Here is a 51,536-nt window from a genome sequence, read left to right as displayed (position 1 = left end):
CGCCCCGACCCTCCCGGAAGCACATGCCCGACAGCCACGCCGCCCGCACCCCCTACGAGGTGCTGGGCGTCGCCGCCACCGCGTCCGACGACGAGCTCCGCCGGGCGTACCGGCTCCGCCTCCGCGAGACCCATCCGGACACGGGAGGCGACGCCGCGTCGTTCCACGCGGTGCAGCTCGCCTGGGAGCGGATCGGCAGCGCCTCCGCCCGCGGCGACTACGACCGAGGCGCTCCCGCCCCCGGGAGGTCCTCCCCGCAGTCGCCGTACACCGGCTCACCGCGCCCGCAGACCGCCTCGGCCGTGCGCGCCCGCTCCTACGGTCACCCGGGAGGCGCGGCGCGCGAGTACTACCTGCGCCTGGTGCGCGAGTGGCTCGGCCGCGGCGTCGAGACCGAGGACCCCTTCGACCCGGCGATCGTCCGCTCCGCTCCTCGCGAGGTCCGCTCCTGGCTCGCGAAGGCTCAGGCCGAGGAGGCGACGGCCGCGCTCGTCGGCGCGCTCGGCATCGCCTACACGATCTGGAACGACGTCGCGGTCGGCGACGGCGGGCTCAAGATCGACCACCTCGTGCTCGGGCCGGCCGGCCTGCTCGCGCTGACCTCCGCCGACTGGGGCGACCCGGTCCGCCTGAGGAAGGGCGAGCTCGAGGGCCCCGGGATCGCCGAGGACGAGAAGCCGATCGCCTCGCTCGCGAAGGCCGCGCGCCGTCTCGGCCGCGAGCTGGGCGTCCGCTTCTCGACGAGCGTCGTGGTCGTGCCGGACGACGCGCTGGAGCAGCCGTTCGAGCAGGTCGAGCGCGGCAGGCACCAGGGCGCCGTCGTCATCCGCCGCTCGCTGCTGCCGCAGCTGCTGCGCTCCGGCACGGACGACCCGCGGCTCGGCGGGTACGGCGAGTCGTTCGAGGTCCGCACCCGGGTGCAGAACCGCATCCGCTTCGTCTGACGCCGCGCTAGCCGCCGCTCGCAACCGGGGCAAGGGGTTAGCGCGCATCCGGCGCCCCGCCCACCATGGGACGTGCCCCCGGGCATCCCACGACGAGCGGAACGAGGACGGACCATGGTGCGATTCGGATACACCCTGATGACCGAGCAGAGCGGACCCAAGCAGCTGGTGGGCTACGCGGTCGACGCCGAGAGGCTCGGCTTCGAGTTCGCAGTCTCGAGCGACCACTACTCGCCGTGGCTGACCGAGCAGGGGCACGCCTCCTACGCCTGGACGCTGCTCGGAGCGGTCGCGCAGGCCACGTCGACCATCGACCTCACGACCTACGTCACCGCGCCGACCATCCGCTACCACCCGGCCGTGGTGGCGCAGAAGGCCGCGACGCTCGCGATCCTCTCCGACGACCGCTTCACGCTCGGCCTCGGCTCGGGCGAGAACCTCAACGAGCACGTCGTCGGCGAGGGCTGGCCCTCGGTCGCCGTGCGCCAGGACATGCTCGAGGAGGCCGTCCACCTCATCCGCGAGCTGCACACCGGCGAGCTGGTGACCTGGGAGGGCGAGTACTTCCGCGTCGACTCCGCCCGCATCTGGGACCTGCCGGACACGCCGGTCGAGATCGGCCTGGCGGTCTCGGGGGAGAAGTCGATCGCCCGCTTCGCGCCGATCGGCGACCACCTCATCACGACCGAGCCCGACGCCGAGCTGATCTCGCAGTGGACCGCGGTCCGCGGTGCGGACGCCGCCCCCTCGCGCACGATCGGCCAGATCCCGATCTGCTGGGCGCCGGACAAGGAGCAGGGAGTGGCGCTGGCCCACGAGCAGTTCCGCTGGTTCGCCGGCGGCTGGGCGGTCAACTCCGATCTGCCGACCCCCGCCGGCTTCGCCGGAGCGAGCCAGTTCGTGCGCCCGGAGGACGTCGCCGAGCAGATCGCCTGCGGCCCCGACCTCGACGAGCTCGCCCAGAGCTTCGTGCCCTACATCGAGGCGGGCTTCACCGACATCGCCCTCGTCCAGGTCGGCGACGAGCTGCAGCAGCGGTTCCTCGACGAGGCGGCGGAGGGGCTCCTGGAGCGCCTGCGCGCGCTCGCCCCCTGAGGCCGCTGCCGGGTCGCGCGGTCAGAATCCGCGGAGGCGCTCGATGTCGCGCCGGTCGCGCTTCGTCGGGCGGCCCGCTCCGCGGTCACGGACGATCACGCCCGGCGCGGACTCCCGGGGCGGCGGCGGGGGTGTCCGGTCCTCCATGCACTCGGCGGCCACCGGCGCACCGACCCGCTTGACCACGAGTCCGCGGACGATCAGCTCCCGGTCGAAGCCGCCGATCCGGGCGCGGACCTCGTCGCCGACCCGCACGGTCTGCGCCGCCTTGGCCCGCTCGCCGTTGACCCGGATGTGGCCGGCCCGGGCCGCGGTCGTCGCGGCGGAGCGCGTCTTGTAGATGCGCACCGCCCAGAGCCACGCGTCCACCCGCACGGCACCGGTCACCGGGATCTGCATCCCCCCAGTCTACGAACGGCGCCCGCTCGCCACCCACCCCGCGGTCCTACACTGGCCGCCGACAAGGAGGTTCCCATGAACCGAGACGACAGCATCTACACCGGAGCGGACGACGCGCTGCGGAGCAGCGACGACCGCATGGTCGCGGCGAACGACAGCTCCGGAGCCGGCGGAACCCGCGGCGACGTCGGCATGAGCACGACGAGCGGCGAGGGCACCGGGGTCCCCACCCGCGGCGCGCCCCCGCAGAGCGGATCCCCGTCCGAGCTGCGCCCCACCGGCTTCCCGCACGCGGGCCTGGAGTTCTCGCTCGTGCCGTCCGGGCACGAGGAGTGGCGGATCGAGCACCCGGGCGGTCGCACCGTCGGCGTCCTCGCCGTCATCTCGCACGCGGGCGAGGAGTCGGAGGCCGTGTTCGTCACGCGCCGCGTCGGCTCCGAGGACGCCGTGGCCGAGGGCACCGACTGGCGCGGCATCGTGTCGGCCGTGATCAACGACGAGGCGGCGGACGAGCGCGAGCCGGTCCAGCTCGACCCCACCGTCGAGCACGTCCGCGGCGGACTGATCAGCCGCGGCCCCGCGGACGTCGACGGCCTCTCCTGAGCCCTCTCTCCTCCGGGACGCCGTCCGCGCTCGGCGCGGGGCGTCCCAGGGAGAGGATCGGAGTCTCAGCGGGCGAGCAGCGCGGCGTTGATCCGGGCCGAGAGGTCGGCGTCGACGCGGCGGTCGGTCCCGTCGACGGCGCGGACGGGAGCGGCGTTGCGCGCGCTCGAGACCAGCCACGCCGCGTCCGCCGCCTCCAGATCGCCCGAGCGCAGCGGACGCACCGCCGTCCCGAGGCCGAGGCCCGGCGCGAGCGCGAACAGGTCGGCCTGCGTGGTGCCGGGCAGCAGCCCGAGGCTCGGCGGAGGAGTCACGAGCTCCCCGCCCGTCAGCAGCACGAGGTTCGAGGTCGGCCCCTCGAGCAGGTAGCCGTCGCTCGACACGAACAGGGCGTCGTCGGCACCGCGCCGGGCGGCCTCCCGCACGGCCGCACGGTTCACCGCGTACGAGAGCGTCTTCGCGCCGGCGAGCAGCCAGGGGGACGTCGACTGCACGTCCGAGCGCAGCCCGCGGTCCAGCAGCACTACGCGCACGCCGTCGCGGCGGGCCGGGCCGAAGTCCGGGCTGGTCTGGACGAAGACGACGCCGGTGGGCCGCCCGCCGCCCTCGACGCCGCGGGTCAGGATCGTCTTCACCATCGCCTCGGCGACGGGCGGGTGCGCGGCCACCGCCGCTCCGATCGACTCGAGCCAGGCGGGCCGGTCCGGCCGGGGCAGGTCGAGCATCCGGGCCGAGCGCTCGAAGCGGTCCAGGTGCGCGTCGAGCGCCTGCAGCCGTCCGTCGACCAGGTTGATCGTCTCGAACACGCCGTCGCCGCGGGTGAAGCCGAGGTCGGTGACGTCCAGATCGCCGCGCCCGCTCGGATCGATGCGGTGCGCGGGTCCTCCCGGCGAGTGCGCCTCGGCGTCGAGGGAGGGTCGGTCGAGGACGACGAGGGTCTCAGCGGGCATGGGCGGTGCGGTCCTTCCGGGAGCGGCGGCGGGGGGAGAAGCGGAGCAGCGCGATCGTCAGCAGGGCGCCGATCAGGGAGCCGCTGCCGTTCGAGACGAGGTCCTGCACGTCGGAGACGCGGGTCGGCAGCCACAGCAGCTGCGCGGTCTCGACGGCCGCCGACACGGCGAGCCCGATGACGGCGGCCCACAGGCGGCGACCCGCCGGCAGCTGCGCGGCGATCAGCGCACCGAGCGGCACGAAGAGCAGCACGTTCGCAGTGAACTCCGCCACGTCGAAGTCGAACCAGCCGGTGAGCGGCGTGGAAGCGAGGAAGGCGATGATCCCGCGGATCAGCGCGTTGGGCTCCCCGGCCGGGTAGGGCGCGGGCGTCAGCGTGATCAGGGCGATCAGCGCGAGCCAGGCGAGCGTCGCGAGGCGGAGGGGTCTCGAGCGGCGCATCGTCCGATTCTGCCAGCCCGTCGGGGTCGGGCGCGGCGGGCGCGGTGTGGGAGGCTGGAGGGCATGACCAGCGAGGACCCCGGCGCGGACGCCGTGCTCCCGCGCCACCCCTTCGACGCGTCGCTCGGCGACGGCTGGGTCGAGATCGGCGACGGACGCCGTTTCTGGGGGCGCTTCGGCGCCGCCGGCCTCCTCCTGCGCGATCCGTCGGGACGCGTCCTGCTCCAGCACCGCGTCAGCTGGAGCCACTTCGGCGACACCTGGGGGCTGCCCGGCGGCGCCCGTCACCCCGAGGAGACGGCCTTCGAGGCGGCCCTCCGGGAGTCGGAGGAGGAGGCGGGCGTCCCCGCCGACCTGATCCTGCCCGTGCTCTCCAGCGTCGTCGTGATCGGACCGTGGAGCTACTCCACCGTCCTGGCCGAGTCCCGCGAGCACTTCACTCCCCGCATCAGCGACGCCGAGAGCACCGAGCTGCGCTGGGTCGCCCCCGACGAGGTCGACTCCCTGCCGCTGCACCCGGGCTTCGGAGCGGCCTGGCCGGGTCTGCGCGCGCTCGGCTCCTCGATCCCGGTGCTCGTCGTGGACGCCGCCAACGTGGTCGGCTCACGCCCCGACGGCTGGTGGCGCGACCGCGCCGGCGCCGCGGAGCGCCTCCTCGCCTCCCTGGCCCGCCTCGCGGAGGCCGGCGTCCCCGGCCGTCTCCTGGGGATCGACGCCGACACGGTCTGGCCGCGCATCGCCGTGGTGCTCGAGGGAGTGGCGCGCGCCGCACGTCCGGAGGCGGGCGCTCTCACGGAGCGGCTGACGGTCCACGCGGCCGACGGCTCGGGCGACGACGCGATCGTCGAGCTGGTCGGCGCGCTCGAGACCGCGGTCGTCGTGACGGCCGACCGTGGACTGGCCGCCCGCGTCGAGGCGCTCGGGGCCGCCGTGGTCGGTCCGAGGTCGCTGCTCGACCTCCTCGATCCCGCCCGGGAATAGGCCGCGGGGGCACCCGGTTGCATCCCCCATGGCTACGACTGCGATGACCCTCGACTCCCACGACCAGACGATCGCCGACGGCATCGTCCTCATCGACTTCTGGGCCGACTGGTGCGGCCCGTGCAAGCAGTTCGCTCCGGTCTTCGAGGCCACGAGCGAGAAGAACGCCGACATCACCTTCGCGAAGGTCGACACGGAGGACCAGCAGCAGCTCGCCGCGAGCTACGGCATCTCCTCCATCCCCACCCTCGTGGTGTACCGCGACGGGATCCCGCTGATGGCTCAGCCCGGCGCCCTGCCCGCCCCCGCGCTCGACAACCTGATCGAGCAGGTCCGCGGCCTCGACATGGTCGAGGTGCGCCGTCAGTACGAGGAGGCGAAGGCCGCTCAGGAGGCCGGCGTCGCCCCGCAGGCCTGATCCGCCCGGCGCCTCGACCCGCTCCGCAGGCGGGAGGCGCCCGCAGACGCACGAGAACCCCCGGCAGCCGTGAGGCCGCCGGGGGTTCCGTCGTTCCGAGCCGGGATCAGCCGGTGTTCTGCAGACCTGCCGCGACTCCGTTGACCGCGAGCAGGAGCAGCCGCTGGTTCTGCTCCGTCCCGGATCCGCCCGGGTCGGTGCGGAGCGCCTTCAGTGCGCGCAGCTGCAGGAGCGAGAGCGCGTTGACGTACGGGGTGCGCAGGCGCACGGCACGGCCGAGCACGCGGTGGCCCGTGAGCAGGCTCTCCTCGCCGGTGATCGAGAGCACCCACCGGCGGGTGAGCGCCATCTCGTCGAGCACGAGTCCGGCGAGGTCGTCGCGGGAGTCGAGGGCGAGGTAGCGGCGGGCGATGCCCTCGTCGGTCTTCGCGAGCGACATCTCGACGTTGTCGACCATCGTCGTGAACAGCGGCCAGGAGGCGTAGGCCTCGCGGAGCAGGTCGAGGTCGCCGACGGCCTCGAGCGCGCTGCCCAGCCCGAACCAGCCGGTCAGGTTGACGCGGGCCTGGGTCCAGGCGAAGACCCACGGGATCGCTCGCAGGTCCTCGAGCGACTCGACGGAGAGGCCGCGGCGGGCCGGACGCGAGCCGAGGGCGAGCAGGCCCACCTCCTCCTGCGGGGTGACCCGGGCGAACCACGGCGCGAAGCCGTCGGCCTTCACGAGCTCGAAGAAGCGGCGGCGCGACTCGCGGTCCATCGTCGCCGCCACCTCGGCGAAGCGCTCCGCGGCGCCCGCGTTGCGCTCGCCGACAGCGGGGGAGGAGGCGAGCAGCGTCGCTCCCGCCACCTGCTCGATGTGCCGGGTGGCGATGTCCGGGTTGCCGTAGCGGGCGAAGATGACCTCGCCCTGCTCCGTCAGCTTGAAGCGGCCGTCCACCGATCCGGGCGGCTGCGCGAGGACGGCCCGGTTGGCCGGCCCGCCGCCGCGGCCGAGCGCTCCGCCGCGCCCGTGGAACAGCGTGAGCACGATGCCCTCGTCGGCCGCCCACTGCGCGATGCGCGCCTGCGCGTCGTAGAGCGCGAGCGTCGCCGAGACCGGTCCGACGTCCTTCGACGAGTCGGAGTAGCCGAGCATCACCTCGAGCCGGTTGCCGGTGGCCGCGAGGCGCGCCTGCACCTGGGGGAGGCGGATCATCTCGGCGAGGATGTCGGTCGAGGCGTCGAGGTCGGCGAAGGTCTCGAAGAGCGGGACCGCGTCGATGATCGGCGGCTTGCCGTCGGTCGCCGCCTCGGCCAGTTCGAAGACCGTCCGCAGGTCGTCGGCCGACTGCGTGAAGGAGACGATGTACCGCCTCGCCGCGTCGGTGCCGAAGCGCTCCTGGACCTTCGCGATCGCCCGGAACACCGACAGGACCTCGAGGCCGCGCTCGTCGAGCTCCTCGCCGGCGCGGATCGCGGCGATCGTCTCGCGGTGCACCTTCGAGTGCTGGCGCACCTCGATCTCGGCGAGGTGGAAGCCGAAGGTCTCGAGCTGCCAGACGAAGTCCTGGAGGTCGCCGTAGGCGGCGCGGACGTCCTCGGCCTCGACCAGGGACTCCTGGAGGGTGCGCAGCTCGGCCAGCAGCTCGGCGGCGGCGGAGTAGGCCAGCGGCCCCTCGGACCGGGTCGCGGCCAGGCGCTCGGCCGCGAAGAGCAGGACGCGGCGGTGCGCCTCGTTGGGCGAGCGCTCGGCGATGTCGGCGGCGAGCTCGGGAGCCCGCTCGACGCAGGAGGCCCAGAGCGCCTCGACGGCGGCCGACGGGGGAGTGGTCGACGCGTCGAGGGTCAGCGCGCGGCCCACGCGGCGGGCGACCCGCTCGAGGCCCATGAGGACGTGCTCGGAGGCGATGTCCACCGCAGCGAGGGTCGTCTCGGCGGTGACGAAGGGATTGCCGTCGCGGTCGCCGCCGATCCAGGTGCCCAGGCGGACGAAGGCCGGTGCGACCGGAGCCCGGGTGCCCGAGCCCTCGCCGAGCAGAGCGTCGTCGAGGCGGCGGTAGACGCGGGGGAGCACCGAGAACAGCGACTCGTCGAAGACGCTCATCGCGGTGCGCACCTCGTCGAGGGGAGTGGGCTTGGACTCGCGCAGCGGAGCGGTGCGCCACAGCGTGTCGACCTCGGCCAGCAGCTTGCGGCGGATCTCCACCAGCACGACGCCGCCCATGCGCGGGTCGTCGCGCTGCTCGAGCAGGTCGCTGATGCGGCGGATGGTCGAGGCCACTGCGCGGCGGCGCGCCTCGGTCGGGTGCGCCGTGAGGACCGGGCGGAACTCCAGTCGGGACAGGCGCGCGAACGCCTCGTCCTCCCCGAGCTCCCCGGTCAGCCGGCGCATCGAGGCGAGGATCGAGTCCTCGGGCGACTGCGCGCCGGCGTCGGCCTCGCGCCGGCGCAGCACGCGGACGCGGTGGAACTCCTCCGCCACGTTGACGAGGTGGAAGTAGCAGGTGAACGCCCGGGCGACCTCCTCGGCGCGCTCGAGCGTGAGCGAGGCGACGAACTCCTCCGCCTCCGCGGTCCCGGCGGCGTCGCCGCTGTCGTAGGCGCTGATCGTGAGCGCGCGCAGGCGCTCCACGTCCTCGTAGAGGGAGGGCTCGCCCGACTCGCGGAGCACCTGGCCGAGCAGCTCGCCCAGCAGGTGGACGTCGGCGCGGATCCTCTCGTCGAGCGGAGGCGCGGTCGTCCCGTCGGCGGAGGAGGGGGCGGTGGCGGAGGCGGGTGCTGCGGTCGCGGCGGACGCGTCGGAGAACGGATGCACGGGAGAGACCTTAGCGGCGGTGCGTATCGAGCACATGACGCCTGCGTCACGATCCGAACTGGAATGATCGAGGGGTGACCGTGACAACCGCACCCCCCGCTCCCGCCGTCCAGACCGAGCAGGCGGCACCCCATGTCGTCGTGCTGTTCGGCGCCGTCGGCGACCTGGCCCGGCGCAAGCTCATCCCGGGGATGGCCCACCTCGCGCTCTCCTCCCTCGCACCGGACCTGCAGATCGTCGGCACCTCGCTCGAGGAGCACGACGACGCCTCGTTCCGCGCCTTCGCGAAGCTGGCCTACGACGAGTTCGGGAGCCGCTCCCTGACGCCGGCGCAGTGGGACGAGTTCGCGTCCAAGCTCCGCTACGTCCCGCAGTCCGCCGGTCCGGCCGCGCTGGCCGCCGCCGTGACCGACGCCGAGGCGGTCCTCGGCCCGGACGTGAGCCGGCTGCACTACCTCAGCGTCCCGCCCAGGGCAGCTCTCTCCGTCGTGCGGATGCTCGCCGAGGCCGGGCTGGTCGAGCGCTCGCGGATCATCATGGAGAAGCCGTTCGGCGTCGACCTCGAGAGCGCGGTCATCCTCAACGCGGAGCTCCACGAGACCTTCAGCGAGGAGCAGATCTTCCGGATCGACCACTTCCTCGGCAAGGAGCCGGCGCAGAACATCCTCGCCTTCCGCTTCGCCAACGGCCTCTTCGAGCCGATCTGGAACCGCAACTTCATCGATCACGTCCAGATCGACATCCCCGAGCGCCTGACTCTCGACCGCCGCGCCGAGTTCTACGAGTCCACCGGCGCGTACAAGGACATGGTCGTCACGCACCTCTTCCAGGTGCTGGCGTTCATGGCCATGGAGCCGCCGACCGCGCTGGAGCCCCAGGCCATCAGCGAGGAGAAGAACAAGGTCTTCCGCTCGATGCGTCCGCTCAACCCCGAGAACGTGGTGCGCGGCCAGTACATCGGCTACCGCGACGAGCCGGGCGTCGCCGCCGACTCCGAGACCGACACCTTCGTCGCGCTGAAGTGCGAGATCGACAACTGGCGCTGGGCGGGAGTGCCGTTCTACCTCCGCACCGGCAAGCGGATGGCCGAGGGTCAGCGCATCATCTCGATCGCGTTCCGCGAGCCCCCGAAGAGCATGTTCCCGCAGGGCTCCGGAGTCGGTGCCCACGGCCCGGACCACCTCACCTTCGACCTGGCGGACGCCTCGAAGGTCTCGCTCTCGTTCTACGGGAAGCGCCCCGGTCCCGGCATGCGGCTCGACAAGCTGAGCATGCAGTTCGCGCTCCAGGAGACCGACCGCGCGGGCGACGCGCTCGAGGCCTACGAGCGCCTGATCCTCGACGCGATGCGCGGAGACCACACGCTGTTCACCACCGCGGAGGGCATCGAGCGGCTCTGGGAGGTCTCCGCGCCCCTCCTGCAGGATCCGCCGCCCGTCCGTCTCTACGCGCCCGGCTCCTGGGGGCCGAACGCGATCCACCAGCTGATCGCGCCGCACGCCTGGCGCCTGCCGTTCGAGCGGGTCTGGCGCGACAAGCGCTGACCACGCCGCCGTGCGCCCCGCCTAGGCTGGGCGCATGGCGCGCACCGGTGAGGACCGGATCTGGACGGTCCCGAACGTCCTCAGCATGGTGCGTCTCGCGCTGGTGCCGGTGTTCCTCGTGCTCGTGGTCCTCGGCGAGGACGCGCTCGCGCTCCTGACCCTCGTCGTCTCGAGCCTCACCGACTACCTCGACGGCTGGATCGCGCGCCGCTTCGACCAGATGACGCGCCTCGGCCGCGTCCTCGATCCGGCCGCCGACCGCCTCTACATCTTCGCCACCGTGTTGGGCCTCGCGGCCCGCGGACTGGTGCCCTGGTGGCTGGTCGCCGTGCTGCTCGCCCGCGACCTGATGCTCGTGGTCCTGGCGGTCGTCCTGGCGAACAACGGCTACGGACCGCTTCCCGTGCACCACCTGGGGAAATTCGCGACCTTCTGCCTCTTCTACGCGCTCCCGCTGATCATGCTGGGGCAGGCGTTCCCGGCTCTCGCGCCCGCCTCGCTCCCCATCGCCTGGGCCTTCGCGCTGTGGGGCGCGTTCCTCTACTGGTGGGCCGGGATCGTCTACGCCGTCCAGACGCGGGACCTCGTCCTGGGGGTTCGCACAGGTGCTCAGGGGTCCGACGAGGGTCACGATTCGGATACGCTGACCTGATAGGAGGTACGTCTTGGTCGAGCCCGTCGGTGGAGCATCATCCGCCCAGCACAATTCCGTTCCCGGTGAGCCGTCGACGGAGACGACTCTGACGTTCACCGACGACATCGGCGCCCAGCTCGCCGCTCTCGACAACCGCGCGTCGCGCGAGGAGGCCGAGGCCGTCGGCGCTCTGCCCTCGGGATCCGCGCTGCTGGTCGTGCGCCGCGGACCGAACACCGGCGCCCGCTTCCTCCTCGACACCGACTCCACGACGGTCGGCCGTCACCCCGACGCGGGCATCTTCCTCGACGACGTCACGGTCTCGCGCCGGCACGCCGAGTTCGTCCGCCGCGGCACGGCGTTCGAGGTCCACGACCTCGGCTCCCTGAACGGCACCTACTTCGACGGGGTCCGGATCGAGTCCGCGATCCTCACCGACGGCTCCGAGGTGCAGGTCGGCAAGTTCCGACTCACCTTCTACGCGTCCCGCGCCGACCTCGTCGCCGCTCCGGACGCGTGAGCCGTGGGCCGCTCCTCCGCGCGCGCCCTCCCCACCGGCTCCGCCGCTCTGCTGAGCATCGGGCAGGTGCTGGCCAGGCTGACCAGTGAGTTCCCGGACGTCACCCCGTCCAAGCTGCGCTTCCTCGAGGAGCAGGGGCTCGTCTCGCCGGCCCGCACCGACTCCGGCTACCGCAAGTTCTCGGGCTCCGACGTCGAGCGGCTCCGGATGATCCTCGCTCTGCAGCGCGACCACTACCTCCCCCTCAAGGTCATCCGCGGGTACCTCGACGACATCGACGCCGGGCGCGAGCCCGCCCTGCCGGCCGGTGTCGGGGGTCCGAGCGCCTCGCTCCTCGGCCCCGCCACGCGGTTGACCCGCGAGGGCCTCGCGGCCGAGTCCGGTGCCACGCCCGCTCTCGTCCAGGAGGCCATCGCCGCCGGGCTCGTGCGGGGCGGCGACGTGTTCGGGGACGAGGCCGTGACGACGCTCAAGGCGCTCGTCGACCTCGGCCGATCCGGTATCGAGCCCCGCCATCTCCGACCGCTCCGCGTCGCCGTCGAGCGCGAGATGTCGCTCATCGAGAGCGTCGTCGCCTCCAGCGCCCGCCGCGGAGAGGCGTCCGGCTCCGCCGGCGCTGCCGAGAACGCGGTGGGGCTCGCGACCCAGCTGGGCACGATCCGCGGGGCGATGGTGCGCAGCGCCCTCTCGCGGATCGCCCGCTCGTGAGGGCCGCGCCGCCGGCCGTCGGGCGGCCCGTGCGACACGCCGCGGCGCCGAGGCCGATGTCGTTTACTCGGCCTGCGCCGGTCGGTACGGTAGGGAGCGCGTTCGGAGGATCCGGCGTCCGGATCCGAGAGGCACAGGGATGAGAGAAGTCAGCCGCGACGTCAGCGGCCAGCGCGACCTCGTCCTGTTCACCGACGGACTGCCCGAGCTCGACGCCGACGCGGGCTACCGCGGGGCCGTCGCGGCGCGCGCCGCGGGGATCACCTACCGGCAGCTCGACTACTGGGCGCGGACCGAGCTCGTCGAGCCCACCGTGCGCGGCGCGTCCGGCTCCGGCACGCAGCGCCTCTACGGCTTCCGCGACATCCTCGTGCTGAAGCTGGTCAAGCGCCTGCTCGACACCGGGATCTCGCTCCAGCAGATCCGCACGGCGGTCAACCAGCTCCGCGAGTCCGGGGTCGACGACCTCGCGCAGACGACCCTGATGAGCGACGGCGCGAGCGTCTACCTCTGCACCTCGAACGACGAGGTCATCGACCTGCTCAGCCGCGGCCAGGGCGTCTTCGGCATCGCCGTCGGCAAGGTCCTCCGCGAGGTCGAGTCGAGCCTCGTCGAGCTCGACCACCAGTCGGTCGACCCTGGCGACGAGCTCGCCCAGCGCCGCGCCTCCCGCCGCGTCGGCTGACCGCCCACCCCTCGCGGGTCGACCGCGGCCCCGGGGACTCCCGGGTCCCCTTCGCACGCTCAGCCGATCAGGAGCGGACCCGCCTGCAGCCGCGCTGTGCGAGCAACGGGCGCCATCCGAGTCTCACCGTGCTGATCGAGTGGCGGGCTCCTCCCACGCATCGAGAGTCCGCGCTGAACTCCGACGCCGAGCGTCCACCGGCGCCGTCCCTGGCATTCCTCGAGCACCGAGCATCGCCCGCGTCCCGAGACCTCGAGCCGGAGGAGTCCGGCGGACCCGCCGGCCCTAGGTCGCGGCGGGGACCTGCTCGCCGATGCGTCCGGTGCGGATGACGCGGTCGAGCAGCAGGTCGAAGTTGTGCGCCATCTCCTGGGCGCTCTCCCCGGGCCAGACGTGGACGGGCTTCGCCGCGCCCTGCGCCTGCTGGAGGGAGGTGCGCTCCGGGAGCTGCGGGCTGAGCACGAGCGGTCCGAACATGTCGCGCAGCTCCTTGATCCGGAACTGGTGCTCCAGCGACTGGACGCGGGCGCGGTTGACGATGATGCCCAGCGGCTGGAGGCGCGGGCTGAGTCCGCGGCGGATCTCCTCGATCGCCCGGAGCGCCCGGTCGGCGGCGGCCACCGAGAACAGGCCCGGCTCCGTGACGACGGCGACGCGGTCGCTCGCGGCCCAGGCCGTGCGGGTCAGGGCGTTGAGCGAGGGGGCGCAGTCGATCAGCACGAGGTCGTAGTCGGCCTCGACGCTCGCGAGGGCCTCCTCGAGCTTCCAGATGTCGCGGATGCTGGGGTGCGGCCCGTCGAAGTTGATCGCGGAGGGGCTGCCGATCAGCACGTCGATCGTGCCGTGGTGCTCCTTGGTCCAGCCGGAGGGGGCGATCGCCGAGCGGACGATCTTCTCCTTCGGCGACGTCAGGACGTCGGCGATGTTGAGGTGGCCGGCGACGTTGATGTCCATTCCGGTCGACACGTCGGACTGGGGATCGAGGTCGACGACCAGCGTTCGCAGGCCCTTCGAGAACGCCGCGGATGCAAGGCCGAGCGTCACCGTGGTCTTGCCGACGCCGCCCTTGAGGGAGCTCACGCTGAGTACATGCATGGCTGACTACTTTACGTTCCTCCGGGCGGCAGAACCTAACCGTTCGCTGCACGCGCCGTCCGCGCCGCCTCCGGAAGCGGGCCGCACTAGCAGTCGGAGCGCGCTCCGACCAAGCCGCCCGGCGCGATCCGGGCCCGCCGGTACACTCGTCCTGAGCGGAAGGAGGCTCGTTCGCATGGATGAGCGCAACGACGAACAGCCCGACACCGGCACCGGTCCCACGCCGCGGACCGCCATGGACGCGGCTCGGGAATCGGGTCAGTACTCCCCGCGAGCGAGCGACACCGCTCCGACCCTCCTGCCTGACGGCGTGCGGATCACTCCGCCCGGCCCGCGACGCCGCTCCACCGCCCCCGCTCCGGTCGAGGACGAGGACGCGATCGACGTCGGCCGCCTCGGCCTGCCGCCCTCGCGCTCGCACGCTCTCGCGCCCCCGGAGCCGAGTCCTGCTCCGACCCCCTCACCGGCTCCCGCTCACCCGTCCGGCGCGAACGGACCGGTCTCGGCGGGGATCCCCGCCCGAGCGGAGTCCGCCGAGAAGCCCGCGGCGTCCGAGTCCGCGGGGGAGCCCGCCGCCGTCCCCACGCGCCGCGACCGCCTCCGCGCCGAGTCCTCGAGCGCCGCTCCCGCCCCGTCCGCGCCGAGCGCCGCCGTCCCCGAATCGGCGTCGATGCTCACCCCGGACAGGCTCCTGGAGGTCAACCGCAAGACCCGCCCCGCTCCCACGGGCGGCTGGCACCGCTTCCTCTACGGCCTGACCTTCCACACGGTCAACCTCGGCGACTCCGCGAAGGTGAAGGCGTGGAAGGCGATGGACGAGCGGATCGGCCGGCAGTTCGAGGGCGGCACCCGCTTCGTCCCGGTCATGACCCGCAAGGGCGGCGTCGGCAAGACGACGGTCACGACGCTCCTGGGCATGGCCCTCGCCGATGCGCGCGAGGACCGCATCATCGCGGTCGACGCGAACCCCGACCGCGGCACCCTGGCCGAGCGCGTCCCCAAGCAGACGCGGGCGACCGTCCGCGATGTCGTGAACCGCGCGGCCGGCGTGACCGGGTTCACCGAGTTCTCGACGATGGTCTCCCGCGACGAGACCCGCCTCGACGTCCTCGCCTCCGACACCGACCCGCAGCTCTCCGAGGCCTTCGACGAGGACGACTACAACGTGGTCGCCGATCTGGTCGAGCGCTTCTACTCGATCATGCTCACCGACTGCGGCACGGGCATCGTGCACTCGGTGATGCGGCCCACGCTGCAGCGCGCCGACACAGTGGTGATCGTCTCGGGCGGCAGCGTCGACGAGGCCCGCCTGGCCTCCGAGACCCTCACCTGGCTGGACGCGAACGGCTACGGCGCCCTGGTGCGCAACGCGGTCGTCGCGCTCAACACGGCGACGCAGGGCACGAGCCTGGTGAAGCTGGAGGAGATCGAGTCGCACTTCCGCTCCCGCGTCCGCGACATCGTCCGCATCCCCTACGACCCGGTGCTCGCCGCCGGCTCCGTGGTGAAGTGGGAGCAGCTGCGCGAGGGCACGAAGGACGCCGCACGCCTGCTCGCCGCGCTCGTGGTCGAGGGCATGCCGGTCCGACGTGTCTGAGCCCCGGGGCTCCGGGGCGGCGTCCGCCGCGCACCAGGACCGTACCGACGGGCCCGACGCGTCCACCGACGCCTTCGACCTGATCGTCGTCGGGGCCGGCTCCGGCAACTCGATCGTCGGTCCGGAGTTCGACGGCCTGCGGGTCGCGATCCTCGACGACGGGGAGTGGTTCGGCGGCACCTGCCTCAACGCCGGCTGCATCCCGACCAAGATGTTCGTCCACGTCGCCGACGTGGTCACCGACGTCGACCAGGGCGGCCCGATCGGCGTCCACTCCCGCCTCCGCCGCCCCGAGTGGGCCGAGGTGCGCGACCGTGTGTTCGGCCGGATCGACGCGATCAGCGAGGGCGGTTTCGAGTACCGCGATCAGCGCTCCCCGAACGTGACCGTCCTCCGCGAGAGCTTCGGCTTCGAGTCGCTCGGAGACGGCGACCGCCCGCACGTCCTCGTCAGCGCCAGCGGTGCCCGCATCAGTGCGCCGCAGGTGGTCGTGGCCGCCGGCTCGCGGCCCAGGCCGCTCCTCGCCGCGTACGAGCCGGACCCCCGCATCCAGGACTCCTCCTCCGTCATGCGGCTCGACGAGCTCCCCGAGCGGATGCTGATCCTCGGCGGCGGCGCGGTGGCCGTCGAGTTCGCCCACGTCTTCTCCTCCTTCGGCACGGCCGTGACCGTCGCCGTCCGCGGCGACCGCCTCCTCCGCGCCCTCGACGAGGACGTCTCGCGCCGGTTCACCGGGATCGCCGCCGAGCGGTACACGGTGCTCACCGGAGTGAGCGCCGAGAGCGTCGACGCCCAACCTGACGGGCTCCGCGTCGCCCTCAGCGACGGCACGACGGTCGAGACCGACCTGCTCCTCGTCGCCCTCGGCCGCGACCCCAACAGCGACACGGTCGCCGCCGCCTCCGTCGGGATCGATCTGCACGAGGACGGCCGGATCAGCGTCGACACCGAGCAGCGCGTCCTCTCCGGCGGACGCCCCGTGCCCGGCCTCTTCGCCCTCGGCGACGTGTCGTCGCGCTGGCAGCTCAAGCACGTCGCCAACCACGAGGCGCGCCTCGTGGCGCACAACCTCCTGCACCCGGGCGAGCTGCTCTCCGACACCCTCTCGCCGGTGCCCGGCGCGATCTTCGCCCACCCGCAGATCGCCCACTTCGGGCTCACCGCGGCCGAGGCGCGGGACCAGGGCCTGGACGTCGTCACCGTCACCCAGGAGTACGGCTCCACCGCCTTCGGCTGGGCGCTCGAGGACGACTCCAGCGCCTGCCTCCTGGTCGTCGGCATCGACGGCGCCCTCCTCGGCGCGCACATCATCGGGCCGCAGGCCAGTATCCTCATTCAGCCGCTCGTCCAGGCCGCCAGCGCCGGCACCGGCATCCGCGGACTCGCCCGCAGCCAGTACTGGCCGCACCCCGCAGCGAGTGAAGTCGTCGAGAACGCCCTCCTGAGCGCGGAGGAGGCCCTGAGGGAGCGCACCACATGACCGAACGCCAGATCCGCATCTTCGGGGACCCGGTGCTGAAGACCCGGTCCACGACCATCGAGACGGTCGACGTCGGCGTCCGCGGCCTCGTCGAGGACCTCGTCGACAGCGTCCGACCGCCCGGACGCGCCGGCGTCGCAGCCCCCCAGATCGGCGTCAACCTCCGCGCCTTCAGCTACAACGTCGACGGCGTCATCGGGTACATCCTCAACCCCGAGATCATCGAGCTCAGCGGAGACCCGCGACCGGTCGACGAGGGCTGCCTCTCCGTCCCGAACCTCTGGTACCCCGCGATCCGCTACCCGCACGCGAAGGTCCGCGGCACCGACCTCGACGGCAACGAGATCGTCCTCGAAGGCGACGGCCTCATGGCCCAGGCCCTCCAGCACGAATGCGACCACCTCGACGGACGCCTCTACCTCGACCGCCTCTCCCAGGACGACCGCCGCGCCGCCATGAAGGCCGTCCGGGAATCCGACTGGTTCTGAGTTCGATTCCGGGCCGGTCCCTGCCCGGCCCGGCGCGGTCGGCTTTTCGGGGTGGGCGCGTTCTGTGGAGCGTCGTGCGTTCCGCCGACGGGAAAGCGCTGGGACGCGCTTTCCCGGATACGGCTGTGTCGAGGGGGGCGGTCCCTGCCCGGCTCCGCGCGGTCGGCTTTTCGGGGTGGGCGCGTTCTGTGGAGCGTCGTGCGTTCCGCCGACGGGAAAGCGCTGGGACGCGCTTTCCCGGATACGGCTGTGTTGAGGGGAGCCGGTCCTTGCCCGGCTCCACGCAGTCGGCCGCTCGAGGTGGGCGCGTTCCATGGAGCGTCGTGCGTTCCGCCGACGGGAAAGCGCTGGGACGCGCTTTCCCGGATCCGGCTGTGTTGGTGGGGAGCCGGTCCCTGCCAGGCCCGGCGCGGTCGGCTCAGCGAGGTGGGGGCGTTCCGTGGAGCGTCGGGCGTTCCGCCGACGGGAAAGCGCTGGGACGCGATTTCCCGGATACGGCTGTGTTGAGGGGGAGCCGGTCCTTGCCCGGCTCCGCGCGGTCGGCTTCTCGGGGTGGGCGCGTTCTGTGGAGCGTCGTGCGTTCCGCCGACGGGAAAGCGCTGGGACGCGCTTTTCCGGATACGGCTGTGTCGAGGGGAGCCCGTCCTTGCCCGGCTCCGCGCGGTCGGCCTTTCGAGGTGGGCGCGTTCCGAGGAGCGTCGTGCGTTCCGCCGACGGGATAGAGCTGGGCGCGCTGTCCCGGAGGCGGCTGCGATCGGGACGGCCTGCTGGTGACGGCGGGAGAGCGCGGGGTCAGCGGAGGGAGATGCCCTCGGTGGCGGGGGCGGCGGAGTAGACGGCGGCGATGGTGTCGGCGAAGTCGGCGAGGATGACGTTGCGCTTGATGCTCATCTTCGGAGTCAGGTGACCGCTCGCCTCCGTGAACTCGGTCGGGAGGATCACGAACTTCCGGATCGACTCGGCGCGGGACACGCGCTCGTTCGCCGCATCGACGGCCCGCTGCACCTCGGCCAGAACGACCGGGTTCACGGCCGCGTCCTCGAGTGAGAGGCCCTTGTCCTGCCCGTTGTTGGCGAGCCACGTCGGCAGCATCTCGGAGTCGAGCGTGACCAGAGCAGCGATGAACGGGCGCTGATCGCCGACGACGACGACCTGGCCGACCAGCGGGTTCGCGCGGATCGGATCCTCCAGCGCCGCCGGAGCGACGTTCTTGCCGCCGGCGGTGACGATGATCTCCTTCTTCCGCCCGGTGACGCGCAGGTACCCGTCCTCGTCCAGGGTTCCGAGGTCGCCCGTGCGGAACCACTCGCCGTCGAACGACTCGGCCGTCGCCGCCTCGTTGTTCCAGTAGCCGCCGAAGACGTCGATGCCGCGCACCTGGATCTCGCCGTCGCCCGCGATCCGGATCGAGACGCCGGGCATCGCCGGGCCCACCGAGCCGATCTTGAAACGCTCGGTGCGGTTGACCGTGGCGGGCGCCGTCGTCTCCGTGAGGCCGTAGCCCTCGAGGATCTTGATGCCGAGGCTGTGGAAGAAGTGCCCGAGCCGGTCTCCCAGCGGCGCCGAGCCGGACACCGCGAAGCGGACGTTCCCGCCCATGGCGGTGCGCAGCTTCGAGTAGACGAGCCGGTCGAAGAGGAGGAACTGCAGCTTCAGCGCGAGCGGCACCGAGCCCGCCTCGAGCGCCATCGAGTGGGCGACGGCGACGTCGGCCGCGCGGCGGAAGATCTTCCCCTTCCCCCCGGCCTCGGCCTTCTGCTCGGCGGAGTTGTAGACCTTCTCGAACACGCGCGGCACGGCCAGGAGGAACGTCGGCTTGAAGGACGCGAGCGAGGGGAGCAGCTGCCTGGTGTCGGCCTGGTGCCCCACCTTCACCCCGCCGTGCACGCAGAGGATCGCGATGAAGCGGGCGAACACGTGCGCCGTGGTGATGAACAGCAGCGTCGACGCGCCGGGCTGGTGGATCAGCTCCGTCAGGGCGACCGCCGAGTTGCGGCTGAGCTCGACGAAGTTCGAGTGCCGGATGATGCAGCCCTTGGGGCGGCCGGTGGAGCCGGAGGTGTAGATGATCGTCGCGATGTCGGTGCCGGTCGCCAGCGAGCGGCGGCGCTCGATCTCGGCGTCCGGCACGTCGACGCCGCGCGCGACGAGCTTGTCCAGATCGCCCAGCCCGATCTGCCAGGCGAGTCGGACCTCGGGAAGGTCGGCGCGGATCTCGTCGAAGCGGGCGAAGTGCTCGGGAGTCTCGACGATCACGGCGTGCGCGCCGGAGTCGGCGAGGTTCCACTGCACCTGCGCGGGGGAGGAGGTCTCGTACACCGGGACGAGGATCCCGCCGGCGAACCAGACGGCGAAGTCGATCAGCGTCCACTCGTAGCGCGTCTTGCAGATCAGCCCGACCTTCTCGCCCGGCTCGAGGCCGGCGGCGACGAAGCCCTTCGCGAGGGCCGTGACCTGGTCGAGGAACTCCTGCGCCGTCACATCGCGCCAGCCGTCGCCGTCGGGCAGCGCGAAGAGCGGGCGATCGGGTGTCTCGCGGACGCGGTCCAGCAGGAGGGCGGTCGTGTTGGCCTGGGGATCGGCCGGAACCACCAGGGGGGAATCGAACTGGTCCACGGCAACTCCTTCGGTACCTGAATGAACGTCGTCTCCACCCTACCGGCGCGGCGCAAGCTGTGGATCCGTTCAGGGTAACGATCCAGCGGTGGCTCCGCGAGGAGGGCCGACACGCGTCGCCGGGTCTCGCCGCTGAGCCGCATCGGAGCGCTCGCGGTCACTACACTCGTCCTGGCCGCCGCTCAGGGCGGCCCGCCGACGCTGCCGCGCCGGTGGCGACGGGAAGGCGGTTCGCGTGCACGCGATCGGGATCGACATCGGCGGCACGAAGATCGCCGGAGCCCTGGTCGACGAGTTCGGGGGGATCCTCCGCGAGGACCGTCGGCCCACGCCCGCCGGGCACCCCGAGCTGATCGTCGACGTCGTGGTCGAGATGGTCGAGCATCTGCGCTCCGGTCTGCTCCCGGGAGACGTCTCCGCGGTCGGAGTCGCCGCCGCCGGCTTCATCGACGCCTCGCAGTCGATCGTCTACTACGCCCCGAACATCAACTGGCGCAACGAGCCCTTCCGCGAGAAGCTCTCGGCCCGCATCGACCTGCCGATCATCATCGAGAACGATGCGAACGCCGCCGGCTGGGCCGAGTTCCGCTACGGCTCGGGCCGCCTCGTCAGCGACATGCTGATGCTCACCATCGGCACCGGAGTGGGTGGCGCGATCGTCATCAACGACCGGCTCCTGCGCGGCGGCTTCGGCGCCGCGGCCGAGATCGGGCACATGCGCGTCGTCCCCGGAGGCCTGCCCTGCGGCTGCGGCGCCCGCGGCTGCATCGAGCAGTACGGCTCGGGCCGCGCGCTCCAGCGCTTCGCCGGCGAGCTGGCCGACGCGGGCGGGATCGGCCAGGGCATCGCCGACGCCCGCGCCCGCAACGGCGGCGAGCTGAACGGCCACCTCATCTCCGAGCTGATCACCGCCGGCGACCTCGGCGCCCTCGCGGCGCTGCGACAGCTCGGCCACTGGCTGGGCGAGGCGGCGGCCAGCCTGAGCGCCGTCCTCGACCCGCAGATGTTCGTCATCGGCGGCGGAGTGGCGCAGGCGGGCGACCTCCTGCTGGACCCCATCCGCCAGGCCTACCTCGACAACCTCCCCGCCCGGGGCTACCACCCCGAGCCCGAGTTCCGCATCGCGGAGCTCGTCAACGACGCCGGAGTCGTGGGGGCCGCCGACCTGGCGCGCCTGCACGCGAGCTCCCTCTAGCGGCACCCGCCGCACCCGATCCGCCGCACCGCCGAGGAGCCCGATGTTCTACTGGTTCATGAAGCACATCGTCGCGGGCCCGCTCCTGAAGACGATCTTCCGGCCGTGGGTGGTCGGTGCCGACAAGGTGCCGCAGAACGGCGGCGTGATCCTCGCGAGCAACCACCTCTCCTTCATCGACTCCGTGATCCTCCCGCTGGTGATCGAGCGGAACATGGTCTTCCTCGCCAAGAGCGACTACTTCACCGGCAAGGGCCTCAAGGGCTGGGCGACGCGGACGTTCTTCACCGCCACGGGGATGCTGCCCATCGACCGCTCCGGTGGCAAGGCGTCGGAGGCCTCGCTCAACACGGGCCTCCGCGTCCTCGCGGGCGGCCACGCCCTGGGCATCTATCCCGAGGGCACGCGCAGCCCCGACGGTCGCATGTACCGCGGCCGCACCGGAGTCGCCCGCATGGTCCTCGAGGCCCGCGTGCCCGTCATCCCGGTCGCCATGATCGACACCGCTCGCATCATGCCCATCGGCAAGCGCCTGCCGAAGCTGGGCCGCATCGGCATCGTCTTCGGGGAGCCGCTCGACTTCAGCCGCTTCGAGGGCATGGAGGGCGACCGGTTCATCCTCCGCTCGATCACCGACGAGATCATGTACGAGCTCCTCGCCCTGAGCGGCCAGGAGTACCTCGACGTCTACGCGACCTCGGTCAAGGAGAAGCGCGCGGCCCTCACCCGCTGAGCGCCCGCTCGATGCCGGGGCCACCTCCCGGCCGAGCGCTCTGCCAGGCGATAAGCTCGTCAACCGCTGCCGTCCGTCCGGACGGCGGCCCTCCGCGCGCCGCTGGCGCCCGTCAGAACCGGGAACACCCTCGTGGTCATCGATCCGAACGAACCGTACGTCCTCGCCGCCCCCTCCGTGGTCGCCGGCCTGGACTATTGGCGCGAGCTCGAGATCAAGCAGCAGCCGCAGTGGCCCGATGCGGAGGCCGTGCGAGCGGCGTCCGCCGAGGTGGCCGCGCTCCCTCCGCTGGTGTTCGCCGGCGAGGTGGACCAGCTGCGCGAGCGTCTCGGAGCCGCGGCCCGCGGCGAGGCGTTCCTCCTGCAGGGCGGCGACTGCGCCGAGACCTTCGCCGGAGCGACCGCCGAGCAGATCCGCAACCGCGTCAAGACCGTGCTGCAGATGGCCGTCGTCCTGACCTACGGCGCGAGCATGCCCGTCATCAAGATGGGCCGGATGGCCGGCCAGTTCGCGAAGCCGCGCTCGAGCGACCTCGAGACCCGCGGCGACGTGACCCTGCCCGCCTACCGCGGCGACATCGTCAACGGCTACGACTTCACCCCGGAGTCGCGCGCCGCGGACCCGCGCCGCATCGTGCAGGGCTACCACACCGCCGCCTCGACGCTGAACCTCATCCGCGCCTTCACGCAGGGCGGATTCGCCGACCTGCGCCTCGTCCACTACTGGAACAAGGGCTTCACCGAGAACCCGCAGAACCAGCGCTACGAGCAGCTGGCCCGCGAGATCGACCGCGCGGTCAAGTTCATGGTGGCGTGCGGGGCCGACTTCGAGGGCATGAAGCGCACCGAGTTCTACACCGGCCACGAGGGCCTGCTGATGGACTACGAGCGCCCCATGACGCGCATCGACTCGCGGACCGGTACGCCGTACAACACCTCCAGCCACTTCATCTGGATCGGCGAGCGCACCCGCGAGCTCGACGGCGCGCACGTCGACTTCCTGTCGCGGGTGCGCAACCCGATCGGCGTGAAGCTCGGCCCGTCGACCACGCCCGAGACGATGCTCGAGCTGATCGACAAGCTCGACCCCGAGCGGGAGCCCGGTCGCCTCACCTTCATCACCCGCATGGGTGCCGGGAGGATCCGCGACGCCCTCCCGCCGCTGCTCGAGGCCGTCAAGCGGAGCGACGCCCTGCCGCTGTGGGTGACCGATCCGATGCACGGCAACGGGCTGACGACGCCGACCGGCTACAAGACCCGTCGCTTCGACGACGTGGTCGACGAGGTCAAGGGCTTCTTCGAGGCGCACCGCGCCGCGGGGACGCACCCGGGCGGCATCCACGTCGAGCTCACGGGCGACGACGTCACCGAGTGCCTCGGCGGCTCGGAGCACATCGACGAGGCGACGCTCGCCACCCGGTACGAGTCGGTCTGCGACCCGCGCCTCAACCACATGCAGTCGCTCGAGCTCGCGTTCCTCGTGGCGGAGGAGCTCCGGGGCCGCGCGATCTGATCCGACCCCGACCGCCGGTCGAGTCCTCGTTGAGGGCTCGACCGGCGGCGTCAGGTCGTGATGGTGATCGACAGCTGGATCGTCGTGCCGCGCTGCACGAGATCGCCGGCCTTGTTGGACTGGTTCGTGACCTTGGTCAGCTCGTTCGGCGCCGCGTCGATCAGCGGGCCGAGCGTCGTCAGGGAGTAGCTCCACGACAGGTCCGCCGCCTCGAGGGCCGCCTTCGCCTCGTCGCGGTTCATCCCCACGACGTTCGGCACGGCGACGGGCTCGGGCCCCTTCGACACGACGACCGAGACGGTGTCGCCGGTCACGGCGGGCGCCTCCGGGTTCGCCTGCGTGAGGACGACGCCCGCGGCCACGGTGTCGCTCCAGTCCTCGCCGCTGCGGTCGAGGGCGAGACCGGCCGCCTCCGCCTTCGCCGTCGCGTCGTCGATCGAGAGGCCGACGACGTTCGGGATCGGTCCGAGGCTCACCACCATCGCGATGGTGCTGGTCTCGGACATCGTCTCGGGCAGCGCCGATCCGTCAGGCAGCGAGGCGGAGACGACCACACCCGCGTCGACGTCGGCGTCGAAGATCTTCGAGACGTCGCCGACGGTGAAGGAGCCGCCCGTCACCGCGGCAGCAGCGTCGGCCTCCGAGAGGCCGGCGAGCGACGGGACCGGCAGCTGGCGCGGCCCGCTCGAGACGGTCAGCGTGATGACGGAGCCCTTGTGCACCCCCTGCCCGCCGGGCGGATCGGAGCTCACCACCGTCCCCGCGGGCACGGTGAGGTCGGGCGTCTCCTGCGGCTGCACCTCGAAGCCCTGCGCCTGCAGCTGGGCCGTCGCGTCCTGCTGCGACTGGCTGACGACGTCCGGGATCGACACGATCGCGCCGGGTCCCTCGCCGAACCACCAGGCCGTCCCGCCGCCGATGAGCGCCAGGAGGAGCACGACCACCGTGAGCAGGACGCCGCGACGCCGTCGGACGCGGCGCCTGCTCGCGAGCCGGGCGACGGTGTCGTCGTCCTCGTCGACCACGAGTACCGCTCCGGGCGCCGGCGCCGGGTCGAAGACCGAGGTCTGCCCGGGCTCCGCCGGATCGAAGACGGCCGTCGCGGGCGCCGGATCGGCGACGGGCGCCGGGAGCGGGGTGACCGCCTGCGTGTCGCCGCGGCGGTCGCTCGGTGTGATGCCCATGAGCCGCTCGGCCTCGAGCAGCTGCGCGAGCATGACACCGGCGTCGCGGGGCCGCATGTCCGGGTCGCGCTCGGTCGCCCAGAGGACGAGCTCGTCGAGCGAGGTGGGGACGGAGGCGACCGTCGCGCTGGGGTACGGGACGGAGTCGTTCGCGTGCTGGTACGCGATCTGCATCGGCTGCTCGCCCGTGAAGGGCTGCTCTCCGGTGAGCATCTCGTAGATCATGATCCCGATGGCGTAGATGTCGCTGCGGGTGTCGGCGGTGCCCCGCGTGACCAGCTCGGGGGAGAGGTAGGCGATCGTGCCGAGGAGGGCCTGACCGGAGGCGGTGTTGGCGGAGGCGGCGCGCGCGAGGCCGAAGTCGCCGATCTTGATCCGGCCGTCGTCGGCGAGGAGCACGTTCTCGGGCTTGAGGTCGCGGTGGAGGATCCCGGCGCGGTGCGCGGCGGCGAGACCCGAGAGCACGGAGTGCATGATGTCGACGACCTGCTGGGCGGTCAGCCGGCCGCGCTCCTTGAGCAGGTCGCGCAGGGTGATCCCGGGGAGGTACTCCATCACCAGGTAGGCCATGTCCGAGTCCTGGCCCTGGTCGAAGACGCTGACCACGTTCGGGTGGGCGAGACGGGCGGCGGAGCGCGCCTCCTGGACGAAGCGGTTCTTGAACGTCGCGTCGTCGGAGAGGTGGCCGTGCATGACCTTCATCGCCACGCGGCGCTCGAGGCGCTGATCGTGCGCGAGGTAGACCGTCGCCATGCCGCCGCGGGCGATCCTCGAGCGCACCTCGTACCGGCCGTCGACGAGACGGCCGAGGAGAGGGTCGAGCTGGCTGGTGGTCACGCGACGAGTCTAGGCAAGACCCCCGGGGGAACCGGTGAGCGACGCCCGGGCGGCGCAGGACGGGCCCGACTCCTTCTCCGGGGCGCCCGCAGTTGGCGGCCCTCCGGGCTCGTGGCAGTCTTGACGCGTGACCGACTCGTCCGCTTCCCCCGCCACCTCGACCGATTCCGAGCTCGAGTGGCTGACCGTCCCCGACCTCGTGGAGCTGACCGGGCTCGGCGCCGGCCGGGTCCGCCGCCTCCTCGAGGAGCGCCACCTGCTCGGCACCCGCCGCGACGGCGTGCTGAAGGTCCCCGCCCTCTTCCTCCGCGACGGGGAGCCGATGAGCGAGATCCGCGGCACCGCGATCCTGCTCGCCGACTCCGGCTTCACCGACGACGAGGCGGTCGACTGGATGCTGACGGTCGAGGAGAGCCTGGGCACGAGCCCGATCGTCGCCCTCCGCGCCGGCCGCAAGGCCGAGGTCCGGCGGGTCGCCCAGGCCCTGGCCTGATCCCGCCCGTCCGCTCCTAGGAGGTGCGGACCGTGACCTGGGCGGCCAGCTCGCGCAGCTCCCCCACGCCCTCCGTGCGGAGCGGCGCGTCGGGGAGGACCGCGATCGCCGCGGCCACCTCCTGGTCGATGCGCTCCTCGAGCCGCTCGAGGGCGCCGCTGCCCGCGATGATCTCCTGCGCCCGCGCGATGGACGCCGCGTCGGCGTCGCTCCGGCCCACGACCGCGTCGAGCTCGGCCCGCTCGCCCGGCGAGCACGCGCCGCGGGCGAGGCCGAGCAGCACGGTGCGCTTGCCCTCCCTCAGATCGTCGCCGGCCGGCTTTCCCGTCACTGCCGGGTCGCCGAAGACTCCGAGGACGTCGTCGCGCAGCTGGAAGGCGATCCCGACCGGGAGCCCGAAGCGGCGCAGGGCGTCCAGCTGAGCGTCGTCGCCGCCGGCGAGGGAGCCGCCGATCACCAGCGGCGCCTCGATGCTGTACTTCGCGCTCTTGTAGACCACCACCCGCTCCGCCCGCTGCAGGTGCTCGTGCTCGGGGTGCTGCACCCACGCGCTCTCCTCGAGGATGTCGAGGTACTGGCCCAGCGTGACCTCGGTGCGCATCAGGTTGAACTCGGCGCGCGCGCGCTCGGCCGCGACTCGATCCCCGAGCGACCACTCCGCCGCGGCGAAGATCTCGTCCGACCAGACCAGGAGGAGGTCGCCGAGGAGGATCGCGGAGGAGCGGCCGAACTCGTCGCGGTCGCCGGTCCAGCCGCCGTCGGCGTGGAAGGAGGAGAAGCGCCGGTGGGCCGCGGGAGCGCCGCGGCGGGTGTCGGAGTTGTCGATCACGTCGTCGTGGACGAGGGCGGCGGCGTGGAACAGCTCCAGCCCGGCGCCCACCCTCGCGATCGGATCGGAGCCGCTCGGATGGGCTTCGCTCGAGGTGCTCGACACCGCGTTCCAGCCCGCCTCGCAGAAGCGCGCGCGGAACCGCTTGCCCCCGCTGAGAAAGTCCCGCGAAAGGTCGCCGAGGGCGGAGACGTCCTCTCCTATGGAGCGCAGAATTGGCGTGCGCCCGGTGAGGAATTCATCGATTCGGAGCTGGACGCGATCGACCAGTCGAGAGCTGTGGTTCACCCGACCAGCCTATGCACCGAAGGTGCCTGGTGCCCGCGTCGGGCTCGGTCTACACTGAAGCGCCGCCCGACCGGTCGAGCCCAGACGCCGCCTATTCCGGTGCCGATCCCCGAAAGGGTCGACGCCGCACCCTGAAGGGGTCACGATGCCGCTTTCGGAACACGAGCAACGGCTCCTCGATGAGATGGAGCGGAACCTCTACCAGAACGACGCCGATTTCGTGGCGGCGGTCGGCAAGGGGCGCGGCGGCACCAACTACCGGGCCCTCGTGCTCGGCATCCTCCTCGGCATCCTCGGTCTCGCCGTGCTCGTCGCGGGAGTGGTCGTGCGCCAGCCCCTCGTCGGCATCCTCGGGTTCGCCTTCATGCTCGGCGGCGTGATCGTGGCCATGCGCCCGGCCGCCGGCGGCTCCGCCGAGCCCGGCCTGCCCGACGTCGGCCGTCCGTCGAAGCCCCGCTCGGGCAACCGCCAGGGGTCCGGCTTCATGGACCGACTGAACGACAGATGGGACAACCGCGGAGACGGGCGCGGCTAGCCCCCCCTCCGCTCCACCACAGGGTCGATCCTCACGGATCGGCCCTTTTTTCGTGCCCGCGGCCTCCCTCCCGCGACCTTCCCCCTCCACTTCGCCCCACTGTCGCGATTCCGCGGAAACACGCGGATGACCGGGGCCTCTCCGGCGTGCCCCGCGCCGCGCCGGGGTTGTGAGTGGGGGGAAGTGGAGTACTGTGGAGGACACACCATCCTTGGCCGGAAGAAGTGGGGGGCAGTCCGTGTTCCTCGGCACCTATTCCCCCAAGCTCGACGAGAAGGGCCGCGTGATCCTCCCCGCCAAGTTCCGCGACGAGCTCTCCTCCGGAGTCGTCGTCACGCGCGGCCAGGAGCGGTGCCTGTACGTGTTCAGCCAGGCCGAGTTCGAGGTGATGCACGAGAAGATCCGGCAGGCGCCGGTGACCAGCAAGCAGGCGCGGGACTTCCTCCGGGTGTTCCTCTCGGGCGCGAGCGCCGAGACGCCGGACAAGCAGAACCGCGTGACCCTCCCGGCTCCGCTGCGTGCGTACGCGGGCCTCGACCGCGACCTCACCGTCATCGGAGCGGGCAACCGCGCCGAGATCTGGGCGCAGGGCGCCTGGGAGACCTACCTGCAGGAGCAGGAGTCCGTGTTCTCCGACACCCAGGAGGAGGTGATCCCCGGCCTGTTCTAGGTCCTGTCGCGCGACTCCCAGCCACTCGGCGCCCGGACGCACCTTCCCCGGTGTCCGGACGCGAGGTGGATGGGGATCGGACGACAGGAACGGGAACGGCGGGACCGCCATGGCAGAGAACACTCCGAAGGGCGCTCCGCGCCCGACCGAGGAGCGGCACCTCCCGGTGCTGCTCGAGCGCTGCGTCGAGCTCCTGGCTCCGGCGCTGGAGCGCGACGGGGCGGTCGTCGTCGACGCGACGCTCGGCATGGGCGGGCACTCGCTCGCGCTGCTCGAGCGCTTCCCCGGCCTGCACCTCGTGGGCCTGGACCGCGACCCCGAGGCGCTGCAGCTCGCGGGGGAGCGGCTCTCCGCCCACGCCTCCCGGATCGACCTCGTGCACGCCGTCTACGACGAGCTGCCCGACGTGCTCGACGAGCTGGGCATCGACACGATCGACGGTGCGCTCTTCGACCTCGGCGTCTCCTCGCTCCAGCTCGACGAGACCGAGCGCGGCTTCTCCTACTCCAAGGACGCGCCGCTGGACATGCGGATGGACTCGACCGCCCCGCTCACGGCGGCGAGCATCCTCGCCGACTACGACGAGACCGCCCTGCGCCGCATCTTCCACGAGTACGGCGAGGAGCGCCTCGCCGCGCGCTACGCCAAGAAGATCGTGGAGGCCCGCCGCGAGGCTCCGCTGGAGCGCTCCGGCCGTCTCGTCGAGATCATCCAGGCGGCGACCCCGGTCGCGATCCAGCGGAACGGCCACCCCGCCAAGCGCGTCTTCCAGGCGCTGCGGATCGAGGTCAACCAGGAGCTGTCCGTCCTCGAGCGGGCGATCCCCGCCGCGCTGGGCCGGATCAACGAGGGCGGGCGGATCGTCGTCGAGGCGTACCAGTCGCTCGAGGACCGGATCGTCAAGCGCGCGCTCCAGGCCGCGTCCTCCTCCACCGCCCCGGCCGGCCTCCCGATGGAGCTGCCGGAGCATCGACCCGAGTTCCGACTCGTCATCCGCGGAGCCGAGCTCGCCTCCGACGACGAGAAGGCCCGCAACCCCCGAGCGACACCCGTGCGTCTGCGCGCGGCCGAGAGGATCAGGAGCACCGCATGAGCGCCACCGCCGTCATCGACCCCGCCGTCATCGACACCGCCCGCCGAGCACGCCCCGAGGAGGAGGCGCCCCGCCCCCGCATCGAGGCCGTCCCGGCCGGTCAGGCGCAGTCGCGCCCGAAGCTCGTGTACGGGATCGTCGCCGTCGCCGGCCTCTTCGCGATCATCGTCGTCCAGCTCCTGGTGAGCGTCGGCCTCTCGCAGGGGGCCTACCAGATCTCGGCGCTGCAGACCGAGCAGAAGTCGCTCACCCGCAGCAACGCGGAGAAGCAGGACGCCGTCGACACGCTGAGCTCGCCGCAGAACCTCGCCACCGCCGCGCAGGGCCTGGGCATGGTCGCCAACACCGCGCCGGTCTACCTCCGCCTCTCGGACGGCGCCGTGCTGGGCGACCCCTCCTCCGCCGCGTCGAGCGAAGTCGCGGGCACCGCCTCCGCGCCGCTCGTGCCCAACGCCCTCGTCCCGGCTCTCCAGCCCGGCGCGAGCGCGTCCTCCCCGGCTGTCGACGGTGCGGCCGTACCGTTGCAGGGCGAGCTGCCCGCGCCCATCACGCACTGACGCACGGCGTCGCGGTCCGCCTCCGCGCGGGCACCCGCCCCGCGGGGCGCACGACGACCATCCGGACCCGACGAACGGCGGCCCGCCCGCCCGGAGCAAGAAGGACACCGCCGCAGTGAGACACCACCGCTCGAGCAGACGCCGCACGGCCGTCACGTTCGTCATCATCGTCGCCGTCGTCGGACTCTTCATCGGCAAGCTGGTGGACATCCAGATCGTGCGGGCGAACGAGCTCACCGATGCGGCCGCCCAGAACCAGTCGAACAGCGTCGTCACCTACGGCCAGCGCGGCCCCATCGTGGACCGCTCCGGGACGGTGCTCGCGGACACCACCACGCGCTACCGGCTGACGACCTCGCCGAAGAACGTGGCCGAGTTCCCGCGCGAGCTGGGCGAGGACCAGAAGGTCATGGTCAGCGTGCAGCAGGCCGCCTCCGAGATCGGCGCGATCACCGGGCAGTCGGTCGAGCAGATCACCGGAGCGGTGGACGCCGCGCTCGCGAAGGACGCGAAGGCCAACTACCTGATCCTCTCGGAGGGGCTCGACCTCGAGGCCTACCAGAAGCTCGTCGCGCTCGACATCCCGTGGACCTACTTCGAGACCCAGCAGGGACGCAGCTACCCCAACGGCGCGGTGGCCGGCAACCTCGTCGGCTACGTCGGGGCAGACGGAGCGGCCCAGGAGGGCATGGAGTACGCGGAGAACACCTGCCTCGCGGGGCAGAACGGGTCCGAGAGCTACGAGCGCAGCGCCGACTACGTCCGGATCCCGGGCAGCACCGTCTCGGAGACCCCGGCCGTCGACGGCGGGACGCTGAAGCTCACCATCGACTCCGACCTCCAGTACTACTCCCAGCAGGTCCTCTCGCAGCGCGTCGCCGAGGTCGGCGGCAGCTACGGGATCGTCGTGGTGCAGGAGGTCAAGACCGGCAAGCTGCTCGCCGTGGCCGAGACGCCGACCGTCGACCCCAACAACGTCGAGGCGAGCGCCTCCGCCGACCGCAGCTCGCGCGCGTTCCGCGCGCCGTTCGAGCCGGGCTCGACCTTCAAGCCGATGACGGCCGCGATGCTGATCGACCAGGGCCAGGCGGGCCCGACGACCCAGGTCGTCGTCCCGGACTCCTTCGAGAAGGACGGCGCCTCGTTCAGCGACGACTTCGCGCACACCCCGACGAACTACACGCTGACCGGCATCCTCAAGGACTCGTCGAACGTCGGCATCTCGATGCTCGGCTCCCGCCTGTCGGCCCAGACCCGCTACGACTACCTGCAGAAGTTCGGTCTCGGCACGCCCACCACGAGCGGCTTCCCCGGCGAGGAGGGCGGGCTGCTCGCCGACTACCAGGACTGGGACAACCAGACGAACTACACGACGATGTTCGGCCAGGGCGTCTCGGCGACCGCGGTGCAGGTCGCGAGCATCTACCAGACGCTCGGCAACGGCGGAGTGCGGCTCCCGTCGCAGCTGATCGACGGCTGCACCACGGCCGACGGCTCCGTCGTGGACGTCCCCGATGCGACGGGCACCCAGGTGGTGTCGAGCTCGGCCGCGAAGCAGGTCGTCGACATGCTGCAGACGCACTACAACGAGGGCTGGCTGGCGAACGACATCCACGTCGACGGCTACAACATCGCCACCAAGACCGGTACCGCGCAGCAGCCCGACGGCAAGGGCGGCTACTCGAAGAGCTACACCGTCTCGCTCGCCGGGCTCGCGCCGGCGGAGGACCCGGAGTACGTCGTGACGGTCACCATCGCCGATCCGGTTAAGATGAACACGTCCCAGGCGACGGCTCCCGTCTTCCAGCAGGTCATGACCCAGGTGCTCAAGACCAACCGGGTGGAGCCGTCCACGGTGCCGCCCGTCGAGTACCCGACGACGTGGTGAGCCCCGCCGGGACCACGATCCACGCACCAGAACGAGAGAAAGAGCGGGCAGTGCACGACCCTCGCCCGCAGTCCTCCCTCCGCCCCGAGCACCCCGTGCCGCGGAGCCTCTCGCAGCTCGTGGCCGAGTTCTCCCTCGGCCCGGTCCGCGGCCTCGAGGGCGTCGAGGTGAGCGGAGTCACGCTGGACTCGAACCAGGTCGAGTCCGGGGACCTCTACGTCGGTGTCGCAGGACGCCGTGCCCATGGCGCGGCCTTCGCGTCGGCCGCCGCGGCGTCCGGAGCCGTCGCCGTGCTGACCGACCCGGCCGGAGCGGAGCTCGCCGCCGACAGCGGCCTGCCCGTGCTGGTGACCCCCGACCCGCGGGCCGCCCTCGGCGACGTCGCCGCGTGGATCCACCGCACCCGCGAGGACGTCCCGACGCTCTTCGGCGTGACGGGGACCAACGGCAAGACGAGCGTCGTCTACATCCTCGACGCGCTGCTGCGCCGGCTCGGAGTCGTCTCCGGCCTCAGCTCCACCGCCGAGCGCCGGATCGGCGACGTCGCCGTGGTCAGCTCGCTGACCACTCCCGAGGCGAGCGAGCTGCACGGCCTGCTCGCTCGGATGCGCGAGTCCGCCGTCCGCGCGGTCTCCATCGAGGTGTCGGCGCAGGCGCTCACGCGGCACCGGATCGACGGCCTCGTCTTCGACGTCGTCGGCTTCACGAACCTCAGCCACGACCACCTCGACGACTACTCCGATCTGCGCGAGTACTTCGAGGCCAAGGCCGACCTCTTCGAGCCGGAGCGCGCACGCCGCGGCGTCGTCACGGTCGACAGCGCCTGGGGGCGCGAGCTCGCCGAGCGCAGCCGCATCCCCGTCGCGACGCTCGCCGGCTCTCCGGTCGTCGGAGTCGCCCCGACGACGCCCGCCGACTGGTCGATGACGGTGCTGGACGCGACGCCCGACAGCACCACCTTCCGCCTGGAGGGGCCCGAGAACCGCTCCGTCGTCGTCACCGTCTCGCTGATCGGCTGGTACATGGCGTCCAACGCCGCGCTGGCGATCGTGATGCTGGTGGAGTCGGGCTTCGACCTGGACGCCGTCGCGCACGCGCTCGAGGACAGTCGTCTCGACGTCTACATCCCGGGCCGCGCGGAGCTCGTCTCGGGGGAGCGCGGACCGCGCGTCTACGTCGACTACGGCCACACCCCCGACGCGTTCCAGAACGCGCTCGAGGCGCTGCGGACCATCACGCCCGGCCGCCTGTTCATGGTGTTCGGGGCGGACGGGGACCGCGACACGACCAAGCGGAGCGACATGGGCGCCATCGCCGCCCGCCTCGCCGACGTCGTTGTCGTCACCGACTTCCACCCGCGCTGGGAGGATCCGGCCGCCATCCGCGCCGCGCTCCTCCAGGGCGCCCGGGCCGCCGTGCCCGACCGGGAGATCCACGAGATCGCCGACCCGCGCGCCGCCGTGCGCGCCGCCGTCGCCCTCGCGCGCGAAGGGGACTCGATCCTCTACGCCGGGCCCGGCCACGAGGACCACCAGGAGATCGCAGGAGTGCACATGCCGTATTCGGCCAGAGACGACGTCCGTCACGCGCTGCGCGAGGCGGGCTGGCTGTAGATGATCGCCCTCACCCTCACCGAGATCGCCGAGGCCGTCTCCGGACGCCTCCACCTGGCCGGCTCGTCCGCCACGGCCGCCACCGTGATCGACGGAGCGACCGAGACCGACTCCCGCGAGATCGCGCCCGGCGGGATCTTCGTCGCCAAGCGCGGCGAGCACACCGACGGCCACCTCTTCGCTCCCGCCGCTCTCGAGCGCGGTGCCGCGCTCCTCATCGTGGAGCGCCCGCTCGACCTCGACGTGCCGCAGGTCCTCGTCGACGACTCCGTCGAGGCGCTCGGAGCGCTGGCGACCGAGGTCGTCCGGCGCGTCCGCGCGAAGGGCGGGCTCACCGTCATCGGCGTCACCGGCTCGAACGGCAAGACGACGACCAAGAACCTCCTCCGCACCGTCCTCGAGCGGGTCGGAGAGACGGTCGCTCCGCGCGGATCCTTCAACAACGAGGTCGGCGCGCCGATCACGATGCTCCAGGTGTCCGAGTCGACGCGCTTCCTCGTCGCCGAGATGGGCGCGAGCGCGGTCGGCGAGATCCGCCGCCTCGTCCGGATGGCCAGGCCCGACGTCGGCGTCGTCCTCGCCGTGGGCCTCGCGCACGCCGGCGAGTTCGGCGGGATCGAGCGCACGCTCGAGGCCAAGACAGAGATGGTCGCCGACCTCACCGCCGACGACGTCGCCGTGCTGAACGCCGACGACGGCCGGGTCGCCTCGATGGCGGGCCGCACCGCCGCCCGGGTCCTCTGGTTCGGCCGCGGCGAGAGCGCGGACGTCCGCGCCGTCGATATCGACGCGACCGCCGACGGCACCCGCTTCGCCATCGAGGTCTCGGCGGGGGAGGGCCGCGAGGCCGCTCGCGCCGAGCTCCTGCTGCGCGTCCTCGGCGAGCACCACGTGATGAACGCCCTCGCGGCGACCGCCGCCGCGCTCTCTGTCGGAGTGGCGCTGCCCGCGATCGTCGAGGCTCTCGCGACCGTCACCCTCGCCGAGCGCGGCCGCATGGAGGTCCTGGGCGGCGAGGACGTCCGCGTCATCAACGACGCGTACAACGCGAGTCCCGACTCCACCGCGGCCGCCCTGCGCACCCTCGCCCAGATCGCGAAGCCCGGGGGGCGCACCGTCGCCGTCCTGGGAGAGATGAGCGAGCTCGGCGAGTGGGCCGACGAGGAGCACGAGCGCGTGGGCCTGCTGGCCGTCCGCCTCAACATCTCCCAGATCGTGGTGGTGGGCCGAGGCGCCCGCCGGATCCACGTCGCGGCCGAGCGCGAGGGGTCGTGGAGCGGCGAGTCCGTCTTCGCGGAGACCTCCGACGAGGCGTTCGACCTCCTCGAGGACTACCTGCGACCCGGCGACACCGTGCTGGTCAAGTCGTCCAACTCCGCGGGGCTGCGCTTCCTCGCCGACCGTCTCGGGGAGCGTCACCGATGAGGGCACTCCTCCTGTCCGGCGCGTTCTCGGGAGCCTTCACGCTCCTGATGACGCCCCTGTTCATCCGCCTCTTCCACCGCCTGCAGTGGGGCCAGTTCATCCGCGAGGACGGACCGAAGTCGCACCACGTCAAGCACGGCACGGCGACGATGGGCGGCATCGTCATCATCATCGGCACCGTGGTCGGCTACTTCCTCGGGATGCTGTTCGGCAACCGGGCGATCGCGCCGTCGGCCCTGCTGGTGCTCTTCATGATGGTCGGGCTCGGACTCGTCGGCTTCGTCGACGACTTCCTGAAGACCCGCAACCAGCGCAGCCTCGGCCTCGGCGGCTGGGCGAAGATCGCCGGCCAGGTCATCGTCGCCGCGGCCTTCGCGGTGATCGCGATCATGGTCCGCGACTCCAACGGGCTCACCCCCGCGTCCACCTCGATCTCGTTCATCCGCGACCTGCCGTTCGACTTCGCCTCCCTCGGCTGGATCGGCATCGGCCTGTTCGTGCTGTGGATCTGCATCATCGTCACCAGCACGTCGAACGGCGTGAACGTCGCCGACGGGCTCGACGGACTCGCCACCGGGTCCTCGATCCTCGCGATCGGCTCCTACGTCATCATCGGGTTCTGGCAGTCGAACCAGTGGTGCTTCGACCAGCACCTCAACCCCGAGGTCGTCGACAAGTGCTACCAGGTGAGCGACCCGTTCGACCTGGCCATCATCGCGGCGGCCGTCTCCGGTGCCCTGGTGGGCTTCCTCTGGTGGAACACCTCGCCGGCGCAGATCTTCATGGGCGACACCGGCTCGCTCGGCCTCGGCGGCGCGCTCGCGGCTCTGGCGATCCTCACCCGCACCGAGCTGCTGGTCATCCTCATCGGCGGCCTGTTCGTCATCGTGACCGGCTCGGTCATCCTCCAGCGGATCTACTTCAAGCTGACCCGGGGCAAGCGCATCTTCCTGATGAGCCCGCTCCACCACCACTTCGAGCTCAAGGGCTGGGCCGAGATCACCGTCGTGGTCCGGTTCTGGATCATCGCCGGCATCTTCGTCGCCGCCGGAGTCGGGCTCTTCTACCTGGAATGGCTGTCGCTGGCATGACGGATCCCGCCCGTCCCGACTCCCTCCGCAGCTGGCACTCGGACTGGCGCGGCCTGCGCGTCGCCGTGCTGGGCCTGGGCGTCACCGGGTTCTCGGTGGCCGACACGCTGACCGAGCTCGGCTCCGAGGTGCTGGTCCTCGCCGACCGCGCCGACGAGGAGCGCGAGCGCCTGCTCGAGGTGATCGGTGCCCGCCTGCACCGGGCCGACCGCCTCGACTCCGCTCCGGAGGAGCTGCACGCGTTCGCACCGGAGCTGGTCGTGGTGTCGCCCGGCTTCCGGCCGACGCACCCGATCCTCGTGTGGGCGGCGGAGTCCGGGATCCCCGTGTGGGGCGACGTCGAGCTCGCCTGGCGTGTCCGCGACAAGGTCGTGCGCGCCGACGGCACTCCGGCGGACTGGGTGGCCGTCACCGGCACCAACGGGAAGACCACGACCGTCCAGCTCACGGCGACGATGCTCGTGGCCGGCGGCCTCCGCGCCGCCCCCTGCGGCAACATCGGCGTGCCCGTGCTCGACGCGGTCCGCGACCCGCAGGGCTTCGACGTCCTCGTCGTGGAGCTCTCGAGCTACCAGCTGCACTACCTGGGCGCGATCGAGCCGATCGCGAGCGCGTGCCTCAACATCGCCGACGACCACCTCGACTGGCACGGCTCGTTCGACGCCTACCGCGCGGCCAAGGGCAAGGTCTACGCCGGCACCCGCGTCGCCTGCGTGTACAACCGCGCCGACGCGGCGACCGAGCAGATGGTGCTCGACGCCGAGGTGGTGGAGGGCGCCCGGGCGATCGGGTTCGGCCTCGGCGTGCCCGGCCCGAGCGACTTCGGGATCGTCGACGGCATCCTCTGCGACCGCGCCTTCCTCGAGGACCGCCGCACCAGTGCCCTCGAGATCACCACCGTGGACGAGCTCGCCGCACGGAACCTCGCCGCTCCGCACATCGTCCAGAACGTGCTCGCCGCGGCAGCGCTCTCCCGAGCGTGCGGGATCGAGGTCACGGCCGTCCGCACCGCGCTGGCGTCCTTCGAGCTCGACGCCCACCGCATCCAGGTCGTCGCCGAGCACGACGGGGTGACCTGGGTGAACGACTCCAAGGCCACGAACCCGCACGCCGCCGACGCCTCGCTGCGCGCGTACCCGTCGGTCGTCTGGGTCGTCGGCGGCCTGCTCAAGGGCGTCGACGTGGACGCCCTCGTGGCCGCGCACGTCGGCCGCCTGCGGGGCGCCGTGGTGATCGGCGCCGACCGCTCGGCGCTGCTCGCGGCATTCCGGCGACACGCGCCCGCCCTCCCCGTGAGCGAGGCGGTGCCGGACGACACTGGTGCGGTGATGCAGGCGGCCGTCGAGGCCGCCGCGACGCTCGCCCGCTCGGGGGACGTCGTCCTGCTCGCACCCGCCGCGGCCTCGATGGACCAGTTCCTCGACTACGCGGCTCGGGGCCGCTCCTTCGCGGCCGCCGTGGCGACACACCTGGGAGGGGGAGCCGATGACCGCTCCGACGACGAGCCGCCCCGCGGGCCGCTCGCGCACTGAGCCGCGCGGGAAGGACCGGAGCGGGGCCCGCTCCGCGCGGATCGTCCTGTCGAAGGTCTTCGCCTCCCACTCGCCGAACTTCTACCTCCTCTTCGGCACCACGCTCTTCCTGGTGCTGTTCGGACTGACGATGGTGCTCTCCTCCTCGTCGGTCACCTCCTACGTGTCGAGCGACGACTCCTTCGGGGGCTTCCTGCGCCAGGGCGGGTTCGCCCTCCTCGGGATCCCGATGATGCTGGTGGTCTCGCGGCTGCCCCTCGGCGTGTGGAAGCGCGTGACGCCGATCCTGCTCATCGCCGGCTGCGTCCTCCAGTGCCTCGTGCTCTTCACACCGCTCGGCGACTCCGTCGGCGGGAACCGCAACTGGATCCGCCTCGGCGCCTTCAGCATGCAGCCCTCCGAGATCATCAAGCTCGCGCTCGCCCTCTGGCTGGGGCTCCTGCTCGCCCGCCGCTACCGGTCGCCGAAGGACTGGAAGGACGCGCTCATCCCCGTCCTGATCGTCGGCGGCGCGGCGATCGGACTGGTCCTCATCGGAGGCGACCTGGGCACGGTCGTGATCATGGCGGGCATCGTCCTCGCCGCACTCTTCTACGCGAACGTCCAGATGAAGGTCCTCGTGCCGATCGTGGTGGTCGGCGCGATCGGAGCGGTGCTGTTCGCCGTCTCCAGCGACAACCGCCTCACCCGGATCATGTCCTTCCTCGGCGACTGCTCCAACGTCGAGGAGTACCAGAACTCGTGCTGGCAGCCGGTGCACGGCACCTGGGCGATGGCCTCCGGCGGGATCTTCGGCGTGGGCCTCGGCAACTCCAAGGCCAAGTGGTCCTGGCTGCCCGCCGCGGACAACGACTACATCTTCGCCATTATCGGCGAGGAGCTCGGGCTGATCGGAGCGATCGTCGTCCTGGCGCTGTTCGTGGTCCTCGCGGTCGCCTTCTTCCGCGTCATCCACGCGTCCTCCGATCCGTTCGTGCGGATCAGCACCGGCGCGATCATGGTCTGGCTGATCGGCCAGGCGTTCGTCAACATCGGCGTCGTCCTGGGGGTGCTCCCGGTGCTGGGGGTCCCGCTGCCGCTGATCTCCTCCGGAGGCACCGCCCTGCTCAGCTCGCTCCTCGCCATCGGCGTCGTCCTCTCCTTCGCCCGCACCCAGACCGCGCCCCTGCCCGGCGCTGGCGTGCTGCGCCGCAGGAAGGCGGCGGCGGAGTGACCCGCTACCTGCTCGCCGGCGGCGGCACCGCCGGCCACGTCAATCCGCTGCTCGCGACGGCCGACGAGATCCGCAGGCGGAACCCGCGCGACGAAGTGCTCGTGCTCGGCACCGCCGAGGGGCTCGAGGCGCGCCTCGTCCCCCTCCGCGGCTACGAGCTCTCGGTGATCCCGCGGCTGCCGTTCCCGCGCCGCCCGAACGCGGCGGCGCTGCGGTTCCCCGGAGCCTTCCGCGCGACCATCGCCGGCATCGTCCGGACGATCCGCGACCGGCGGATCGACGCGGTGGTCGGCTTCGGAGGGTACGCGGCAGCACCCGCCTACCTGGCGGCCCGCCGCGCCGGCGTCCCCTTCACCGTCCACGAGGCCAACGCGCGCCCCGGGCTCGCCAACCGCCTCGGCGCGCGCGCGACCCGCTCGGTCGGCGTGGCCTTCGAGGGCACGCCCCTGCCGCACGCGCGGGTGGTCGGCATGCCGCTGCGCCGCGAGATCGCCGAGCTCGACCGGGCCGCGCGCCGCGACGAGGCGATGGCGGCGCTGGGCCTCGACCCGTCCCGGCAGACCCTCCTGGTGACCGGCGGCTCCCTCGGCGCTCGACGGATCAACGCGACGGTGCACGCCGCCGCCCGGGATCTCGTCGCCACCGGCTTCCAGGTCCTCCACATCACGGGCGACCGTGCCGAGATCACGGACCCGGGGGTGGCCGGCTACCACCTCCTCGCCTACTGCGACCGGATGGACCTCGCGCTGTCCGCCGCGGACGTGGCCGTCTCCCGCGCGGGGGCGGCGACCGTCAGCGAGCTGACAGCCCTCGGCCTGCCCGCGGTCTACGTCCCGTACCCGGTCGGCAACGGCGAGCAGCGCTACAACGCGCGCGGCGTCGTCGACGCCGGGGGAGCGGTCCTCGTCGAGGACGCCGCCTTCCTCCCCGGCTGGGTCCAGCGGGAGCTCGTACCGCTCCTGGGCGACACCGCCCGTCGCGACGAGATGGCGCGCCGGGCTGCCCGCGTGGGAGTCCGCGACGGCTCCGGGCGGCTCGTCGACCTGATCGAGTCGACCCTCTCCGCTCCGCGCTGAGCCCGCTCCGCGCGGCTCGTGAGAGCACTCCCGCCCACCGTCTACACTGATCCGGCGCACCGCGGGAGGCCCCTCCCGCCCGCCGCGACCCACCCGAAAGCGAGAGCCCCGTGATCAAGCCCGACCTCGGCATCACCGTCCCCGACGAGCTCGGCTCGGTCCACTTCATCGGCATCGGCGGCTCCGGGATGAGCGGGATCGCCCGGCTGTTCCACCACGCCGGGCACCGGGTCACCGGGTCCGACGTCCGCGAGTCCCACCCCATCGAGCAGCTGCGGGAGCTCGGCGTCCCGGTCGCCATCGGCCACGACGCGGCGAACCTCGGGGACGCCGAGGCGGTCGTCGTCACCTCCGCCCTGTGGCCCGACAATCCCGAGTACCTGCTCGCGAAGGAGCGCGGCCTGCCCGTGCTGCACCGCTCGCAGGCCCTCGCCTGGCTGGTGCGCGGCAGGCGCCTGGTCGCGGTGGCCGGAGCGCACGGCAAGACCACGTCGACCGGCATGATCGTCACCGGCCTGCTCGGCGTCGACGCCGACCCCAGCTTCGTCAACGGCGGCATCATCGAGAGCCTCGGCACCTCCTCCGCCGCCGGCTCCGGCGAGGTCTTCGTCGTCGAGGCCGACGAGTCGGACGGCAGCTTCCTCCTCTACGACACCGCGGTCACCCTCATCACGAACGTCGACCCGGACCACCTCGACCACTACGGATCGCTGGAGGCGTTCGAGGAGGCCTTCGTCACCTTCGCCTCCTCCGCGAGCGAGCTCGTCGTCATCTCCTCCGACGACCCCGGCGCCGTCCGCGTCACCGAGCGGCTGGTCGGCGGACGGGTGCTGACCTTCGGCGAGGCCGAGGGGGCGGACGTCCGCGTCGTCGACCTCGACCTCGTCGGCCCCGTCGGCTTCTCGGTCGAGTACGAGGGCAGGCGCTACTCGGCCCGCCTCCGCATCCCCGGCCGGCACAACGCGATCAACGCGGCCGGCGCGTTCGCAGTGCTGGTGGGCCTGGGCTTCGATCCGGCCGCCTCGCTCGAGGCCGTGTCGGCGTTCGGAGGCACGGAGCGCCGCTTCGAGCTGCACGGAGCGGTCCGCGGAGTCAGCGTCTACGACGACTACGCCCACCACCCCACCGAGGTGGCCGCCGCCCTCTCCGCCGCGCGCACCGTGGTCGGCGAGGGCCGCATCATCGCCGTGCACCAGCCGCACCTCTACAGCCGCACCCGCCTCTTCGCCCGCGAGTTCGCCGAGACGCTCGAGCGCTACGCCGACGAGACGATCGTCCTCGACGTCTACGGGGCGCGCGAGGATCCGGAGCCCGGAGTGACCGGAGCGCTGGTCAGCGAGAAGTTCGCCGACCCGTCGCACGTCTCGTTCGTCCCGGACTGGGCGGAGGCGGCCCGCCTCACGGCCGGCATCGCGCGCGAGGGCGACTTCGTCATCACCCTCGGCTGCGGCGACGTCTACCGGATCATCCCGCAGGTGCTCGAGTCGCTCGGCGCGAGCGAGGCCGCGCCGGTCGCACGATGACCGCGGTCCTCGCGCCCGAAGCGGGGGAGCGGCCGTGAAGCGGCCCGACGGCGGACGCCCTCCGGCGCCCGGTCGGAGCGTCCCCGCGCGCGGCGGCGAGCCGGAGCCGGACACCGAGCCGATCCGGATCGTCACCGCGATCCGCGTGGACCCGGAGCCGGCCGAGCGCACTCCGTCGCGCGCGGGCGCGGTCCGCCGCACCCTCTCGGGCCTGCGCCTGCCCGGTGCCGAGAACCGGGCCGTCTCCCGGGCCGCCCGCGAGCGGAGGCGCTACGAGCGGGGGGAGGTCCGCCGCTTCACGAAGCGCGCGCGTCGGCGCCGCCTGATCGCCCTGGTCGTGGCCGGATCGCTCGTCGCCCTCGCCCTCATCGTCGGAGTCGCGGCCTTCTCGCCGCTCATGGCCGTGCGCACGATCGAGATCTCGGGCACCCAGCGCGTCGACGCCGCCGCCCTGCAGAGCGAGCTCGACGACCAGCTCGGCGTCCCGCTCACCCTGGTGGACCGGGACGAGGTCGGCCGCGTGCTGGGCGCGTCCCCGCTCATCCAGAGCTACTCGGTGCAGACCCGGCCGCCGAGCACCCTCGTGGTGTCGATCGTCGAGCGCACGCCCCTCGGCGTGATCGCGGCGGGGGGCCGCTTCGAGCTCGTGGACGCGGCCGGAGTCGTCATCGAGACGGCGGACTCGGCGCAGCCCGGCTACCCGGTCCTCACCACCGCGTCCGGCGACGCCTCGGGAGCCGGCTTCCGCGCGACCGCGCGGGTGCTGCGCTCCCTGCCCGCGTCGCTCGCTCCGCAGGTGACGGCCGCCACGGCCACGACCGGCGACGACGTCTCGCTCACCCTGCAGAACGGCACGGAAGTCGTCTGGGGCGGGTCGGACGAGTCGGCGCTCAAGGCCGTCGTGCTCGAGAAGCTGATGGCCGCGACCGACCCCGCCGTCGTCGGCACTTACGACGTGTCCTCGCCCCAGGCCGCCGTCGTGGCGCCCCGGCCCTGACCGGCGACGGATCCGCGCGTTCTTTCGAGCGTTGCGGGCGTGTCTGCTGGGAGCGCGACCGGACTCCGCCTACCGTCGGAGCCGAACCCCAAATGCATACTCAGCATAACTTTAAGCCTCAACTACAGGTTTAAGGTTCAGCCCGGAGGCCGGAGACGTGACTTCAAACCAGAACTACCTCGCCGTGATCAAGGTCGTCGGCATCGGCGGTGGTGGCGTCAACGCCGTCAACCGCATGATCGAGCTCGGCCTGCGCGGTGTCGAATTCATCGCGATCAACACGGACGCCCAGGCGCTCCTGCTCAGCGACGCCGACGTCAAGCTCGACGTGGGCCGCGAGCTGACCCGCGGACTCGGCGCCGGCGCCGACCCCGAGGTCGGCCGCCGCGCCGCCGAGGACCACGCCGAGGAGATCGAGGAGGTCCTCGCGGGGGCCGACATGGTCTTCGTCACCGCGGGCGAGGGCGGCGGCACCGGCACCGGCGGCGCGCCCGTCGTCGCGCGGATCGCCAAGTCGATCGGCGCCCTCACCATCGGCGTCGTGACCAAGCCCTTCGGGTTCGAGGGACGCCGTCGGCAGACGCAGGCCGAGGCCGGCGTCGCGACGCTGAAGAACGAGGTCGACACGCTCATCGTCGTCCCGAACGACCGCCTGCTCGAGATCAGCGACCGCGGCATCTCGATGCTCGAGGCCTTCGCGACCGCCGACCAGGTGCTCCTCGCCGGCGTCCAGGGCATCACCGACCTGATCACCACGCCCGGCCTGATCAACCTCGACTTCGCCGACGTGAAGTCGGTCATGCAGGGCGCGGGCTCGGCGCTGATGGGCATCGGCTCGTCGCGCGGCGCCGATCGCGCGATCAAGGCGGCCGAGCTGGCCGTCGCCTCACCGCTGCTCGAGGCCAGCATCGACGGCGCGCACGGCGTGCTCCTCTCGATCCAGGGCGGCTCGAACCTCGGCATCTTCGAGATCAACGACGCGGCGCGCCTCGTCCAGGAGGCGGTGCACGCCGAGGCGAACATCATCTTCGGTGCCGTGATCGACGACACGCTCGGCGACGAGGTGCGCGTCACCGTCATCGCCGCGGGCTTCGACGGCGGAGAGCCGGGCGGGACCGCTCAGGCCGCGATCGCCCAGCCGCGCCAGCAGCAGAGCTCGGCGAGCGAGTCGGCCGCCGAGCCCGTCCCGGCTCCCGCCGCCGCCCCTGCGGCCGGCTCGATCTGGTCGAGCACCCCCGTCGCCGCCCCGGCCCCTGTCGCCGACCCGTCCTTCGACGACGACGACAGCGACCTGGACATCCCCGACTTCCTCAAGTAGTCGTGCAGGATCCGGAGCTGGCCGCGCGCTGGGCCGAGGTCTCCGAGCGGGTCGCCGACGCGACCCGCTCGGCCGGTCGCGAGGCGTCCTCGGTCACGACCATCGTGGTGACCAAGTTCCACCCCGTGTCGCTGCTCCGCGACCTCCTCGAGCTGGGCGTCGTCGACTTCGGCGAGAACCGGCACCAGGAGGCGCAGGAGAAGTCGGCCGAGCTGGCGGGGACCGCTGCGCGCTGGCACTTCATCGGGCAGCTCCAGAGCAAGAAGGCGCGCCAGGTGCGCCGCTACGCCGACGCGGTCCACTCCGTCGACCGGCTCGCGCTCGTCCCGCTGCTGGAGGCGGGGGAGGAGCCGCTCGACGTGTTCCTGCAGGTCAACCTCACCGAGGATCCCGACCGCGGGGGAGCGTCGCCCGCCGACGTCGAGCCCCTCGCCAAGGCTCTCGCCGGGGCGCCCGGCCTCACGCTGCGCGGCGTGATGGCGGTCGCTCCGCTGGACGAGGAGCCCCGTCCGGCTTTCGCCCGGCTCCGGTCGATCTCCGACCGCGTGCGCGCCGTCGAGCCCTCCGCCACGGCGATCTCGGCGGGCATGTCGAACGACTTCGCCGAGGCGATCGCGGAGGGTGCGACACACCTGCGAATCGGATCGGCAATCACCGGAGAACGCCCCGCCCGCACCTAACCTCGTGGTGACCCACCTGTGGGAGCACACACGACACGGAGGACACCCCATGGCCAACCCGCTGAAGAAGACGATGGTCTACCTCGGACTCGCCGACGAAGAGGTCGAGTACGAGCGCGCAGAGCCCGTCGAGGCGGCCCCGGCGACGGCCCACCGCGCACCGGTCTCCCCGGTGCAGCCCGTCCCTCCCGTCGAGCCGGTGCAGCAGCCCCGCGCGACGGTCACCCCGCTCCGCAAGCCCACCCCCCAGACCCCGAAGGCGACGGCACCCGCCGAGATGAACGAGATCCTCACCGTCCACCCGAAGCAGTACCGCGACGCGCAGGTCATCGCGGAGAACTTCCGCGACGGCATCCCCGTGATCATCAACCTCTCGCAGATGAGCGATGCGGACGCCCGCCGCCTCATCGACTTCGCGAGCGGACTCTCGCAGGGCCTCTACGGCCGCATCGAGCGCGTGACGAGCAAGGTCTTCCTGCTCTCGCCGTCGCACATCACCGTCGCCGGCGACTCCGCCTCCGCCGAGAGCGACGCCGACGCGTCGTTCTTCGCGAAGTCCTGATCCCGGGGAGCCCTGGCCCCCGGTGACCTCCGTCGTCTCGCTCCTCGGGAGCGTCCTGTACTTCGTGCTGCTGCTCTACTTCTTCGCGATGTGGGCGCGGTTCGTGCTCGACCTCGTCCGCGTGATCCGACGCGACTGGCGCCCCCGCGGTGCCGGCCTCGTCGCCGCGGAGGGCGTCTACACCGTCACGGACCCGCCGATCGGCTTCTTCCGACGCCTGATCAAGCCGGTCTCGATCGGTCCGATCGCGCTCGATTTCGGCTGGAGCCTCACCATGCTCTGCGTCATCGTGGGCATGTACATCGCCACGTGGCTCCAGCGCGCCTGACCGTCCCTGTATCGTTGGCACGTCCGGACGTTCCCCGCGGTGTCAGCACTGCGCCGTGCGCCTGAAGTTGCTAGCTTTAGTCGCGCGTTGTTAAACGTGTACCTACTTGAAATCGAAGGTGGAAAGCCATGGCGCTCACTCCCGAAGACGTTGTCAACAAGCGGTTCCAGCCGACCAAGTTCCGTGAGGGATACGACCAGGACGAGGTCGACGACTTCCTCGACGAGGTCGTCGTGGAGCTCCGCCGCCTGAACCAGGAGAACGAGGAGCTTCGTCAGCGCCTCTCCTCCGGCGACAGCCGCCCCTCGGACGCCCGAGTCTCCGACGCCCCGCGCGAGAGCACTCCTGCTCCCGCCCCGGTGGTCGATGAGGCACCCGAGCCGGAGCCGCAGCCCGAGCCCGAGCCCACCCCGGCTCCCGCGCCGGTCGTCGCTCCCGTCAGCTCCTCGCAGTCGGCTCCGGTCGACGAGGCCGAGAGCTCCAGCGGACTCCTGCAGCTCGCCCGCCGCCTCCACGAGGAGCACGTGCGCGAGGGTGCCGAGAAGCGCGACGCTCTCGTCGCCGAGGGCCGTGCCACGGCCGCCCGCATCGTCGCCGAGGCCGAGGCCAAGCAGCGCCAGCAGGTCGCGAAGCTCGAGGAGGAGCGCGCGACGGTCGAGCACCGCATCGACGAGCTCCGCACCTTCGAGCGCGAGTACCGCCAGAAGCTGAAGAGCTACATCGAGGGCCAGCTCCGCGACCTCGACACCCAGCCGGCGTCGACGGAGTCCTCGCTGTCGGGCTTTGGGGCGTAGTCCCGCCGCAGCGGACGTCAGGCCGAGGGTGCTCGTCACCCTCGGCCTCGTCGCGCTCGCGGTCTTCGCGATCGATCAGACCGCGAAGTTCCTGGTCACGACGAACCTGACCCTGGGCGAGGACGTCCACGTCCTCGGCGACGTCCTGATCCTGCACTACGTGAAGAACCCGGGCGCCGCCTTCTCCCTCGCGAGCGGGTCGACCTGGATCTTCTCGATCATCGCGGCGTGCGTCGTCGTCGCCGTGATCTGGTTCTCGCGCCGGATCCGCTCCACCGCGTGGGGCGTCTTCTTCGGCCTGCTGCTCGGCGGCACCCTCGGCAACCTCTTCGACCGGCTGTTCCGAGAGCCCTCCTTCGGGCTCGGACACGTCGTCGACTTCCTCTTCACGCCGTGGCTGCTCCCGGCGATCTACAACGTCGCCGACATCGCGATCTGCACGGCGATGGCGCTGTTCGTCCTCCTGAGCGTGCGGGGCGTCGGCCTCGACGGCACCCGTGAGCGCGCGGGCCGCGACGAGCAGGACCAGGTCGTGTCCGAGAACGGCGCTCCCGCCGCCCCCGGAGCGGGCGCCCCCGCAGCGGCCTCCTCCGTCGAGGAGGCGGCCCGCGACGCCGACCGCCCCGGCGGACGCTGATGGCGCAGTCCCGAGAGCTGCCGGTCCCGGACGGGCTCGACGGCCTCCGCGTGGACGCGGCCGTCGCGAAGCTGCTCGGCTTCTCGCGCACCTTCGCGGCCGAGGTCGCCGAGGCGGGCGGAGTGAGCGCCGACGGACGGGTCCTCGACAAGAGCGACCGCGTGCGCGCCGGAACCTGGCTGAGCGTCGAGTGGAACCCGCGCGAGGAGCCGCGGATCGTGCCGATGGCGGTCCCCGGCCTCGGCATCGTGCACGACGACGACGACATCGTGGTGATCGACAAGCCCGTCGGAGTGGCCGCGCACCCCGCCGTGGGCTGGGAGGGACCGACGGTGCTCGGCGCTCTCGCCGCCGCGGGCTTCACCGTGTCGACCTCCGGTGCGGCCGAGCGCGCGGGCATCGTGCACCGGCTCGACGCCGGCACGAGCGGCCTCATGGTCGTCGCGAAGTCCGAGCGCGCCTACACGCACCTCAAGCGCGCGTTCCACGACCGCACGGTCGAGAAGGTCTACCACGCGGTCGTGCAGGGCCACCCCGACCCGCTCGCCGGGACGATCGACGCCCCGCTCGGCCGCCACCCGTCCTCGGACTGGAAGTTCGCGGTCCGCGCCGACGGCAAGCCCTCGGTGACCCACTACGAGACGATCGAGGCCTTCCCGTTCGCCTCCCTCCTCGAGATCCACCTCGAGACCGGCCGCACCCACCAGATCCGCGTGCACATGGCCGCCCAGCGCCACCCGTGCGTCGGCGACGCCATGTACGGCGCCGATCCGACCCTCTCGAAGCGGCTCGGCCTCACCCGCCAGTGGCTCGACGCGGTCCGGCTCGGCTTCACCCACCCGGGCTCGGGGGAGTGGGTGCAGTTCGAGGCGTCCTACCCCGACGACCTGGTGCACGCCCTCGAGGTGCTGCGCGGGGAGTGATCCGCGCTCTCCCGGCCGGACCCGCGTCCGGCGCGGTTAGACTTCTTCCCGCCGTGTCCACGGGCCCTCCCGGGTCGCCGGCCATTCCTCCCCTGCCCGCAGTCCGCCGGAGGCGCATCCTTGCCGAGTAACGATTCCTTCGTCCACCTCCACGTGCACAGCGAGTACTCGATGCTCGACGGTGCAGCGCGGGTGAAGCCGCTGATCGACGCGGCGGTCGAGGAGGGCATGCCGGCCATCGCCGTGACCGACCACGGGAACGTGTTCGGCGCCTTCGACTTCTGGCGCACCGCGACGGCGGCGGGGATCAAGCCGATCATCGGCACCGAGGCCTACCTCACCCCGGGGACGCACCGCTCCGACAAGACCCGCATCCGCTGGGGTGACGGCGGAGGGGACGACGTGTCCGGCTCCGGCGCGTACACCCACATGACGCTGCTCAGCTCGACCACGACGGGCATGCACAACCTCTTCCGCCTCTCCTCGCGCGCGTCGATCGAGGGCTACTACTTCAAGCCGCGCATGGACCGCGAGATCCTCTCGCAGTACTCCGAGGGCCTGATCGGCACCACGGGCTGCCCGAGCGGCGAGGTCCAGACGCGCCTGCGCCTCGGCCAGTACAAGGAGGCCCGCCAGGCGGCCGCCGACTACCGCGACATCTTCGGCAAGGAGAACTTCTTCGCCGAGATCATGGATCACGGCCTCGACATCGAGCGGCGGGTGATCGGCGACGTCATCCGGCTCGCGAAGGACCTCGACCTCCCGCTGGTCGCCACCAACGACCTGCACTACACGCACGCGCACGACGCGACCTCGCACGCGGCGCTGCTCTGCGTGCAGTCCGGGACCACCCTCGACGACCCCAAGCGCTTCAAGTTCGACGCGGACGAGTTCTACCTCAAGTCGCCGCGCGAGATGCGCCAGGTCTTCCGCGACCACCCCGAGGCCTGCGACAACACGCTCCTCATCGCGGAGCGCTGCGACGTCCAGTTCGACACCTCGGCGAACTACATGCCCCGCTTTCCCGTGCCGGAGGGCGAGACGGAGGACACCTGGTTCGTGAAGGAGGTCGAGGCCGGACTGCGCGAGCGCTACCCGGACGGCATCTCCCAGGAGGTGCGCGACCGGGCGGACTACGAGACCCGCGTCATCCTGCAGATGGGCTTCCCCGGCTACTTCCTCGTCGTCGCCGACTTCATCAACTGGTCCAAGCGCAACGGGATCCGCGTCGGTCCCGGCCGCGGCTCCGGTGCCGGCTCGATGGCGGCCTACGCGATGAAGATCACCGACCTCGATCCGCTGCGCCACGGCCTGATCTTCGAGCGCTTCCTCAACCCCGACCGCGTGTCCATGCCCGACTTCGACGTCGACTTCGACGACCGTCGCCGCGGCGAGGTCATCCGCTACGTCACCGAGAAGTACGGCGACGAGCGCGTCGCGCAGATCGTCACCTACGGCACCATCAAGGCGAAGCAGGCTCTCAAGGACGCCTCGCGCGTCCTCGGCTTCCCGTTCGGGATGGGCGAGAAGCTGACGAAGGCCATGCCGCCCGCGATCATGGGCAAGGACATCCCGCTCAGCGGCATCAACGACCCCGCCCACGCGCGCTACAAGGAAGCGCTCGACGTGCGCAACGTCATCGCCGAGGACCCGCAGGCCAAGCTGGTCTTCGACACCGCGCTCGGGCTCGAGAACCTCAAGCGCCAGTGGGGCGTGCACGCGGCCGGCGTCATCATGTCCAGCGATCCGCTGCTGGACATCATCCCGATCATGAAGCGGGAGCAGGACGGCCAGATCGTCACGCAGTTCGACTACCCCGCGTGCGAGTCGCTCGGGCTGATCAAGATGGACTTCCTGGGGCTGCGGAACCTCACGATCATCGACGACGCCCTCGACAACATCCGCGCCAACCGCGGACAGGACCTCGTGCTCGAGGACCTCGAGCTCGACGACCAGGCCGCCTACGACCTCCTCGCCCGCGGCGACACGCTCGGCGTGTTCCAGCTCGACGGCGGCCCGATGCGCGGCCTTCTCCGACTGATGAAGCCCGACAACTTCGAGGACATCTCCGCAGTCCTCGCGCTCTACCGACCGGGCCCGATGGGCGCCGACTCCCACACCAACTACGCGCTGCGGAAGAACGGCGTGCAGGAGATCACCCCTATCCATCCGGAGCTCGAGGAGCCGCTCTCGGAGGTGCTCGGAGGGACCTACGGCCTGATCGTGTACCAGGAGCAGGTCATGTCGATCGCGCAGAAGCTCGCGGGCTTCACGCTCGCGCAGGCCGACCTGCTGCGGCGCGCGATGGGCAAGAAGAAGAAGTCCGAGCTGGACAAGCAGTTCGAGGGCTTCTCGGGCGGCATGATCGCCAACGGCTACTCGATGGAGGCCGTCAAGACCCTCTGGGACATCCTGCTGCCCTTCTCCGACTACGCCTTCAACAAGGCGCATTCGGCGGCGTACGGCGTCGTCTCCTACTGGACGGCGTACCTCAAGGCGCACTACCCCGCGGAGTACATGGCCGCGCTGCTCACCAGCGTCGGCGACTCCAAGGACAAGATGGCCGCCTACCTCAACGAGTGCCGGCGGATGGGGATCAAGGTGCTCCCGCCGGACGTCAACGAGTCGATCGGCTTCTTCACCGCCGTCGGCACCGACATCCGCTTCGGCCTCGGCGCCGTCCGCAACGTCGGCATGAACGTCGTCGAGGGCATCCGGGCCGCCCGCGAGGAGAAGGGCCGCTTCGAGACGTTCCACGACTTCCTCCGCAAGGTGCCGCTGCAGGTGACCAACAAGCGCACCATCGAGTCGCTCATCAAGGCCGGCGCCTTCGACTCGCTCGGCTCGACGCGCCGCGCCCTGGTCGAGGTGCACGAGGACGCCGTCGAGGCGGCGGTAGGGGAGAAGCGCAACGAGGCGAACGGCCAGGTCGGCTTCGACTTCGACAGCCTCTGGGACGAGCCGCAGGCCGCGATCCAGGTGCCCGAGCGGCCCGAATGGGCCAAGCGCGACAAGCTCGCCTTCGAGCGCGACATGCTCGGGCTCTACGTGTCCGACCATCCGCTCGCCGGACTCGAGACCGAGCTCGCCAAGCACTACAGCACCACGATCGCCGACCTGCTGATCTCGGAGACGATCGCCGACGGCGAGACCGTGGTCGTCGCGGGCCTCGTCACGAGCGTCCAGCACCGCATGGCCAAGGCCTCCGGCAACCAGTACGGGATGATCCAGGTCGAGGACTTCGGCGGCGAGATCACCTGCATGTTCATGGGGAAGGCGTACCAGGAGTTCGCCCCGGCGCTCACGAACGACTCCATCGTCGTCGTCAGAGGCCGCGTCAGCATGCGCGACGACGGGATGAACCTGCACGCGTTCAGCCTGTTCGCCCCCGAGATGAGCCAGGACGGCGACTCGGGACCGCTCACCGTCTCGATGCCCGAATCGCGCGCGACCACCGACACGGTCTCGCAGCTCAGCGACGTGCTCATCCGCCACTCCGGCCAGACCGAGGTGCGCCTGAAGCTCATCAAGGGCGACACGGCCCGCGTGTTCGAGGTGCCGTTCCCCGTGCGCATCACCCCGGACCTCTTCGGCGAGCTGAAGAGCCTGCTGGGGCCGAACTGTCTGTATTGAATTCCGAGCCGGTCCCCGACCGGCTCGGCGCGGTCGGCTGGGGAGGGTGGCCGGGTTCGTGAGAGCGTCGTGCGTCCGGCTACGACGATCCGCTGGCACGCGGATCGCCGGTTCGCGGTGCCTGTGGCGAGCCGGTCCCTGCCCGGCTCGGCGCGGTCGGCTGGGGAGGGTGGCCGGGTCGGTGAGAGCGTCGTGCGTCCGGCTACGACGATCCGCTGACACGCGGATCGCCGGTTCGCCTCGGAGGGTGCGGCGAGAGGGTGGCGGATCGGAGTGCGAGCCTGCGGCCGCCGGTGTCCTCCGGGTGGTCGAGGAGCGCTTCCGCACCGCGTTCGCGGACGTCGGCGATCAGCTCGGCGACGACGGGCCCGACGGAGGCGGACG

General features: G+C 71.9%; 46 protein-coding genes. 38 read left to right on the top strand and 8 right to left on the bottom strand.

All coding sequences use genetic code 11. The features are described from left to right. Both C5C50_RS11370 and C5C50_RS11365 read left to right on the top strand, forming a co-directional pair. The coding region (locus C5C50_RS11370; protein WP_258067741.1) for a DnaJ domain-containing protein at positions 1–944 on the top strand (944 nt) is incomplete at its 5' end. A 114-nt stretch (positions 945–1,058) separates the two neighbouring features. Then, positions 1,059–2,039 carry a TIGR03557 family F420-dependent LLM class oxidoreductase gene (locus tag C5C50_RS11365; protein ID WP_104222565.1) on the top strand — a complete coding sequence of 327 codons (981 nt, stop codon included), beginning with the start codon at positions 1,059–1,061 and terminating at the stop codon, positions 2,037–2,039. A gap of 21 nt (positions 2,040–2,060) precedes the next feature. Here C5C50_RS11365 and C5C50_RS11360 read toward each other — a convergent pair whose 3' ends face one another. Continuing rightward, complete coding sequence (locus tag C5C50_RS11360) at positions 2,061–2,438, bottom strand: RNA-binding S4 domain-containing protein (protein WP_181027140.1); 378 nt, start codon at positions 2,436–2,438, stop codon at positions 2,061–2,063. A 75-nt stretch (positions 2,439–2,513) separates the two neighbouring features. Here C5C50_RS11360 and C5C50_RS11355 point away from each other — a divergent pair, with 75 nt between their 5' ends. Then, positions 2,514–3,041 carry a hypothetical protein gene (locus C5C50_RS11355; RefSeq protein WP_104263028.1) on the top strand — a complete coding sequence of 176 codons (528 nt, stop codon included), beginning with the start codon at positions 2,514–2,516 and terminating at the stop codon, positions 3,039–3,041. A gap of 65 nt (positions 3,042–3,106) precedes the next feature. On the opposite strand, the gene C5C50_RS11350 is transcribed toward C5C50_RS11355, so the two are convergent. Then, positions 3,107–3,991, bottom strand: a complete 885-nt coding sequence (locus C5C50_RS11350; protein ID WP_104273476.1) for an aminotransferase class IV — start codon at positions 3,989–3,991, stop codon at positions 3,107–3,109. Continuing rightward, on the bottom strand, positions 3,981–4,433 hold the full coding sequence (locus C5C50_RS11345) for a VanZ family protein (RefSeq protein ID WP_104222568.1): 453 nt from the start codon (positions 4,431–4,433) through the stop codon (positions 3,981–3,983). Before C5C50_RS11345 ends, C5C50_RS11350 begins: the two co-directional genes overlap by 11 nt. A gap of 63 nt (positions 4,434–4,496) precedes the next feature. On the opposite strand from C5C50_RS11345, the gene C5C50_RS11340 reads away from it, so the two are divergent. Beyond that, positions 4,497–5,414 carry an NUDIX domain-containing protein gene (locus C5C50_RS11340; protein ID WP_104225383.1) on the top strand — a complete coding sequence of 306 codons (918 nt, stop codon included), beginning with the start codon at positions 4,497–4,499 and terminating at the stop codon, positions 5,412–5,414. Between the two features lie 28 nt (positions 5,415–5,442). After that, the gene (gene trxA, locus C5C50_RS11335; RefSeq protein ID WP_104222570.1) at positions 5,443–5,832 is read left to right on the top strand and encodes a thioredoxin; all 390 of its coding nucleotides are present in this window, start codon (positions 5,443–5,445) and stop codon (positions 5,830–5,832) included. Between the two features lie 106 nt (positions 5,833–5,938). Here trxA and C5C50_RS11330 read toward each other — a convergent pair whose 3' ends face one another. Further along, positions 5,939–8,662, bottom strand: coding sequence for a phosphoenolpyruvate carboxylase (locus C5C50_RS11330; protein WP_104222571.1), 2,724 nt, complete (start codon positions 8,660–8,662; stop codon positions 5,939–5,941). Positions 8,663–8,706: 44 nt separating this feature from the next. Between C5C50_RS11330 and zwf the strand changes: the two genes are divergently transcribed. The 5 genes from zwf to C5C50_RS11305 all read left to right on the top strand — a co-directional run bounded on the left by zwf (position 8,707) and on the right by C5C50_RS11305 (position 12,717). Beyond that, on the top strand, positions 8,707–10,170 hold the full coding sequence (gene zwf / locus C5C50_RS11325) for a glucose-6-phosphate dehydrogenase (protein ID WP_104273477.1): 1,464 nt from the start codon (positions 8,707–8,709) through the stop codon (positions 10,168–10,170). A gap of 34 nt (positions 10,171–10,204) precedes the next feature. Next, a complete protein-coding gene (locus tag C5C50_RS11320; protein WP_104222572.1) occupies positions 10,205–10,822 on the top strand; it encodes a CDP-alcohol phosphatidyltransferase family protein in 618 nt (205 codons plus the stop codon). Between the two features lie 13 nt (positions 10,823–10,835). Next, complete coding sequence (locus tag C5C50_RS11315; RefSeq protein ID WP_104222573.1) at positions 10,836–11,324, top strand: FHA domain-containing protein; 489 nt, start codon at positions 10,836–10,838, stop codon at positions 11,322–11,324. A 3-nt stretch (positions 11,325–11,327) separates the two neighbouring features. Beyond that, positions 11,328–12,032: a MerR family transcriptional regulator gene (locus C5C50_RS11310; RefSeq protein ID WP_104222574.1), complete on the top strand. Its 705-nt coding sequence runs from the start codon at positions 11,328–11,330 to the stop codon at positions 12,030–12,032. A 139-nt stretch (positions 12,033–12,171) separates the two neighbouring features. Continuing rightward, positions 12,172–12,717, top strand: a complete 546-nt coding sequence (locus C5C50_RS11305; protein WP_104222575.1) for a MerR family transcriptional regulator — start codon at positions 12,172–12,174, stop codon at positions 12,715–12,717. Positions 12,718–13,002: 285 nt separating this feature from the next. On the opposite strand, the gene C5C50_RS11300 is transcribed toward C5C50_RS11305, so the two are convergent. Next, complete coding sequence (locus C5C50_RS11300) at positions 13,003–13,812, bottom strand: ParA family protein (RefSeq protein ID WP_104222576.1); 810 nt, start codon at positions 13,810–13,812, stop codon at positions 13,003–13,005. Between the two features lie 175 nt (positions 13,813–13,987). Between C5C50_RS11300 and C5C50_RS11295 the strand changes: the two genes are divergently transcribed. The 3 genes from C5C50_RS11295 to def are packed head-to-tail and all read left to right on the top strand — an operon-like array spanning position 13,988 to position 17,377. Then, entirely contained in the window at positions 13,988–15,409 is a 1,422-nt protein-coding gene (locus C5C50_RS11295) for a MinD/ParA family protein (RefSeq protein ID WP_258063289.1), read from the top strand. Then, on the top strand, positions 15,402–16,889 hold the full coding sequence (locus tag C5C50_RS11290; protein ID WP_104273475.1) for a mycothione reductase: 1,488 nt from the start codon (positions 15,402–15,404) through the stop codon (positions 16,887–16,889). The genes C5C50_RS11295 and C5C50_RS11290 overlap by 8 nt, the downstream gene beginning before the upstream one ends. Further along, positions 16,886–17,377, top strand: coding sequence for a peptide deformylase (def, locus tag C5C50_RS11285; RefSeq protein WP_104273474.1), 492 nt, complete (start codon positions 16,886–16,888; stop codon positions 17,375–17,377). Before C5C50_RS11290 ends, def begins: the two co-directional genes overlap by 4 nt. A gap of 792 nt (positions 17,378–18,169) precedes the next feature. Here the strand turns inward: def and C5C50_RS11280 are convergent. Next, positions 18,170–19,993 carry a long-chain fatty acid--CoA ligase gene (locus C5C50_RS11280; protein ID WP_104247148.1) on the bottom strand — a complete coding sequence of 608 codons (1,824 nt, stop codon included), beginning with the start codon at positions 19,991–19,993 and terminating at the stop codon, positions 18,170–18,172. Between the two features lie 235 nt (positions 19,994–20,228). On the opposite strand from C5C50_RS11280, the gene C5C50_RS11275 reads away from it, so the two are divergent. The 3 genes from C5C50_RS11275 to C5C50_RS11265 all read left to right on the top strand — a co-directional run bounded on the left by C5C50_RS11275 (position 20,229) and on the right by C5C50_RS11265 (position 23,433). Then, positions 20,229–21,188, top strand: coding sequence for an ROK family glucokinase (locus C5C50_RS11275; RefSeq protein ID WP_104222580.1), 960 nt, complete (start codon positions 20,229–20,231; stop codon positions 21,186–21,188). 43 nt (positions 21,189–21,231) lie between these two features. After that, positions 21,232–21,921 carry a 1-acyl-sn-glycerol-3-phosphate acyltransferase gene (locus C5C50_RS11270; RefSeq protein ID WP_104222581.1) on the top strand — a complete coding sequence of 230 codons (690 nt, stop codon included), beginning with the start codon at positions 21,232–21,234 and terminating at the stop codon, positions 21,919–21,921. Positions 21,922–22,098: 177 nt separating this feature from the next. After that, positions 22,099–23,433 carry a class II 3-deoxy-7-phosphoheptulonate synthase gene (locus C5C50_RS11265; RefSeq protein ID WP_104222617.1) on the top strand — a complete coding sequence of 445 codons (1,335 nt, stop codon included), beginning with the start codon at positions 22,099–22,101 and terminating at the stop codon, positions 23,431–23,433. Positions 23,434–23,483: 50 nt separating this feature from the next. Here the strand turns inward: C5C50_RS11265 and pknB are convergent, their stop codons facing one another. Then, complete coding sequence (pknB, locus tag C5C50_RS11260) at positions 23,484–25,454, bottom strand: Stk1 family PASTA domain-containing Ser/Thr kinase (protein WP_104250750.1); 1,971 nt, start codon at positions 25,452–25,454, stop codon at positions 23,484–23,486. A 127-nt stretch (positions 25,455–25,581) separates the two neighbouring features. On the opposite strand from pknB, the gene C5C50_RS11255 reads away from it, so the two are divergent. Further along, on the top strand, positions 25,582–25,947 hold the full coding sequence (locus C5C50_RS11255; protein WP_104222583.1) for an Rv2175c family DNA-binding protein: 366 nt from the start codon (positions 25,582–25,584) through the stop codon (positions 25,945–25,947). A 16-nt stretch (positions 25,948–25,963) separates the two neighbouring features. On the opposite strand, the gene C5C50_RS11250 is transcribed toward C5C50_RS11255, so the two are convergent. Beyond that, positions 25,964–27,064 (bottom strand): polyprenyl synthetase family protein, encoded by a 1,101-nt coding sequence (locus C5C50_RS11250; RefSeq protein WP_104273473.1) that lies wholly within the window; start codon positions 27,062–27,064, stop codon positions 25,964–25,966. 145 nt (positions 27,065–27,209) lie between these two features. On the opposite strand from C5C50_RS11250, the gene C5C50_RS11245 reads away from it, so the two are divergent. The 21 genes from C5C50_RS11245 to dnaE all read left to right on the top strand — a co-directional run bounded on the left by C5C50_RS11245 (position 27,210) and on the right by dnaE (position 51,152). Beyond that, a complete protein-coding gene (locus C5C50_RS11245) occupies positions 27,210–27,599 on the top strand; it encodes a DUF3040 domain-containing protein (protein ID WP_104222585.1) in 390 nt (129 codons plus the stop codon). A 238-nt stretch (positions 27,600–27,837) separates the two neighbouring features. Then, a complete protein-coding gene (gene mraZ, locus C5C50_RS11240) occupies positions 27,838–28,269 on the top strand; it encodes a division/cell wall cluster transcriptional repressor MraZ (protein ID WP_104222586.1) in 432 nt (143 codons plus the stop codon). Positions 28,270–28,378: 109 nt separating this feature from the next. Further along, positions 28,379–29,362, top strand: coding sequence for a 16S rRNA (cytosine(1402)-N(4))-methyltransferase RsmH (gene rsmH / locus C5C50_RS11235; RefSeq protein WP_104225374.1), 984 nt, complete (start codon positions 28,379–28,381; stop codon positions 29,360–29,362). Next, positions 29,359–29,919, top strand: a complete 561-nt coding sequence (locus C5C50_RS11230; RefSeq protein WP_104222588.1) for a hypothetical protein — start codon at positions 29,359–29,361, stop codon at positions 29,917–29,919. The genes rsmH and C5C50_RS11230 overlap by 4 nt, the downstream gene beginning before the upstream one ends. A gap of 115 nt (positions 29,920–30,034) precedes the next feature. Continuing rightward, on the top strand, positions 30,035–31,807 hold the full coding sequence (locus tag C5C50_RS11225) for a penicillin-binding protein 2 (protein ID WP_244229623.1): 1,773 nt from the start codon (positions 30,035–30,037) through the stop codon (positions 31,805–31,807). Between the two features lie 50 nt (positions 31,808–31,857). Continuing rightward, entirely contained in the window at positions 31,858–33,420 is a 1,563-nt protein-coding gene (locus tag C5C50_RS11220; protein WP_104238697.1) for a Mur ligase family protein, read from the top strand. Further along, entirely contained in the window at positions 33,421–34,845 is a 1,425-nt protein-coding gene (gene murF / locus C5C50_RS11215; protein WP_104222590.1) for a UDP-N-acetylmuramoyl-tripeptide--D-alanyl-D-alanine ligase, read from the top strand. Then, complete coding sequence (mraY, locus tag C5C50_RS11210) at positions 34,842–35,936, top strand: phospho-N-acetylmuramoyl-pentapeptide-transferase (protein ID WP_104222591.1); 1,095 nt, start codon at positions 34,842–34,844, stop codon at positions 35,934–35,936. The genes murF and mraY overlap by 4 nt, the downstream gene beginning before the upstream one ends. Further along, positions 35,933–37,468 carry a UDP-N-acetylmuramoyl-L-alanine--D-glutamate ligase gene (gene murD, locus C5C50_RS11205; protein WP_104225371.1) on the top strand — a complete coding sequence of 512 codons (1,536 nt, stop codon included), beginning with the start codon at positions 35,933–35,935 and terminating at the stop codon, positions 37,466–37,468. The genes mraY and murD overlap by 4 nt, the downstream gene beginning before the upstream one ends. Beyond that, positions 37,422–38,681: a putative lipid II flippase FtsW gene (ftsW, locus tag C5C50_RS11200; protein WP_104222593.1), complete on the top strand. Its 1,260-nt coding sequence runs from the start codon at positions 37,422–37,424 to the stop codon at positions 38,679–38,681. Before murD ends, ftsW begins: the two co-directional genes overlap by 47 nt. Beyond that, complete coding sequence (gene murG / locus C5C50_RS11195; RefSeq protein ID WP_104273472.1) at positions 38,678–39,757, top strand: undecaprenyldiphospho-muramoylpentapeptide beta-N-acetylglucosaminyltransferase; 1,080 nt, start codon at positions 38,678–38,680, stop codon at positions 39,755–39,757. Before ftsW ends, murG begins: the two co-directional genes overlap by 4 nt. A 110-nt stretch (positions 39,758–39,867) precedes the next feature. After that, complete coding sequence (murC, locus tag C5C50_RS11190) at positions 39,868–41,280, top strand: UDP-N-acetylmuramate--L-alanine ligase (protein WP_104273471.1); 1,413 nt, start codon at positions 39,868–39,870, stop codon at positions 41,278–41,280. 34 nt (positions 41,281–41,314) lie between these two features. Further along, positions 41,315–42,277, top strand: a complete 963-nt coding sequence (locus C5C50_RS11185; protein WP_104269149.1) for a cell division protein FtsQ/DivIB — start codon at positions 41,315–41,317, stop codon at positions 42,275–42,277. A 157-nt stretch (positions 42,278–42,434) separates the two neighbouring features. After that, on the top strand, positions 42,435–43,595 hold the full coding sequence (gene ftsZ, locus C5C50_RS11180; RefSeq protein ID WP_104222597.1) for a cell division protein FtsZ: 1,161 nt from the start codon (positions 42,435–42,437) through the stop codon (positions 43,593–43,595). 2 nt (positions 43,596–43,597) lie between these two features. Beyond that, positions 43,598–44,275, top strand: coding sequence for a YggS family pyridoxal phosphate-dependent enzyme (locus C5C50_RS11175; protein WP_104273470.1), 678 nt, complete (start codon positions 43,598–43,600; stop codon positions 44,273–44,275). A gap of 49 nt (positions 44,276–44,324) precedes the next feature. Continuing rightward, positions 44,325–44,837: a cell division protein SepF gene (locus tag C5C50_RS11170; protein WP_104222599.1), complete on the top strand. Its 513-nt coding sequence runs from the start codon at positions 44,325–44,327 to the stop codon at positions 44,835–44,837. Between the two features lie 22 nt (positions 44,838–44,859). Then, complete coding sequence (locus tag C5C50_RS11165) at positions 44,860–45,165, top strand: YggT family protein (RefSeq protein WP_258059242.1); 306 nt, start codon at positions 44,860–44,862, stop codon at positions 45,163–45,165. A 128-nt stretch (positions 45,166–45,293) separates the two neighbouring features. Then, entirely contained in the window at positions 45,294–45,959 is a 666-nt protein-coding gene (locus C5C50_RS11160) for a DivIVA domain-containing protein (RefSeq protein ID WP_104222600.1), read from the top strand. A 28-nt stretch (positions 45,960–45,987) separates the two neighbouring features. Next, entirely contained in the window at positions 45,988–46,596 is a 609-nt protein-coding gene (gene lspA / locus C5C50_RS11155) for a signal peptidase II (RefSeq protein ID WP_104273469.1), read from the top strand. Next, a complete protein-coding gene (locus C5C50_RS11150) occupies positions 46,596–47,519 on the top strand; it encodes an RluA family pseudouridine synthase (RefSeq protein ID WP_104273468.1) in 924 nt (307 codons plus the stop codon). The genes lspA and C5C50_RS11150 overlap by 1 nt, the downstream gene beginning before the upstream one ends. A 171-nt stretch (positions 47,520–47,690) precedes the next feature. After that, the gene (gene dnaE, locus C5C50_RS11145) at positions 47,691–51,152 is read left to right on the top strand and encodes a DNA polymerase III subunit alpha (RefSeq protein ID WP_244229655.1); all 3,462 of its coding nucleotides are present in this window, start codon (positions 47,691–47,693) and stop codon (positions 51,150–51,152) included. Positions 51,153–51,536: the final 384 nt, after the last annotated feature.

The organism is Rathayibacter sp. AY1D9, assembly GCF_002932395.1.
Classification (GTDB): domain Bacteria; phylum Actinomycetota; class Actinomycetes; order Actinomycetales; family Microbacteriaceae; genus Rathayibacter.
The sequence above is the reverse complement of the archived record's forward strand: the minus strand, read 5'-3'. Positions and strand labels throughout refer to the sequence as shown.

Excerpts from the sequence above, each read along its gene's own strand:
- murF (WP_104222590.1), top strand. The coding sequence starts at position 33,421 with ATGATCGCCCTCACCCTCACCGAGATCGCCGAGGCCGTCTCCGGACGC.
- C5C50_RS11295 (WP_258063289.1), top strand. The coding sequence starts at position 13,988 with ATGGATGAGCGCAACGACGAACAGCCCGACACCGGCACCGGTCCCACG.
- ftsW (WP_104222593.1), top strand. The coding sequence starts at position 37,422 with ATGACCGCTCCGACGACGAGCCGCCCCGCGGGCCGCTCGCGCACTGAG.
- C5C50_RS11170 (WP_104222599.1), top strand. The coding sequence starts at position 44,325 with ATGGCCAACCCGCTGAAGAAGACGATGGTCTACCTCGGACTCGCCGAC.
- C5C50_RS11355 (WP_104263028.1), top strand. The coding sequence starts at position 2,514 with ATGAACCGAGACGACAGCATCTACACCGGAGCGGACGACGCGCTGCGG.
- C5C50_RS11340 (WP_104225383.1), top strand. The coding sequence starts at position 4,497 with ATGACCAGCGAGGACCCCGGCGCGGACGCCGTGCTCCCGCGCCACCCC.
- C5C50_RS11350 (WP_104273476.1), bottom strand. The coding sequence starts at position 3,991 with ATGCCCGCTGAGACCCTCGTCGTCCTCGACCGACCCTCCCTCGACGCC.
- C5C50_RS11230 (WP_104222588.1), top strand. The coding sequence starts at position 29,359 with ATGAGCGCCACCGCCGTCATCGACCCCGCCGTCATCGACACCGCCCGC.
- C5C50_RS11300 (WP_104222576.1), bottom strand. The coding sequence starts at position 13,812 with ATGCATGTACTCAGCGTGAGCTCCCTCAAGGGCGGCGTCGGCAAGACC.
- C5C50_RS11245 (WP_104222585.1), top strand. The coding sequence starts at position 27,210 with ATGCCGCTTTCGGAACACGAGCAACGGCTCCTCGATGAGATGGAGCGG.
- trxA (WP_104222570.1), top strand. The coding sequence starts at position 5,443 with ATGGCTACGACTGCGATGACCCTCGACTCCCACGACCAGACGATCGCC.
- murD (WP_104225371.1), top strand. The coding sequence starts at position 35,933 with ATGACGGATCCCGCCCGTCCCGACTCCCTCCGCAGCTGGCACTCGGAC.
- dnaE (WP_244229655.1), top strand. The coding sequence starts at position 47,691 with ATGCTCGACGGTGCAGCGCGGGTGAAGCCGCTGATCGACGCGGCGGTC.
- C5C50_RS11330 (WP_104222571.1), bottom strand. The coding sequence starts at position 8,662 with ATGTGCTCGATACGCACCGCCGCTAAGGTCTCTCCCGTGCATCCGTTC.
- C5C50_RS11305 (WP_104222575.1), top strand. The coding sequence starts at position 12,172 with ATGAGAGAAGTCAGCCGCGACGTCAGCGGCCAGCGCGACCTCGTCCTG.
- C5C50_RS11150 (WP_104273468.1), top strand. The coding sequence starts at position 46,596 with ATGGCGCAGTCCCGAGAGCTGCCGGTCCCGGACGGGCTCGACGGCCTC.
- C5C50_RS11320 (WP_104222572.1), top strand. The coding sequence starts at position 10,205 with ATGGCGCGCACCGGTGAGGACCGGATCTGGACGGTCCCGAACGTCCTC.
- rsmH (WP_104225374.1), top strand. The coding sequence starts at position 28,379 with ATGGCAGAGAACACTCCGAAGGGCGCTCCGCGCCCGACCGAGGAGCGG.
- C5C50_RS11345 (WP_104222568.1), bottom strand. The coding sequence starts at position 4,433 with ATGCGCCGCTCGAGACCCCTCCGCCTCGCGACGCTCGCCTGGCTCGCG.
- C5C50_RS11360 (WP_181027140.1), bottom strand. The coding sequence starts at position 2,438 with ATGCAGATCCCGGTGACCGGTGCCGTGCGGGTGGACGCGTGGCTCTGG.
- C5C50_RS11365 (WP_104222565.1), top strand. The coding sequence starts at position 1,059 with ATGGTGCGATTCGGATACACCCTGATGACCGAGCAGAGCGGACCCAAG.
- mraY (WP_104222591.1), top strand. The coding sequence starts at position 34,842 with ATGAGGGCACTCCTCCTGTCCGGCGCGTTCTCGGGAGCCTTCACGCTC.
- C5C50_RS11270 (WP_104222581.1), top strand. The coding sequence starts at position 21,232 with ATGTTCTACTGGTTCATGAAGCACATCGTCGCGGGCCCGCTCCTGAAG.
- C5C50_RS11160 (WP_104222600.1), top strand. The coding sequence starts at position 45,294 with ATGGCGCTCACTCCCGAAGACGTTGTCAACAAGCGGTTCCAGCCGACC.
- def (WP_104273474.1), top strand. The coding sequence starts at position 16,886 with ATGACCGAACGCCAGATCCGCATCTTCGGGGACCCGGTGCTGAAGACC.